Genomic DNA, 57,671 nt, shown 5'->3' with positions numbered 1-57,671 from the left:
GCATCCGCGTCAATGCGGTGGCGCCGGGCGGGACCGATGTGGGCGAGCGGCGCATTCCGCGCAACAACGACACCATGAATCAGCAGGAGAAGGACTGGTACCAGACCATTGTCGACCAAACCATCGACTCTACTTTCATGAAGCGCTACAGCGTTCCGGAAGAGCAGGCCAACGCCATACTCTTTCTGGCCTCGGACGAGGCCTCCTACATTACCGGTACGGTATTGCCGGTGGGTGGTGGCGACCAGGGCTGAAATTTTTATCCAAACCAAGCAGGGCTCCGGCCCTGCTTTTCCGTTTTATGCTGAGGAGAAACATGATGGCAACAAAAACAATAATCGTGCCTGAAGGAATGGAATTCATCCGTGACGAGATCGGCTACGCCCCGGCGGTGCTGGTCAATGACACGCTCTATATTGCCGGTCAGATCGGCCGCAATGACCAGCGTGAGCTGGTGGCTGACAAGGAAACCCAGTTCGTGCAGGTGTTCGAGAACATGAAACGAATTCTGGATGCCGCGGGTGCCCGCTTCGAGGATCTGGTTGAAGTGACCAGCTATCACACCGACATGCGTGACCTGCCGCTCTACATGGACGTCCGCAACCGCTACATGAAAGGCTGCTACCCGGCCTGGACCGCCATTGGAGCCGCTTCGCTGTGCGGCGCACCCGGCTATTTTCTGGAGGTGAAAGCGGTCGCCGTCATTGATCGGGGGGAGGGGTAATGCTGAAAGACCTTTCGATCTCAACCATTATCGCCGGCCTGATGGCTGTGCTGGTGTCCTATTCCGGGCCGCTTGCGATCTTTTTCCAGGCGGCTCAGAACGCCGGTATCTCGGTGGAGATGATGACCTCATGGGTCTTGGCGATCTCCATCGGCGCAGCTGTGACCGGGATTGCACTGAGCCTCTGGTTTCGCATTCCGGTGATCACGGCCTGGTCGGCACCGGGTACGGTGCTGCTGGTTACGCTCTTCCCGGAGCTGTCGATCAACGAAGCGGTAGCCGCCTATATCACCGCAGCGGTCATCATTTTCCTGATCGGCATCACCGGTCTGTTTGACAGGGTGGTGCAGCTGATCCCGACAGGGGTCGCCGCCGCCATGATGGCGGGTATCCTGTTTGACTTCGGGCTGGGGGCTTTTCGGGCGCTGGATTCGGTCCCGCTGGTGACCAGTGTGATGATTCTCGGCTTTGTACTGTTCAAGTTCGTCAGCCGTGCCTATTTTCTGGTGCTGATGGTGGTGTTGGGTGTGGTGCTGTCCGTCACCGCCCTGGATGCCAACTTGAGCCAGCTGGAATGGCGACTGGCCAGCCCGATTTTGATCATGCCCGAGTGGAGCTTGAGTTCGACGCTGGGGCTGGCGCTGCCGCTGGTGATTGTCAGCCTGACGGGGCAGTTCTTGCCGGGCTTTACCATCCTCAAGGCCTCGGGCTACCGTTTCGCTTCCAGGCCAATTGTGTCGATGCTGTCACTGGTATCAATACCGACCGCGTTCTTCGGTGGCATTACCACAGTGATTGCCGCCATCACCGCCTCGATCTGTACCAGCTCCGAAGCGCATGAAAACCCGGACAAACGCTACTGGGCCGGAGTGGCCAATGGTGTGTTCTACCTCATAGGCGGCATTCTGGCCGGTAGCATTGTGTTGTTTTTTACCAGTTTCCCTGCGGAAATGATCGCCATCATCGCAGGGTTGGCGCTGTTGAGCGCAATCAGCAACAGTCTGAGTGCTGCCTTGGAAGACAAGAAGCAACTGGATGCGTCGTTGATAACCTTCATGGCGACAGCCTCCGGCATCAGCATCCTGGGCATCGGTGCTGCCTTCTGGGGCGTAGTGCTGGGGTCCGCCGTATATGCGCTGCAGAACGTGCTGCGGATGCGTCAGGTGCGAGTGGAGGCTGATTAGCAATCACAAATATGCATTTAATTCCACAAACGGGATTTCAAGCCCTCGTTTTTGGCTGTTTCATCCCGTTTTTGCAACGCTATACTGGATTTCAATCTGGCGGGCAGTCCTTTGAAAGTAAGGGCTGTTGCCGTGTGATCCAACAATAAAATGATCGGCGCGCGCTTGCGGCCGGCCGAGACAGATCAAGGTGAGCCATGAAAGAGTTCAAACACTTTATCAACGGTGAGTATGTCGCATCTGCCAGCGGCAAGACCTTCGAGAACCGTTGCCCGGTGGATAACAGCCTGATCGGCATGATCCATGAAGCCGGCGAAGCTGAAGTCGATGCCGCCGTACGTGCTGCCAAAGCGGCGTTGAAGGGGCCCTGGAGCAAGCTGACCCAGGCACAGCGAACTGATCTGCTGAACAAGGTTGCGGACCGTATCAATGAACGTTTCGACGAGTTCCTCGAAGCCGAATGCCGTGATACCGGTAAGCCGCGCTCTATCGCCAGCCATATTGATATCCCCCGTGGCGCTGCGAACTTCAAGGCATTTTCCGAAACACTGGCCAACCACCCGACCGAAGCGTTCCGCATGGATACCCCGGATGGAAAAGGTGCATTGAATGTCGGCCACCGTACACCCAAGGGTGTCGTTGCCGTAATCTCTCCGTGGAACCTGCCGCTGCTGTTGATGACCTTCAAAGTTGGTCCGGCACTGGCCTGTGGTAACACCGTGGTCGTGAAGCCTTCTGAAGAAACCCCTGCGACGACTACGCTGCTCGGTGAAGTCATGAACGAGTGTGGCGTGCCGGCAGGTGTGTTTAACGTAGTGCATGGCTTTGGCCCTCAGTCTGCTGGCGAATTCCTGACCACACACCCGTTAGTCAATGCGATTACCTTTACCGGTGAAACCCGTACCGGTGAAGCGATCATGCGTGCCGCATCAGTGGGACTGCGCAACATCTCCATGGAGTGTGGCGGCAAGAACCCGGGCATCGTCTTTGCCGATTGTGATATTGAGAAAGCCGTGGAAGGCACCATGCGTTCTGCCTTCGTTAACTGCGGCCAGGTGTGTCTGGGTACCGAGCGGGTTTATGTCGAACGTCCGGTTTTCGAGAAATTTCTCTCCCGCATGAAGGAAGAGGTTGCCAAGCTGAAATTGGGTCGCCCGGAAGACAAGGAAGCCAACTTTGGCCCGCTGGTCAGCCTCGAACACCGCGACAAGGTCAAATACTACTACGACCTGGCCCGTGAAGAGGGCGCGACCGTCGAGATCGGTGGCGGGATTCCGGACATGGGTGCCGAGCTCAACGATGGTGCCTGGATCGAGCCGACCATCTGGACGGGCTTGTCAGATGATGCCCGCGTGATTCGCGAAGAGATCTTTGGCCCATGCTGCCATATTCGCCCGTTCGATACTGAAGACGAAGCAATTGCACTGGCGAATGACACTGATTATGGCCTGGCATGCGCCATCTGGACCGAGAATTCTGCCCGTGCCGTTCGCGTTGCTGAGCAGATGGAAGTGGGTCTGGCTTGGGTTAACTCCTGGTTCCTGCGTGACCTGCGTACCTCGTTCGGTGGTGCCAAGCAGTCCGGTATTGGACGTGAGGGCGGTGTACACGGTCTCGAGTTCTACACCGAAACCAAAAATATCTGCATCAAGCTCTGAGGAGAGACGATGGACAAGCAACTGATTCAGGCCTGTGGTGACGAACTCTATCAGGCAATGATTGACCGTACACCGGTGCGCCCGTTGACCGAGCGTTTCAGCGATATCACTATCGATGATGCTTACCATATCTCCTTGCGCATGCTGGAACGCCGCATTGAAGCGGGTGAGCGAGTCATTGGCAAGAAGATCGGCCTGACCTCCAAAGCGGTGCAGAACATGCTGAAAGTTGGCCAGCCCGACTTCGGTTACCTGACCGACTCCATGGCATTCAGCCAAGGCGAAGAGATGCCGATCTCCGAGCGTCTGATGCAGCCCAAGGCTGAAGGCGAAATTGCTTTCATCCTGAAAAAAGATCTGATGGGCCCGGGCATCACCAATGCAGACGTATTGGCAGCGACCGATTGCGTTATCCCGTGCTTCGAAGTGGTTGATTCCCGCGTCGAGAACTGGGACATCAAGATACAGGACACCGTGGCGGACAATGCTTCCTGTGGTCTGTTCGTGCTGGGAGACCGTGCGGTTGACCCGCGCAAGGTCGATCTGGCGACCTGCGGCATGGTAGTCGAGAAGAACGGCTCCATTATCAGTACCGGCGCTGGCGCCGCTGCACTGGGTAGCCCTGTGAACTGCGTCACCTGGTTGGCCAATACCTTGGGTCAATTCGGCATCCCGTTGAAAGCGGGTGAAGTGATTCTGTCCGGCTCTTTGGTACCGCTTGAACCGGTTAAGGCGGGCGATTTCATGAGCGTCAGTATCGGTGGCATCGGCAGTGCATCTGTCCGTTTCATCTGATCGGTCGAATTGATTACAGGAAGAAACAGCATGAGCAAAAAACTGAAAGCGGTCATCATTGGCCCCGGTAACATCGGCACCGATCTGCTGATGAAAATGCAGCGCTCCGAGTGGATCGAGCCGGTGTGGATGGTCGGGATCGACCCCGAGTCCGAAGGCCTCAAGCGTGCCGAAGAGATGGGCATCAAAACCTGCGCCACCGGCGTGGACGGTATCCTGTCGCACGTGATTGAAGACGACATCCGTGTGGCCTTCGACGCCACCTCGGCCTACGTGCATGCCGAGAACAGCCGCAAGCTGAACGAACTGGGCGTGATCATGGTCGATTTGACCCCCGCCGCCGTCGGCCCGTTCTGCGTACCGCCGGTCAATCTGGCCGACCACGCCAAGAACCTGGAGATGAACGTCAACATGGTCACCTGCGGTGGTCAGGCGACGATCCCGATGGTCGCTGCCGTATCCCGTGTACAGCCGGTTGAGTACGGCGAGATCATCGCGACCGTCTCTTCCCGCTCCGTCGGCCCGGGTACGCGTCAGAACATCGACGAGTTCACCCGCACCACCGCCGGTGCCGTTGAGAAGGTCGGCGGTGCCAAAGAGGGCAAGGCGATCATCATCATCAACCCGGCCGAGCCGCCGCTGATGATGCGTGACACCATCCACTGCCTCACCGAAAGCGAGCCTGATCAGGCCGCGATCACCGAGTCCGTGCACGCCATGGTGAAAGAGGTACAGAAATACGTACCGGGTTACACCCTGGTCAATGGCCCGATCTTTGATGGCAACAAGGTGTCCTGTTTCATGCAGGTGGAAGGGCTGGGTGACTTCCTGCCCAAGTACGCCGGCAACCTGGACATCATGACCGCAGCCGGTCTGCGCACCGCCGAGATGTTCGCTGAAGAAGCGGCCAACGGCACCATCACACTGCCGGCACGCGGCTAAGCGGGAGAGATGACAATGAATTTGAACGGTAAAACAGTCACGCTGCACGACATGTCTCTGCGTGATGGCATGCATGCCAAGCGCCACCAGATCAGCCTTGACCAGATGGTCAGCATCGCCTCGGCGATGGATGAGGCGGGCATGCCGCTGATCGAAGTGACCCACGGCGATGGCCTCGGCGGTCGCTCACTGAACTACGGCTTTCCGGCCCACAGCGATGAGGAATACCTCAGCGCCGTTGTGCCGAAGATGAAAAACGCCAAAATTTCCGCGCTGCTGTTGCCGGGTATCGGTACGGTCGACCACCTGAAAATGGCCAAGGACTGCGGCGTTTCTACCATCCGTGTCGCCACCCACTGCACCGAAGCGGATGTGTCTGAACAGCACATCGGTATGGCGGCCAAGATGGAAATGGACACCGTCGGCTTCCTGATGATGGCGCACATGGTCAGCCCGGAGAAGATTCTGGAACAGGCCAAACTGATGGTTGGTTACGGGGCCAACTGCATCTACGCCACCGATTCTGCCGGCTACATGCTGCCGGACGAAGTGACCGCCAAGATCGGTTTGCTGCGCGCTGAACTGCCATCCAACATCGAAGTGGGCTTCCACGGCCACCACAACATGGGCATGGCGATTGCCAACTCACTGGCGGCGATTGAAGCCGGTGCCTCGCGCATCGACGGCTCGGTTGCAGGCCTGGGTGCCGGTGCCGGTAACACGCCGCTGGAAGTGTTCTGCGCGGTGCTGGAGCGGATGGGCGTCGAGACCGGTGTTGATCTGTACAAGATCATGGATGTGGCCGAAGACCTGATCGTACCGATGATGGATCAGCCGATCCGCGTGGACCGTAACGCACTGACCCTGGGTTATGCCGGTGTGTACTCCTCATTCCTGCTGTTTGCAGAACGTGCAGAAAAGAAATACGGCATCTCGGCCCGTGACATTCTGGTCGAGCTGGGCCGTCGCGGCACCGTGGGTGGGCAAGAAGACATGATTGAAGACCTGGCACTGACCATGGCGAAAGAGAAGGGGTTGATCTAATGGCTGAAGTATACGAGAACAAGCTGACACGCTCACAGATTGAAGAGCTGGCGATTCATTGTGAGAACGCTGAACTGGAAGCTTATGAGATCACCAAGATCACGGATGATTTTCCCAATATGACCTACAAGGATGCTTTCGACATCCAGTGGGAAATCCGTCGTCGCAAGGAAGAACGTGGCCACAAGATTGTCGGCATGAAAATGGGGCTGACCTCGTGGGCCAAGATGGCTCAGATGGGTGTTGAGCAGCCTTGCTATGGCTTCCTGGCCGACTACTTCAGCGTACCTGAAGGCGGCGAGATCAAGCATGATGAGTTGATCCACCCGAAGATCGAAGCCGAGTTGGCTTTTGTTCTCAAGGACGAACTCAAAGGGCCAGGCGTTCACATTGGTGATGTTCTGCGCGCCACCGATTTCGTGATGCCTGCTGTTGAAGTCATCGACTCACGCTACAAGGACTTCAAATTCGACCTCAAAAGCGTGATCGCTGATAACTCTTCGTCTACCCGTTTCGTGACCGGTGGCCGTATGGCTGACATTGCTGATGTTGATCTGAAAAACATCGGTGTGGTAATGGAAATTAACGGTGAAGTGGTTCAGACCGGTGCGGGTGCTGCCGTGTTGGGTCATCCGGCGGCTTCAGTAGCGATGCTGGCTAACATGATGGCTGAACGTGGTGAAAGCCTGCCTGCTGGCAGCTTTATCATGATCGGTGCGATCACGGCGGCCGTGCAGGTGAATAAGGGCGATGCATTCACGGTGCGTTATCAGGGCCTGGGTACTCTGAGCGGCAAGTTCGTCTGAGGAGGTCTATATGCCTGTTGCACAGATCCACATCATGGAAGGGCGCAGTGATGAGCAGAAAGAGATGCTGATCGAAGAGGTCACCAGCGCCATTGCTCGCTCTCTGGATTCGCCGGAAGCCAATGTCCGGGTCATTATTACCGAGATGCCCAAACAGCACTTCGGCATTGGTGGCCAGTCGGCCAGGAAGCTGGGGCGCTAACCAACGCCCTAGTCGTTACACTCCAGTTGCTTGTCTCCTTTACCCCGCCTTTATGGCGGGGTTTTTTATCTGGGGCGTCCGGACGGTGCCGGTTTCAGCAGGACACGAAGACGGGCAATGCTTGGGTGTTGGGGAAATTGTTGCAGTAACTGGCTGATCAGGAGGTGAGCCCGCTCCCGGTCACCCGTGTGGTATAGCGCCAAGGCGTAGCGATACCCGAAATCAGCATTATCCGGCGCCTGTCGCCAAGCCAGGGCCAGGTCGTCGAGTGCAGGCGGGATTTGTCGCAGCTGCAGCCGGGTCAGGCCGCGCAAGTGGTGCAGATTGGCGTTGTCCGGCATGACTTCCAACCCACGCTTCAGCAGCTCAATGGCTTCGTCAAACCGCTGTTGCGATCGCAGCAGTTCGGTCAGCAAGATATAGGCTGGCTGGTAGGCGTTATCCATCTGCAGGGCGATGTTCAGGTTCTGCTCGGCGATTGCCGGTTGGGTGGTTAGCTCATAGCTGGCGCTCAGGGTACGCCCGGCCGGGCGGTCTGCCTGCTGCGTCAGGTAATCTTCATACTCCCGTCTTACCCCTGTATCTTCCGTGGGCAGAGCCCGTATTCGCAGCAGGGTTTCAAACGCTGCGAGGCGCACGCTTAGACGCTCATCGTGCAAGCCCGCATTGGCATGGGGTCGCACGGCCGATACGGGCAGATTGGCGGCAGCTGTCCAGCTGCTTTCACGTAGCAGAGGGTTGGGCGACTGCAGCTGTTCCAGAATTAGCGCGGGGGCAATCTGGGCGAGTGCCGGGGCCTGCTGTTCCAGCAGGCTTGCGCGATACAGCGGTGCGGAGGCCGGGTCGGCAATGAATGCGGCCATGGCGGGCAGGTCGGCCTGCTGGATCTCGAACCAGTCGGCGCGCTCCCGATGGTCGGGCCAGAGCTGCGTCAGTTGCTGTATCGACCATTCACGGCTTTGGTCATCGTGGCATGCCAAACAGGGGTCGGGGCTACCAGCGCGTTGTGCAGTGACTGGGTTGGGCGTGGTGAAGTTGTGCTCCCGGCGCGGGTCTACCTGCATATAGGTCCGTTCGGGCATATGGCAACTGATGCATTGAGCACCGGTCGAATCCTGCGGGTGGCGGTGATGTTCGCGGCGGTCAAAGCTGGCCGCCGCGTGGCACTGGCCGCACAGCGCGTTCCCCTCGGCGATGGGTTGTGCGCTATGAGGATTGTGGCAGTTGCTACAGACCACACCCGCGCGGTGCATGTTGCTCTGCAGGAAAGAACCAAGCACGAACACTTCCTCGCGTACCCGACCATCGGGGAAGTAAAGCGGGCTGTGCAGGCGGTTAAGACGGTACTGGTTATGGATGCGCCCGCTCGGGGTCTGGTCCAGTCGGGTACGCAGCGCATGACAGCGACCACACGTTTCGACTTGTGCGGAGGATGATAGTGGGCCGGTGTGCTGCGGTTTCTGTTCCGTGGTTCCGGTGAGCCAAGCTCCCCTGGCCCTCAGGTCGACCCCGGCTGGCAGGGTGCGACCTTGCTGAGCAGCCTGCGCATGTACGCTGGCGTCGGCGTGGCAGGCGCTGCAGCTGACGTTGATCTGCTCGAAACGGGTGTCATAGCGGTCCTGGCCCGGTGAATAGGCTTTGCTCAGGCCGGTACTGTGGCAGTCGGCGCACATGCTATTCCAGTTCTGGTAGACCCCACGCCAGTGCAGCGGGGCGCCGGGGGGCTGGTGCCCGGGATCATCCAGGCGAAACCAGCGCTGGCCGCCCGCGTCAGCACTGCGGCTGTCCCAAGCAATATTCAGCGCCTGCAGCTTGCCGTCGCCGATGTCGATCAGATACTGCTGCAGCGGGTAAATGCCAAAGCTGTAACTGACCGTCCAGCGTGTCTTTTGGCCGGCCTCGATCAGGTTGACGCGGTATTGCCCTTCCTCGCGATAGAACTCGGCCTCAAGTCCTTCGCTGACGAAGTGGCCATGGTCGAAATTGCCCAGCAGGGTATTGGTGCTGGCCGGCTGCATGGAGTGGGCATGCTGGGATGCTTGCCACTCACGAGTTTCCTGTTCATGGCACTGGAGACAGCGTTCGGCTTCATTGGCCACGACTGGCTGCAATAACTGTAGGATGAGTAAACTGACAAAAGTGATCAAATGATTCATTGCTGCCCCACCACAATTGAAGATTTAACGAAAGCAACATGTCGAAATCTGCAACCGGGTTCGCTGTGAAGCATAAGATACCGAAATTGCAGGTTTCGGAAATAGCCGAAATATGGGTATGATTTTTGCTGAAAAAGAACAAAAACAACAACGGCCCGATTCCCATGAACAGCGCATTGCCTTTTTCATATAACACCTGTCTTGAGTCTGGTGACTTCGATGAGGTCCAGACATTCCTGAATTCGCGTATCGATGAACGGGAGGTCAAGCCTCTGACGTCACAAGGCGGCAGCATCAATCGCTTCACCTTGCAGCCATTGCAAAAGACCTTTGTTTTTGGTGCCTGTTGGGGCGAGCGTGTGCATGTGCGTTCCGGGGCGCTCAGTACTTGCCATCTGGTACTGCCGCTGAACCGTACGATACGTGTTTGCAACATCAACCGTACGTTGGGGACCAATGAGATACTGATTATGATGCCCGGGTCCGAAGCTGATTTGATCTGGGATGCAGGGACCTCAGCCATCGTCATTACCTTTGACAGTGAGACAGTACAGGCCTGGTCCGGCCTTAAGAGTGAAAGCCTGCTTTCTGGAGCACTGAGAATCCTGTGCTCGTCGAGCCGGCAGGCGCGTTCGCTGTTCAGTTTGCTGCAGTGTGTGGCCAGCCAGCACCAGATTAATGAGGGTAACGTTCAGCCGGTGATGCAGCAGCATTGGGAAAACCTGTTGATTGAGACGCTGTCCGACCAGCTGACCGATACCATCCCAGCCCAAATTGATATCCTCCCATTACATTTACGTCGCGCCGTAGATTGGCTGAAGGCCCATATCGAGCACCCCCTGAATGTGTCCGATCTGGTGAAAATCGCAGGGTGTAGCCGTCGTTCACTGGAAACCGGTTTTCAGCAGTTCATCGGCTGTTCACCGGCGCGCTACATCCTGCAGCAGAAACTAGAGCTTGCACACCAGCGCCTGCAGCAAGCGCAGGGAAGTGTCAGTGACGTGGTGTATCAGTGCGGTTTCAACCATCTCAGTCATTTTACCCGGCTGTACAAGGATTATTACGGCGAAACGCCATCCCAGACTTTGAGACAGCGTACGCTGGTCACACGGGGCTAAGCATACCTTTATGCTATTTACTCGACACAGCGATCAAACACACAGGTGGTAAAACTGTAACCGATCTTCTTCATCTTCTCCGGATCGGACGGGAACACGCCGTTGTCACGCACGTAGGCGTCCCAGTCGGACAGCAGTTCGGCCAGTTTTTCCGGTTCCTGCTGGGCCAGGTTATGGCGTTCAGTTGGATCGTTTTTCAGGTTGAACAGCTGCCACTCGCCATTGCCATAGGGCTGTTCCAGCAGACGGATTTTCCAGTCGCCCTTGTGAATCGCCGAGCGGCCGAACAGCTCCCAGCCCACCGCGCGTTCTTCTGTTTTCTCCCCTTTCAGCGTGGGCAGCATGGAACGACCCTGGATCGGCAACACTTCACGGCCGTTGTAGGGGGTTGCCACGTCCTTGGCGCTGGCGAATTCGAGTAAGGTGGGCATCACATCCTTGACATGGATAAACTCGTGGTTGATCTGACCGGCCAGCTTTGCACCGGGCAGGCGCATGATGGCGGGCGCTACCAAACCGCCCTGAGAGGCGAAACCCTTGAACAGCGGGAAGGGAGTGGCACTGACCTGTCCCCACTGAGCTCCGTACCAGACGTAGGAATTGGGACGTCCCAAATTTTCAAAGCTGTTGTCATAGTCACTGGCAAACCAGGCCTTATTGCCAGGGAGTACTTCAGGGCTGTTGCCGTCGGCACCATTATCAGACATGAACATGATCAGGGTATTGTCCAGTTCGCCCTTCTCATCAAGCCAGTCAATCAGACGGCCGATGTTGTGATCCATGTTGTCCACCATGGCGGCGTAGATTTCCATGCGGCGGGCTTCAAGTTTGCGCTGCTCGTCGCTCAGTTCTTCCCAGCGAGGTAACTGGGTCATCGGGGTATGAGCCGTTACTGAAGCATCGATAATGCCCATCTCGTGCATCCGCTCCAGGCGTGCCTGGCGAACCTGCTCATATCCTTCTTCGTACTTGCCCTCGTACTTTTTCAGGAAGGCGTCCGGTGCTTGTAGTGGCCAGTGTGGTGCGGTGTAGGCAACGTAGGCAAAGAAGGGTTTGTCTTGTGCCAGATCCTCGTCGATGTAGTCCATCATCAGGTCGGTGTATGAATCGGATGAGAAAAAACCCTTGGGCAGATCAACACTCTTGCCGTTGTTGCGGTAGATCGCTTTTGGATCCTTGCTGATGATGGCGCGCTGGTCGTCGAAATGGCTGGCGCCACCCTGGATCAGGGCAAACGACTTGTCGAAACCGCGCGCTGCCGGACTCTTGTCCTCGCTGCGGCCCAAGTGCCATTTGCCGACCATGTAAGTGTTGTAGCCGTTGTCGCGCAGTACTTCCGGTAGGGTTGCCACGGATGTATTCAGGTAGCCCTCATACCCTGGCTTGCCTTGCTGTTCCGGCTGCAGCAGCTCGGCCATGTTACCCAGGCCGGCTTGGTGGCTGTCGGTGCCGGAGAGCAGCATGGAACGGGTCGGTGAGCAGGTCGGGGCGGTATGGAAGTCGGTGAGGCGAATACCCTCGGAGGCCAGCTCGTCCAGGCTTGGGGTCTCGATTTCACCACCAAAGGCACCGATATCAGAATAACCCAAATCATCGGCGACGATCAGCAGGATATTGGGCCGTTCGGCGGCGGAGGCAAGTGCGGAAGAGGTCAGCAGGGTGGCAGCAAGGGCGGCCTTGCGCCAGAAGGAATGTCTTATGTTCATGGAGTGCCCTTTAATTTTTGTTATGGGAACAGGCTGCGTGAGCAGCGCATTCAGTATCCTCACAGTGTGGGCGTATGCGTTAACCGATTTGCGCAGGGCGTGTCACGTTTGCGCAACTTATTTGCGCCAGTCTGCCGAGTATTGTCGTTGTGTAAAGGGCTGGCGATCGAGGTGTACACGAGTTCCTTCAGTGATTGAAAAATATCGATATTGAGCATTTGATGATTTGCGAAAATGCCCCTTCATTTTTTGATGATTTGATTAAGTAGTATTGATGGAGAGACGGAAAACATGCACGGATATGTATCCGTTTACGATGCGGTTGTTTCATAACATATTGTTTTATATTATTTATTTCATTTGTTTTTTTTGTTTTTCTGTTTTGGCATAGCGGTTGCTTTATCGATATGAAGCTGATGTTTGTGCCTATTCATCCAGAAGAACAATAATGATGAAACCACCAAAAGTATTCGCCTCTGCAGACCCGTTGTCTGCAAGCCTGTCCGCATTACATTCACTGCCACGCGTACCGCATGCCTGGAAAGTGTTGTCCCTGATTGTTTGCCCTCTCCTGATGGCTGGGTGTGAAGCACCGCTCGACCTTGCTGGGATAGACGGTGAGCGTAATACATCCGTACGTCGTACCGATCAGATTCTGTCATTGGCGGTCACGGATCGGGTCCAGGTAGCCGTTGGCAGCAATGGCCTGGTGTTGACCCGTGCCAGTGATGCCGGAGAGTGGCAACGGCAAACACTGAGTCATGGGCCCAATCTGATCGATGTAGATGTTTGTCCCGATGGCTCGTTGATTGCCCTGAGTTTTGAGCGCCAGCTGTGGACGGCCAATGCGGCAGGACAGCAATGGCAATCCATTGACCTGCCGACCCCGGAGAATCTGCTTGGCGCAACCTGTGCGCCTGACGGCAGCTACTGGGCGGTGGGCAGCTTTTCGACATTGCTCAGCAGCGATGATGGGGGGCGCAACTGGTTTGAAACCACGCTTAATGAAGATGCGATGCTGACCAGTATCCAGTTCTTGGATACGCAAACAGCCTATACCACCGGTGAGTTTGGTCTGGTTGCCCGCACCGACGATGGCGGTCAGACCTGGCAGCCCCTCGAGTACATACCCAACGATTTCTACCCCCAGGCAGCACACTTCCGCACCGAGGAGCGCGGGTGGGTGGTCGGTCTGGACGGCCAGATCATGCACACCCGTGACGGCGGTGTGAGCTGGCAGGCAGAGGTCACGCCGGTGGCCGCTCCCCTGTACGGTCTCGCCGACACGTCCGCCGGTCTATTCGCCGTCGGAGAAAACGGCACTGTGTTAGTCCGTAGCGGCCAGTACTGGGAACGATTGGAGAGCCCAGCGTTACCGGTCTGGCTGCGTTCTGCAGTTGTGCTGGATAACGGAGAGCTACTGGTCGCCGGTGGTGCCGGTACCTTGATGTCGCTGCCCATCCAATAATAACAACACGACGGTTCTATCATGGATAAACGATCTGCCAGTGCCCATAAGGCTACTCACTGGTTGCACGACTTCGACCAGAAGTTGTTCAATCATCCCAAAACGATTCTGTCGTTGATCCTGCTGGCGACGCTCTGGTTCGCCTCCCAGATTCCGGGCGTAAAGATGTACTCGGACTTTGCCGATCTGTTGCCGCAGACGCACCCGTACATTGAGCTGCATAACGATATCAAGGCGTCGTTCGGCGGTGCCAATGTGGTCATTATCGGGGTCGAATTCACCGAGCACGACATCTTCGATAACGCGGCGCTGTCTCGCATTCACCGCATTACCCAAGCGGTGGATGCCCTGCCGGGGGTTGATCACAACCTGGTCACCAGTGTGACGCATCGCAACTCACGCAAGGTGTGGCTGACGCCTGAAGGCAACGTCAACTCCGAACCCTACTACAACCCCGAACATACCGATCTGAGTGTCGAGCAGCTGGACCAGTTGCGCAAGGATGTCAGTGCTGATCCACGTGTGCTGGGGCCGCTGGTCAGTCCCGACCGGCACATGGCGCTGGTGAAGGCGCAGCTGATCGAGGGCAAGCTGGATTATGCTGCAACGTACGAGCATATCCAGCAGATGCGCGAACAGGAGGCGGCCAACGGCGTGATGATTCATGTAACCGGTCAGCCGATGTTGGTGGGGTGGGCGTATCAGTATCTGGGCCAGATCATCGAGATCTTCCTGTTCACCGCGTTGATCATGTTGTCGCTGCTGGTGTTCTACTTTCGCAAGGCCTACGGCGTTTTCATTCCGCTGGCGGGCGTGATTGTCTCCTCGATCTGGGGCATCGGGATCATCTCGATGTTCGGCTACAACCTTGACCCGTTGAGTTTGGTGATTCCCTTTCTGATCTCCGCGCGTGCCATGTCGCACGGCATTCAGCTGGTGGAACGCTACTATCAGGAGCTGAATACCCTTGATGACCATCATCAGGCCGCGCGTCTGACCTTTGAAAGCCTGTTCCGTCCCGGCAGCCTGGGCGTTGTGTCCGATGCCATTGGCCTGTTGCTGATCGCCATTGGCTCCATCCCGCTCAACACCAAGCTGGCGCACTACGCCTCCATCTGGGCACTGAGTATCATCATTACGGTATTACTCGCAGTGCCGCTGTTGTTGTCAGTGTTGCCAAAGCCGAAGAGCACGACGATCAAGCACAACCTGTTCCGCAATGTGGGTTATGTCTGTGCCGACTTGATCAGCGGCGAGAAAGCGGCGAAAAAGGCGCTGGGTATTGCGGCATTGTTGCTATGCGGTGGCTTCTACTTCTCTTCCCATGTGGTAATTGGTGAGTCCGAACCGGGCTCGCCGATCCTGTATCAGGATCACGATTACAACCGTTCGTCCAAGGCGATCAACGACAGCTTCCCCGGTTCCGAGGAGATGTACATTGTTGCCGAAACGGCCGAGAAGGGCGGTATCAAGCGACCCGAAGTGCTCAAGGCTCTTGCTGATCTGGAGCGCCACATGTTGCTTGATCCGAGTGTCGGCGGCGCCAAGGGCATCCCGGATCTGGTCAAGCAGGTTAACCGTCTGCTGCACAACAACGACCCCCGCTGGGCACAGATCCCGGATGACCCCATGTATGTAGGCGGGCTGATGTTCACCTACATGATGTCGAACCCGATTCCGGGTGCACTGAAAGAGTTTGTGGACAGTGACGAGCGGGTGGCCAACCTGGTGTTCTACTACAAGGACCATCAGGGCGAGACCATTCGCCGTGCTATCCATACTGCCAAACAGTGGATCGCCGAGAACGAGGGCAAGGTGGATGGCCTGACCATCCGCTTGGCCGGTGGCACCATCGGTGTGATTGCGTCGCAAAACGAAGCGGCCTTCGAGACCAACCTCTGGGTACTGCCGCTGGTATTCCTGCTGATTTTCGCCATGGTGACCGTTTTCTATGCCTCGATCATGGCCGGTACCATGATGTTCGGTGCGATGCTGTTTGCGACCACGTTGACCTATGCCTACATGGGATTGAGCGGGATGGGCATCAATTCCAACACGGTACCGATCATCGCCGTCGGCGTTGGCATAGGCATCGATTACTCGATTTACATGATGGACCGCATCCGCTCGGAAATGGTGGTGCTGGACGACCTGCATGCGGCGGTACGCCGAGCGATCCGTACAACCGGGCTGGCGGTCAGCTTCACTGCGATTACCCTCATTGCTGGCATTGTCATGTGGGTGGTGCTGTCCGACCTCCGTTTCCAGGCAGAAGCCGCTCTGTTGTTGATCGTAATGGTGGTCCTCAATGGCGCTGCCGCCATGTTGCTGGTGCCCAGCTGGGTGCTGGTATTCAAACCCAAGTTCATCTGTAAAGCCTATGCCGACGAGGATGGTGTGATCCACGCTGATTCCGAAGCAGAGGCACTCTGTGTCATGACAACCAAGGCATAAAAAAGGGCCAATACTCATGTCGAAAACAATAACAACGACATTCTCTCATCTCGCATTAGGCATCGCGGCGGCATTGGGTACGGGGTTTGCCCTGCCTGCCGCAGCGGCCGAAACCACCTGGGCCGGTTACGTCGAAAACGCGACCTACTACCGGGACGGTGTCGGTATTTCCAAATTCCGCAATACGGCACAGGCGGAGTTTGAAACCAAACTCGAGTCCGACAGCTTCCGCTCGTTGCAGATTAACGGGGTACTGCGAGGTACCTATGACGGTGTGTACGATCTGAACGATGATGAGTTCGGCAAGGGCGCGCGCCACGCCTATTTGGGAGAGAACTGGCATGGCCAGGATACCTCGACGGCCATTTTGACGCCGGGTGTTTCCTTTCCCTGCGAAAATGATCCAACCCTGTGCGGAAATCTGGATGGGTACATGGATCATGACGAGAACGATGCCCGCTTCCCTGAATTCAATAACAAACTGGATTTCATTCGTGAACTCTATGTGAGTGCGGACAAGGAGCTGGGGAACGGCGATATATTGTCAGTCCGTCTTGGTAAGCAGCAGGTGATCTGGGGTAAAACGGATCTGTTTCGCGTACTTGATGTGATCAACCCGGTGGATTATTCACGCCATAATATCTATGACGAGCTGGAAGATATCCGTATCCCGCAGTGGATGTTAACCGCCGAGTGGCGCATGGGTCCGAACAGTGTTTTTGATGACTCCAACCTGTCCATGGTGTGGAATTTCGACAAGTTTCGTCCCAACAACCTGGGTACCTGCGGCCAGCCGTACCGTATTCTGGATGCGGGCTGTTTCTTCTCATCCTCGGCAAATCTGCAGTTGATTCCGAATGGTCCCTACAGCCAGCCTGTACCGATCATCCATGATGTAGAAGACCCTGAATGGAGCCTGGCCAACACCCAACTGGGTATGAAATGGGAGGGTGTCTACGGTGATGCAACCTTCTCCCTGAATGCGCTGACCTATCGCCAGCAACTGCCATCGCTGCATTTCCGCCCGATTGCCCCGGGTGCTCCAATCCCGGCTGCCGACGGGGTGTTCGACATCAAATTCCCGCGGGTGAACCTGCTGGGTGGCTCCGTTGATTACTATTCCATGGATATGGATGCGGTCTGGCGCCTGGAGCTTGCCTATACCGAGGGCGAAGAGATGCCGCGGGACCTCAATGGTCACAAGGAAACCGATATGCTGCGTTACGTGATCGGTTTCGATAAGAACATCATCATCCCTGAACTGGGCACCCGCAGTGCGTTCCTGCTGTCCACCCAGCTGTTCGGTGAGCACATCCTGGATCACGAAGCGGACATGCCCAACGACGAAGACAATTGGATCGCCACCCTGCTGTTCAAAGGCTTCTACAAGAATAACCGCCTGAGTCCACAGGTCATCATTGCTCATGATTTTGCCGCCGAATCCACGGTCTATGCCCCAAGTGTGTCATGGACGCCGGACAATCACTGGATGTTCAACGTCGGCCTCAATTTCAAGACCGGCGGCAAAGAGCGTTTCCCCTGGAGTGTGGCGTCAGCCTTTGGCGATTCGTCACCGCAGTTTGAGCCGTTGGCCCGTTTCACCAATGGCCCGATCGGCGCGGCCAACGATGAAGATGAGCTCCAGTTCACGGTTCGTTACAGCTTCTGATCAACCGGCTATGACAATAAGGAAAATAATATGCTGAAGAAAACACTGCTTTCCGCCACGATCGCCATGACGTTGGCAACCAGTGCTCATGCGGCCGATGTATCTGAAGAGATCATCCAGGAATCTTTCTTTCCCTATGCTGACGGCGCACCGTCCTTTCAGGGCTTGAAGGCGGGCATGGTCATCAACCAGAGTAACGTTGACCAGTTCAAAGACGTGCTGGACCCGGCGATGTATCAGTTCGTCAAGAACGGTGATACTGAGGTAAAGGTGGGCGAAACCACCGACTTTGCCCTGCACCCGAGCTATGTTGAGGCGACTCGCAAGTACTCGGCCGATGTAGAGTTGGGTGAAGAGCATGGTGAAATTTCCGCTACTACAGCCGGTCGGCCTTTCCCCGCTGAGCCGTCACTGGATGATCCTCGGGCAGGGGAGAAACTGGCGTGGAATTATAAATATGGTTACAACTGGGGCGATTCTGCAGCGATCATGCCGTTCTACTGGACTACGCGGGATATGGAGTCTGGAAACAAGGAACGGACCATCAAGATGAATTTCCACTTCCTGAACTTCACCCATAGGACTTCGCAAGACCCTTACCCCGCGATTACACCGAACCCGTCCGAGCTGTTCCGTGGCATCTATGTGCAGGTATTGGAACCGTTTGATGTGAAGAATACCCAGCTGCTGATTCACCGCTTTGAAGATGACACCAAAGTGGACAACGCCTATCTGTATCTGGGTTTTCAACGTCGCGTGCGCCGTCTCTCCAGTGGTCAAACGACTGATGCCTTCCTCGGCACAGATGTGATGATTGAGGATTTTGAGGGTTACAACGGTCGTATCAGCGACATGAAGTGGACTTATAAAGGCACCAAGCAGGTGCTGATGCCGATGTACAACCACAATGACATGCCACTGGATACCGAAACACACCAGGATGATGACGGTTATCAGGTGATTGCGTTCGGTGGTAAAGGTGGCTGCTTCCCGGAGATCACCTGGCAGCTGCGCAAGGTGTATGTAGTTGAATCAGAACCGGTTGATCCGAATCATCCGATCAGCAAGCGCGAGCACTATATGGATGCCCAGACCTTCATTATTCCGCGTAACATCACCTATGACCGCAAGGGTGAAATGTGGAAGAGCTGGACTATCGGTCAAGCGCACCCCGATCATCACCTGCCGGTCAATAAGGGCACGGGCGTGGCGATCGATGATTCCTTCACCATGATCGACATTCAGGCTCAGCACTGCACTACCGGCCAATTCAAGGGCATTGTTGATCCTGAACTAAGCCCTGTAGACAAGTTCAGCGTGCAGAACATGCGTGCCTCGGGCCGCTAACCGCTTCCCTTCATAGAGTAGTGCGTTGCCCGGGCCGTGCCCGGGCTTTTTGTTACGAGATCTACTTGTTGAAGGAGGATTTACGCGGGTTCCAGCTTTTTCAGCCGATAGGCCAGCTGGGGACGGGTCATGCCGAGCAATCTGGCCGCTTGAGAGACATTGCCATCGGCACGTGCCATGGCACTGCGGATCAGCTGTTCTTCCATCTGCTCCAGACTGAAACTGTCGTCAAGCAGTTGCTCGCATAGATCCTGGCGGGACAGTGGTGCATCGGGACTGTTTTGGGCGATCTGCTGTGCCAAAACACCCTGCCGGTTAATGCTGTTGAGCGGGTGGGTTGGCTCTGACAGCGATGGGAAAAAGGCTTCCAGATCGATGGTGTGATTATTGTCTGTGAGGATAATGCCGCGTTCAGTCATGTTCTCCAGCTCACGGATATTGCCGGGCCATTTGTACCGCATCAACGCTTGCATCGCCATGTCCGATACGCCCAGCGTCCGCTTGTTATAGAGCGTGTGATATTTCTCCAGAAAATGACCCACCAGCAAAGGAATATCTTCGGTACGTTCGCGTAGCGGCGGAATGTGAACCGGGTATACATTCAGCCTGAAAAAGAGGTCAGCACGGAACCTGCCGTCGCTTACCGCCTGCTCAAGGTCTTCGTTGGCCGCTGCGACCACGCGCACATCAACGCGGCGGGTACGGGTATCACCGACCCGTTCCATTTCACTTTCCTGCAGTACGCGCAGTAAGCTGGCTTGGGCGCGTGGTGACAATTCGATCACCTCGTCAAGAAAGATGGTGCCGCCATGGGCGCGCTCGAATTTCCCTTCTCGTGACTGGGTAGCTCCGGTGAAAGCCCCTTTCTCCACTCCAAACAGATCCGCTTCGATCAAGTCCGGTGGAATACAGGCACAGTTGACGGCGACAAAGGGTTTGTCGGCTCTATCCGAGCTTTGGTGCAGGCCCTTGGCGACCACTTCCTTGCCGACCCCGGTTTCCCCCTGAAGGAGTACGGTGACCCGGCTGGTGGAGGCGCGCCGGATCATTTGGCACACATTCTTGAATGCGCTGGATTGTCCAACCGAATTGAACAGCAGATCTTCACTCTGGTCCGCGCTGCGGAAGTTATCCCTCAGCTCGCTGACCTGACTCTGCAGGGCAAAGAGTTTATCCGCAATCGGGTCGGGTAGCAGGTAGCGTTCGAGCTCAGCCTGATCCTCCCATTCGTCTGCCGGCTTGCCAATGATGTGGCAATGATCATGACCCATGCCGGCACATTCAATCTCCTTGAAGATGGTGGTGCGACCCATGAAATAGGTGGTGTAACCACTGGCATAACCGATCAGCGTCCAGCAAATCGGTTCGTCTGCAGGACCAAAATCGTGCAGGTGCACATCGGCTTCATATGAGTCGAACCAGTCAAAAGATGCATTGAAATGGCCGCTATCCATGTCTAAATCCAGAGAAACGGGTTTGACGTTAACCATCCCTTTGATGCAGTGCAGCTGAGGCCCGACAAAGAATGCATCTTCTTTCGACATGTCGGGTCGGATCTTGGCGACCAGCTCAGCGTCCTTCCATCCGGAGTGGTAGCCGAAGCGCATCAGAAAACCTTTTGCGCGCTCTACCCCCAGTGTCTCGATCAACTCCTTGCGCAGCAGTCCCATCACACTTGAATGGATCAGCAGCATGCGTTGTTCGTTGAGCCAGACCTTTCCCTGGTCGCTCTCGAAGCGTATCTGTGACAACAGATCATTGATGCCCGGAAACTCGGGTGATTGCGTGTTAGCCATAATTTTTTTTATACCGGCTGTTGGCGATTTATATCATTCGACTGAATGAAAACTTCATTTTTATTGTTGGAGTATTTGTTCCGGATTGGGAAGAGAAAGCAAGAATATTAAGACCAAAGTCTTAGTCTTATCGTGTGGCGGCGCAGCCACAGGTCGATCATTTGATCGATGAATCCTGCCATTTTTTCATCATTTGGTTAGGCCATCACGGGTGGGTATTTTCAAGAAGGAGAGGCTGAAACAGCATATTTCAGCCGTTTTCTGTTTTTTAAGTTAAATATTATCAATTAGTTAGAGTGTTTTTGTTGCTGGCTGATTCGGAATGTATCCATGTTGGCATGGCGGTTGCTTTTCTACTCAGTGAACCGATCCGTTGATGAGCAGAGGATAACAATGACAAAACTCACACTGCACACCTGCGATGATAATGGTCAGCCCAAGCGGCAGCCCTTTGATCGTTTGACCAAATACATTCGGGTTCGCAGCGAACCGGATGCTCGCTTTGTCGAGTTTGATTTTGCCATTGACGACCCCTCCCTGTTTGTCGAATTGGTGATGCCTCAAGAGGCGTTTGAAGCCTTTTGCATTACCAACAATGTTGTGCGCATGACAGAAGCACAGATCCGTGACGTCGATGCCGAGATGGAAAAGTGGCGTTACGGTGAAGAAACGCTGATGTCGCACAACCACAACCGAGCTTCCGAATAACAACAACTGCAGCCTGGGAAGAGTTCCATGACCATTGAGATCAAAACCGCCACGCTGGAACCGGTCCGTAATACCTTCGCCAATGTGGAGCGCCGTTTCGGCGACAAGCCGGCTACCCGCTATCAGGAGGCTACTTACGACCTCCAGTCGGAAACCAACTTTCACTACCGTCCATTATGGCAGCCGGAGCTGGAGCTGAACGATACGCGCCGCACCGCGATCGTGATGAGCGACTGGTATGCGTTCAAGGACCCGCGCCAATTTTACTACGGCACCTACGTGCAGCAGCGCGCCAAAATGCAGGAGGTGGCCGAGAGTAATTACAGTTTCTTTGAAAAGCGCGACTTGGCACGCCATATCCCCGAGGCAATCCGTGCTCAGGTGGTCCGCTACCTGGTACCGCTGCGCCATTTGGAGCACACCGCCAACCTGAACAACATGTACGGCACTGCCTATGGTTACGGCACGGCCATTACCCAGGCACTTGTGTATAACGGCATGGATCGACTGGGTATGGCGCAATACCTGTCGCGTATTGGCTTGATCCTTGACGGCAACTCCGGTGATGCACTGGTCGAAGCCAAACAACAGTGGCTGGAGGCGGATATCTGGCAGGGGCTGCGCGCCTTGTGTGAGGAAACACTGGTCACTGAAGACTGGTTTGAAGTGATGCTGGCGCAGAACCTGGTCATCGACGCCCTGACGACCGACCTGGTGTACAACCAGTTTGATCAGCAGTTGAGCGAACAGGGTGCCCAGGATATTGGCATGCTGATCGAGTTTATGCAGCTGTGGAACAAGGATGCGATCCGCTGGATGGATGCGGTCCTGAAAACAGCCGTTTCCGAGTCCGATGCCAATAAGGCATTACTGGCGCAGTGGATCGAAAAATGGCGTGGTAAGGCAGCCGAAGCGCTGGCGCCGCTGGCCGAGGCGATGCTGGGTGAAAACGCTCTGGCCGCAGCTCTTGAGCAGCTGGACAAGCGGGTCGCCAAAGCCGGCATCAAATAACCGCCCGCATAAAATAAGAAGGAACCAGACCCATGTCCAAAGTATATATCGCGCTCCAGGATAACGATGAATCTCGCTACATCGTCGAAGCGATCGAGGCAGATAATCCCGATGTAACTGTGCTCCATATGCCCGCCATGATCCGCATTGAGGCCGAAGGCTTTCTGGCGGTCAAGCGCGAAACCGTTGAAGAAAAAATTGGCCGTGACTGGGATGTGCAGGAATTGCACGTCAATCTGATCACCCTCGGTGGCAACGTGGACGAAGACGACGATCAGCTGACGCTGACTTGGAACGAATAATAAAAAGGTGAACCCGATGGCAGCCAAGAAACTCAACATCAAAGATAAATACCGCCTATTGACCCGAGATCTGGACTGGGACTTTTCCTACGAAGACCGCAGCAAAGCATTTCCGTTTGAAGAGTTCGAGGGGATCAAGATCACCGACTGGTCCAAGTGGGAAGACCCCTTCCGCCTGACCATGGATACTTACTGGAAATATCAGGCCGAGAAGGAGCGCAAGCTCTACGCGATTTTTGATGCATTTGCCCAGAATAACGGCCAGCTGAACATCTCGGATCCGCGTTACGTCAATGCCCTGAAGATCTTTCTGACCGGCGTCTCGCCGCTGGAATACCAGGCGTTCCAGGGCTTTGCCCACACCGGTCGTCAGTTTGGCGGAGTTGGTGCCCGTGTCGCCTGTCAGATGCAGGCGATCGACGAGCTGCGTCATGTGCAGACGCAGGTTCATGCCATGAGCCACTACAACAAGTTCTTCGACGGCCTGCAGGACTGGTCGCATATGCATGACCGCGTCTGGTACCTGTCCGTGCCCAAGTCGTTCTTCAACGATGCCCGTGCCGCCGGCCCGTTCGAGTTCATGGTGGCGATCGGCTTCAGCTTTGAGTACGTACTGACCAACCTGCTGTTCGTGCCGTTCATGTCTGGTGCTGCGTATAACGGCGACATGGCCACGGTGACTTTCGGTTTCTCGGCGCAGTCCGATGAAGCGCGTCACATGACCCTGGGTCTGGAAGTAATCAAGTTCCTGTTGGAGCAGCACGAGGACAACGTGCCGATCGTGCAGAAGTGGATCGACAAGTGGTTCTGGCGTGGTACCCGTCTGCTCACCATCGTATCGATGATGATGGACTACATGCTGCCTAACAAGGTGATGAGCTGGAAGGAGGCCTGGGAGGTTTATTTCGAAGAGGCTGGTGGTGCACTGTTCAAGGATCTGGCCCGTTACGGTATCCGCATGCCTAAGTATGCTGAGACTATTGAAAAGGAAAAAGAGCACGTTTCCCATCAGGCGTGGTGGACGTTCTATACCCACGGTCATGCGGCTGGTTTCCATACCTGGATTCCGAGTGACGAAGAGTTGGATTGGTTAAGCGAGAAGTACCCAGACACCTTCGATAAATATTACCGTCCGCGTTGGGAGCTGGCCAAAGAGATGGAAGCCAAAGGCGAGCGTTTCTATACCAAAGCGCTGCCGCAGTTGTGCACCATCTGCCAGATTCCAATGCTGTTTACCGAAATGGATGATCCGACCCAGATCAGCTACCGCGACTCAATCTATAAGGGCGATCGTTATCATTTCTGCTCTGATGGCTGCCACGACATTTTTGAAGATGAGCCGGAGAAATACGTTCAATCCTGGCTGCCGGTACACCAGATTTTCCAGGGCAATTGTGGTGGTCCGGATGTGGAAGATGTGCTGCGCGACTACTACCAGATGAATGTCGGTGTAGACAACATGGACATGAAAGGTTCGCCGGACGAAGAACGTTGGAAGAAGTGGAAGGGCGTCGCCTGATCAATCCGTGAGAAGCGCTGCGTTAGCAGCCGCTTCTCAGGCTGGCCTGAGAATCAAGAACAAGCTGAGGATAATAATAATGCCAGTACAAGCCATTACGCCGGACTATGTCGGCGATATCAAAGACCGCATTGAGAATTTCAACGGTAACCAAGTGGTCTATGTAGGCTGGGACCATCACCTGATGTTCTGTGCCGCCTTTGCCTACCCACTACCGCCGGAGACTCCGTTCCGCACTCTGCTGGAAGAGGTGATGCCAGAAGGCTTTTCGCTGCACCCAGAGTGGGAAAAAATCGACTGGTCTACTGCGACCTGGATGTTGGACAGTAAACCGTTTGCACCGCAGCTGGATGTGGCACTCAAGGATCAAGGTATCGGCCACAAGTCGCTGCTACGTTTCCAAACGCCTGAACTCAAGGGCTATCAGAACGCTGGCGTTTGAGGAGAGCCGTTATGAGTTACGAAGTGACTGTAGAACCGACTGGAGATGTGATCGAAGTCGATGAAGGCCAGACCATCCTTGACGCGGCCTTACGCCAAGGGGTCTGGTTGCCATTTGCCTGTGGCCATGGGACCTGTGCGACCTGCAAGGTGCAGGTGCTGGAGGGTGATGCCGATCTGGGCAATGCCTCTCCCTTCGCGTTGATGGACATGGAACGTGAGGAAGGTAAGGTGCTGGTTTGCTGCGCCACACCGGAATCCGACATGGTGATTGAAGCCGATATCGATGTTGACCCGGACTTTGCCGGTTATCCGGTGCGTGACTTCGTCGGTACCGTGACCGATGTGGTGAATCTGTCACCGACGATCAAGGGCATTACCCTTGAGCTTGATGATGACATGGAGTTTCAGGCGGGACAGTACATCAATCTGCGTATCCCGGGTGTTGAGGGTACTCGTGCGTTTTCCATCGCCAACAAACCGTCTAACAGTCGCGGGTTAGAGTTGCATGTGCGGTTGGTACCCAACGGCGCCGGTACCACTTGGCTGCATGAAACCCTGCGGGTGGGCGATACGCTGGATGTTTCCGGTCCCTACGGTCAGTTCTTCGTGCGTAAATCTGATGAACAGGGCGCGATTTTTATAGCAGGTGGTTCGGGTCTGTCCAGTCCCCAGTCGATGATCCTCGACATGCTGGAGGAGGGCGACGCGCGCCAGATTTATCTGTTCCAGGGCGCCCGTAACGTGGCCGAGCTATATAACCGGGAACTGTTTGAAGCACTCGATCGTGAACATGACCACTTCCATTACATTCCGGCACTCAACGCGCCGCTGGACGAGGATAACTGGGAAGGTTTCCAGGGCTTCGTACATGAGGCTGCGATCAAGTACTTTGATAATCGCTTCAATGGTCATAAGGCGTATTTGTGTGGGCCGCCGCCCATGATTGATGCTGCAATTACTGCTTTGATGCAGGGGCGTCTGTTCGAGCGTGACATTCACATGGAGCGTTTCCTGACGGCCGCCGACGGTGCGGAAGAGCTCTCGCGTTCGGCACTGTTCAAGAGGATCTGAACAGAGGCCAGGTTCTGGATAAAGGTAAAACCGCTTTCGGGATCATATCTTTCCATCGTTGTGGCTGGATGCATGGGGCACAACAGCCGATGATCGGTATAGAACCGATGTCCGTGGCCCGGGCAGGAAGTGAGGTCGATAGCATGAATAATAATAAGCAAATTTGCATTGAAGAGGGTACGCAGACCGCACACCGTATTTCGCTGCATGAGCAAAAGGTCGGTTTTCAGGCCAGACCGGATGTCAGTGTGTTGGTGTCCATGGAACGTGCTGGTCAGCATCTTATTGCTGTGGGCTGCCGTGGGGGCGGCTGTGGGCAATGCCGTATCCGTATTTTGCAGGGTGATTATTTCAGCAAGCGCATGAGCCGTGCCTGGATTTCATCGGAACAGGAGTCCGAAGGCACAGTGCTGGCTTGTCGAGTGTTTGCCCGCAGTGATTTGTTGATAGAGCCTGATCCGCCCGAGGTTGGCAGTCGCTGCCAAGCGGCCGCTCAACATGACCAATAGAACAATAAAAGGTGAATAACATGAAAAAAGGTGTAATGCGGCCGGGGCATGTGCAAATTCGTGTGCTGGATATGGATGAAGCTCTGAAGCACTACGTTGATCTGCTCGGGCTGATCGAGATGGACCGTGATGATGAAGGACGTGTTTATCTGAAAGCCTGGACCGAGGTCGATAAATTCTCGGTCGTGCTGCGTGAAGCGGATCAAGCGGGTATGGATTTTATGGGCTTCAAGTGCCTGGATGAAGGCACGTTGGACCGATTACACGAGGATCTGGTTGCCTTCGGTTGCGCCGTGGATGTGATCGCGGCAGGTGAGCTTAAGGACTGCGGGCGTCGCCTGCGCTTTAGGGCACCCAGTGGACATGATTTCGAGCTGTTTGCGACCAAGCAACAGACCGGAAAGTGGGGGGTGGATAACCGTAACCCCGAAGCGTGGCCGCGTGGCCTACAGGGCATTAAGGCCACTCGTTTTGATCATTGCTTGTTGTACGGGACTGACCTGGATCGCACACTGGAGCTGTTCCGAGACGTGCTGGGCTTTGACTTGGCTGAACAGGTGGTTACCCCGGATGGCACGCGGGTCGCCCAGTTCCTGACTGCGAGTATGAAGGCACACGATGTTGCGTTTATCGATCATCCGGAACCGGGCAAGTTCCACCATGCGTCATTCTTCCTGGAAACCTGGGAAGACGTGCTGCGTGCGGCGGACCTGATTTCCATGACTGATACATCGATCGACATCGGCCCGACCCGTCATGGCCTGACACATGGGAAAACCATCTACTTCTTTGATCCATCGGGTAATCGAACCGAAGTGTTCTGCGGCGGCGATTATCATTATCCGGATCACGAACCGGTTACCTGGGATGCCGATAAACTGGGCAAGGCGATCTTCTACCATGACCGCCAGCTCAATGAGCGTTTCCTGACCGTGCTGACGTGATCTGACCACACTGCACAAAAAAACGCCCCTCAATAAAAGGGGCGTTTTTTTATGCGTGGCTCAGCGCCGGATAATCGATATAGCCTCCAGGGCCTGCGGCATAGAATGTCGACGGATCCTGCTCATTCCAGCCGGTTTCCTTGGCGATGCGCGCAGCCAAGTCCGGATTGGCAATGTAGGGTTTACCAAAGGCGACGGCATCCGCCTGACCGTTGCTCACATGTTCGGCAGCGCTTTCACCAGTGAAGTTTTCGTTGGCGATGTAGACCCCGCCGAAACGTTCTTTCAGCATCGGGCTGATGCTGTCGTCGGCAACATGCTCGCGGGTACAGATAAAGGCCAACTTACGTTTCCCCAGTTCTTCTGCAATGTAACCGTAGGTACCTTCCCGGTCGCTGACGCTGACATCATGGGCATCGGCGCGTGGTGACAGGTGCATGCCGACACGGTCAGCGCCCCAGACGGAAATCACGGCATCGGTCACTTCCAACATCAGGCGGGCGCGGTTTTCCAGCGAGCCGCCGTAGGCATCGGTGCGCTGGTTGCTGCCGTCGAGCAGGAACTGCTCAAGCAGATAGCCGTTGGCACCGTGGATTTCTACGCCGTCAAAGCCGGCCGCTTTGGCATTTTCGGCACCTTTGCGATATGCCTTGATAATGCCGGGAATCTCGTCGACCTCCAGTGCGCGCGGCGTGACATAGGGTGTTTTCGGTCGGATCAGGCTGACATGTCCATCGGGCTGAATGGGGCTGGGGGCCACTGGTAATGCTCCATCCAGGTAGCAGGGGTGAGAGATGCGGCCTACATGCCACAGCTGCAGTACGATCAGTCCGCCTTCGGCATGGACCGCGTCGGTGACTTTCTTCCAGCCTTCGATCTGTTCATCAGACCAGATCCCTGGAGTGTCAGGGTAACCGACGCCCATTGGCGTGACAGCGGTGGCTTCAGAGATGATCAGACCGGCATTGGCGCGCTGGCGATAATACTCCACCATCAGCTCGCCGGGCACGCGCTCGGCATCCGCGCGGCAGCGGGTCAGTGGGGCCATAACGATACGGTTGCGCAGTCGCAGGGCACCTGCCTGCAGGGGATCAAAAAGGGTTGGCATCGGACACTCCACATGATGTGTAACAGGTATTACACATCATGTGGGCGGCCCGTCGGTTTTTCAAGCGTGGATTATGACTGCAGACGTTTTCCGGTTACGTTGCCGATGACGCCGCCGGCAACCATGACGATCAGGAAGATCCAGCCGGACAGCGAAAAGTTGGCGATCGGAGTGAACAGGGCACCTACATTGCAGCCGTTGGCGAAGCGAGTGCCCAGGCCCATGGCCAGGCCGGCAATGATCAGCAATACCGCTTCTTTCAGGCTCAGGCGCATCTTCGACATGCCACTGAAGAAGCGGCCGGCCAGCAGCAGGGAAACGACAGAGCCGAGCATGATGCCGATGTTCTGCACGTTTACCGGATGGCTGAAGAACGGCATGGTAAAAGCCTGGACCGGTCGGTGGGTAAACTCGGCAATAGCGGCCGGGTCTGTACCGAAGGCGATCAGCAGACGACCGAACCAGAGGCCGAACGGGGTAGATGCGCCCCAGCCCGCGCCTGTGATGCCCATCAGCAGGGTGAACAATACCACGATCACGGCGATCCCTGTGGTCATTGACCAGCGCGAGACGAATAGCGCTTCGTAGGTCTGGCGACTGAAGAAGGGATATTCACCCAGGTTGTGCGGCTTCTGCTCGGCCTGGGCGTGTTCGGCGGCAACCCCTATATAGGTGTCATTGCGACGGCGGCGCTGTTCATAGCGATGCGCCAGCCAGCTGACAAAAGCCGCAAAGAATACGGTCAGCAGGATCGCGCCGAAGTAGCCCTTCATCGGGTCGTTCGGGAACAGGTCCGGCAGGTAGACACCCTGGTTGGCATAGGTCTGAGTCGATACCAGGGTGTCGGTAATCCAGGGCTGGGTCGCCTGTAGCGGGAAACCGAGGAAAACACCGGCACCAAAACAGGTCAGGATCAATGCCGGACGCGTCAGGTTACTGGAGAAGTAGGTGAGCACACCGGAAGCGCAGCAGCTGGCGAATGACATGCCAAAGCCGAACAGCAGGCCGCCGATGATCAGGCCCGCGTTGATCGGGTTGACCCAGAGGTCCAGGTCTTTCGGGTTCTGGTTGTACAGGAATGCGGTAGAGGCGACGGCTGTCGCAGTGAACATCAGCATCAGGCCGCGCATCAGTTTGGTGGAACCGGCACGGTAGGCGCGGTTGACGCTGCCGGCAAAGCCCAGAGCGGCGCGGGTCAAGGCATAGCCGAGGCCGAGGCCGATCAGCAGGCGGAAAAAGATGTCAGGCTGCAAGGCCAGTCCGCCAGCGCTCAGAATCAGGATCAGCAGAATAAACCCGCTGAGGTTTTCAGTCTTGTTCATGGCGTGTTCCGGTTGGATATACGTCGAGATATTGAATCGTGGTAGTTATGGGTCTAACGAAGGATGGTAATCCTAATTCTTTTTCGCTATAGATCAATGTTTAATAAAGACTAATATGTAATAAGCAAATAACATAATTCGAATATTTTTTAAGTCTCCTTTCAGACAGTGGCGGTAAAATCGTGTCCAACCGGATGGACGTGAGGTTAACAATGAACAGCGTGCAAAAAATGTGTGTTTCACTGTGCCTGTTGGCGGGTATTAGCGTGTCCGGCTCGGCGCTGGCCGGGCGTGACTTGGACGCCGATGAAGCGTTGGCACTGGTGCGTGAAGGACGCATACAGCCATTAAGTACCCTGTTGGAGCAGCATACAGAGCGGCTGGCCGGGCATTTGCTGGATATCGAGCTGGAATACGAAGACGACCGGTTGGTGTATGAAATTGAAGTGATCGGTACCGATGGCGTGGTCCGTGAATTTTATCTGGATGCAGCCGAAGGCACGATCCTGAAAGAGAAAATCGAGGACTGATATGCGTCTGCTACTGGTGGAAGATGATCTGGCCCAGATCGAGCGGCTCAAGCCTGACTTGCAACGCGCCGGTTATGCGGTCGAAGAGGCACATAACGGCATTGATGCGGAGTTCTGGGGGCTTGAAGAGACGTTTGATGCCGTGATCCTCGACTTGGGGTTGCCGCAAAAGTCTGGACTGGAGGTGCTGAAGAGTTGGCGTGCGGCGGGCCGTGATCACCCGGTGTTGATTCTGACGGCGCGTGATACCTGGCATGAGCGCGTTGATGGTCTCAAGGCGGGTGCGGATGATTATCTGGGCAAGCCGTTTCATATAGAAGAGCTGCTGGCGCGCCTGGAGGCTTTGATCCGTCGGCGTCATGGTCAGACGGATAGTTGTCTGCGCGCAGGAGGCGTCATCTTGGATCCCGACCGCCAGCAGGCTACGGACGCGGCGGGCACTACGCATCAGCTGACCGGCAAGGAGTTTCGTCTGCTGCGTTACCTGATGCTCAATGCCGACAAGGTACTGTCCAAAAGCCAGCTCAGCGAACATGTCTATGAAGAAGACCAGCTGCGCGACAGCAATGTCATAGAGGTGTATATCAATCGTCTGCGCCACCGCTTTGGTAAATCGTTGATTGAAACCCGGCGGGGGCAGGGATATGTGTTGCCGTCCAGGCAAACGGCCGCATGAAAGCAACGGAGCGCAAGAGGCATTCACGATCACTGGAACAGCGTATTCGCCAGCAGTTGTTCTGGGTACTGCTGTTGGTGATGGCCGCACTGCTTGCGTTGGTGCATGTGGGGGTGGGCCGATTGACCCAGGATTTCGTGCTGTCACGTTTGCAACACGACGCCGACAGCCTGATTGCGGCACTGGAACTCACGCCCGATGGCTGGACTCTGGCGGCTGACCGTCTGCCTGATGTGTATCAGCGCGTCCATTCCGGCCATTATTATCAGTTGCAGAGTGACGGGGTGATGCTGCGTTCCCGTTCACTGTGGGATCAGCAGCCGAATACGGTCCGCCTGAGCGTCGGGGACAGTTTGCGGGGGCTTGAGCCGGGGATCAGTGGTCAGCGGTGGTTGATGTGGCAACAGGGTTTCAGTAAGCAGGGACAGAATTTTTCGCTCTGGATCGCCGAAGACATTGCCCCTCTGCAGCGCGAGCAGCTGGGGTTCGAGCGCTACCTGCTGTTATTGGTGGCGTTGACGGTGCCGGCACTGCTGTTGCTGCAACGCCGTATACTGCGGCGCGGTTTCGCCCGTCTACAACCGTTGCAGCAGGCACTGGAAACGCGTCAGGCCGGTGGTGTAGCGGAACTGCCGACCGATGTGCCGTCCGAGGTCAAGCCGCTGGTCAGTGCCATTGAGCAGCTGCTGCAGCGCTCAGACGAGCAAATCCGGCGCTCCCGTACCGCGCTGGGCAATCTGGCCCATGAACTCAAACGGCCACTGCAACAGCTGCAGTGGCTGGCTGACCAGGTACCGGAGACGGAGGCAGAGCAGGTGCGTCAGCTGTACCAGCAACTGCACCACCGGGTTGAGCGTGAGCTGCGACGGGCACGTATTGCCGGTAGCCCGAGTCCGGGACGCCAGTTCCGCCCCTGCGAGGAAATTCCGCATCTGGTTACGCTGCTGAGCCGCATTGGCAGTGACGAAATTGATTTCGACGGTGACTGGCCCGATGTGGCGATGCCGTTCGATCGTGACGACATGTTGGAGCTGTTGGGCAACTTGCTCGACAATGCCTGGCGTCATGCACACCAACGTGTGCGCCTGCAGATCGATGCACCGACTCTCACGCAACCGCACTGGCATATCCGAGTCGAAGATGATGGCAACGGCGTACCTGAACAGCAACTGGCACAGCTGGCGCAGCGAGGCTTGCGGCTGGATGAGCAGGCGGGCGAGGGCAGCGGGCTGGGTTTGTCGATCTGTACGGCGATTGTTGAAAGCTATACCGGAGAACTCAGTTTCGAAGGTGCCGAGATCGGAGGCTTGCGGGTCGAGGTAGAGCTGCCCGCGCACAGGTCTGCCGAGTAAGGTTGCAAGGGGTGGACAGGCGAAGCCTTGTACTTTTCTGTTACACTTTGCGCCTTCGCAACCAACCACAGGAACAGCATGTCTCGGCGGCCCGATCTGCTCAACGCGCCCATTCGCCCGACATTGGTGCGCATGACGGTACCGATGATGCTCGGCATCGTCAGTCTGATGCTGTTTAACCTTGCCGATATCTGGTTTGTCGCCCAATTGGGCACCGAACCGATGGCGGCGCTGGCCTTTACCTTCCCGGTCTCGTTTTCTGTTGTTAGCCTGGCCATTGGCCTGGGCGTTGGCACATCGGCGACCCTGGCTCGCTTGATCGGCAGTGGCAGCAGTGACTCCGCCGCGCGATTGGCGACCGACAACCTGTTGCTGACGGCGCTGCTGATGGTGGTTGTAGGGTTGCTGGGGCAGCATTTCGCCGATCCGGTATTTCGCTGGATGGGCGCTGCTCCCGAGTTGATGCCGCTGATCGATGCCTATATGGAAGTCTGGTTTGCAGGCTCCATGTTTCTGGTATTGAACATGGTCTGCAACAGCACCTTCAGGGCTTCAGGTGATACACGACTCTCGGCCTCGATTATGCTGCTATCTTCGCTGCTTAATATCATCCTTGATCCGCTGCTGATTTTCGGTTGGGGCCCGATCCCGGCGATGGGTATTCGGGGAGCGGCCATTGCCAGCGTTATCGCATGGGCGGTCACGTTTCTGCTGGCGCTGCATCTGTTGTATTACCGCAAGCGGATGCTGTTGCTGACGCTGCCTGCATTCAAACCAATGCTGGCGAACTGGCGCAAATTGTTGTCGATCAGCTTACCGGCGTCGTTATCCAATATGATGACGCCACTGGCCAATGGCATCCTGACGTCGCTGGTGGCGGTACATGGTGCTGAAGCCGTTGCGGCATTCGGGGCGGGCTCGCGTATTGAGTCGCTGTCGTTGCTGGTGTGTTTGGCACTGTCGATGACCCTGCCACCCTTTATCAGTCAGAATTTCGGTGCGCTCAAGGTGGAGCGTGTGCGCGCGGCCTACCGCGTGGCCATCCGCTTTGCGCTGGTTTGGCAGCTGTTGATCTTTGCAGTGCTGGTGATGGCGTCTGGTGCCATTGCCGGGCTGTTCAGCAATGATCCGGACGTGGCGCGCTGGCTGCAGATGTGGATCCTGATCGTGCCGGCCGGTTTTGGCTTTCAGGCGATCACCTTCCTCAGTGCATCTTCCTTCAATGCGCTGCATCAGCCGATGCGGGCGATGCGCATCAGCCTGTTCCGGCTGTTCCTGATGTATGTCCCTCTGGGCTGGCTTGGCAATCACTTCTTCGGCCTGACCGGCATGTTTGCCGCACTGGTGGTGGCCAATGCGATGACCGCAATCGTCGCCAGTCTGTGGATGCGACGTTATCTCAAAACCCTAGAAACCGAGTCGAGTCTGGTGCCTGTATCCTGACAGTCAGGGCTTTCCCTAATGCACCAAAGTCATACAACTGACATGGTTTAAATAGACTATGATCAATGCTGTTACACAGCGAACAACCATAATAATCAGTCGTACACTCGCTGACGACATCGCTCTGTAAACATGTGGCTTTTTAAGGAGTCGCAAAAGAGGGATGCGTCCGGTTTATAGGGAAAGGGAAGCAAAATATGAGTAAACGAGTTGCATTGGTAACCGGCGGTACAGGCGGTCTGGGTGAAGCAATCTGTCGCAAGCTGTTTGACGCCGGCTTTCGTGTCGTAGCGGGATACAACAGCGGCGGCAACCACGACAAGGCCAAGGCCTGGCAGGAAAAGCAGCGCAAGGCCGGTTACGAAATCGATGTTGCCTATGGTGACGTGACCAGCGCAGAGTCTTGCGCAGCCTGCATTGCAACGGTCAAGGAGTTGACCGGTGGTGATGTTGATGTGTTGGTCAATAACGCGGGTATTACCCGTGATGGCCAGTTCAAGAAAATGAGCTGGGAACAGTGGAATGAAGTGCTATCGGCCAACCTGGATTCCATGTTCCACATGACGCGTCTGGTGATCAACCCGATGATCGATAACGGTTTTGGTCGTGTCATCAACATTTCCTCGGTGAATGCTCAGAAAGGCCAGTTTGGTCAGACCAACTATTCGGCTGCCAAGGCCGGTATCCATGGTTTTACCAAGGCGTTGGCACAGGAAGTGGCTTCCAAGGGCGTTACCGTGAATACGGTATCACCGGGCTATGTAATGACACCGATGGTTGCCAAGATCGATGATTCGGTTCTGGAAAAAATTGCCAAGACCATTCCGGTCGGTCGCCTGGGCGAACCCGACGAGATTGGCCGTATCGTGACCTTCCTGGCTGAAGGCGAATCCGCCTACATCACGGGTGCCGACTTCTCCATCAACGGTGGCTTGCATATGTTCTGATCCACCTTTTGCAGGAGCGCACTCGTCGGTATGTCATCGTGCCCGTAGTGCGCTCCACGACCCTTTCACTGCTCTTCCTCCCTTCGAATATCCAGTACATCCCGCCAGGCACTTGACCCTATACCTCACTTCAGGGTTTATCATTCCGGTATTGAAAACCACTCACCATATCTACAGGTTGGGGTGCTATATGGCTGTCTACCAATTTTCACTGCAAAACGTGCGCTGTGCCGGATGTGTGCGCAGTATTGAAAAGTCGCTGCGCCAGGCTGAAGGCATTGATGATTTTGCGATCAACTTTGCCGACCGCACTGCGTCGGTTCAGACTGAAGCCGATCCGGATATCGTTGTCCGAGCCGTTGAGGCTGCAGGCTATGGTGCCGAGTTGATGCGGGACCAGGATGATTACGATGCGCGAGCTGAACAGGAGCGCCAGGCCTATCGCAAGACATTGGGCAAGAGTCTGGTAGCGCTGTTTGTGGGGGCGGGACTGATGTTGGCAATGTTGTCCGGCTGGATGCCCGACCTGCATACTCGCAACGGCATGCTGCAGGGTGTGGCCATGGGTATCGTGACCCTGGCAATCATGGCCTACAGCGCCGGACATATCTACAAGGCGGCCTGGCAAGGGCTGTTCCATGGCGACCTGAATATGGATACGTTGATTGCGCTGGGTACAGGCACGGCCTGGATATATTCGACTGGCTTGCTGATCGCTACGGCGTTAATGCCGGGTGTAATGCCTGATGCGGCCATGCATCTTTATTATGAAGCGGCGGTGATGATTCTGGGCTTTATCCTGTTGGGGCAGGCACTGGAAAGTCGCGCACGCGGCAGCACCAATGACGCCTTGCGCAAGCTGCTCAACCTGCAACCGCGCGAAGCCTTGCGGATACGCGATGGCGAAAGCACACGAGTGCCGGTCGCGATGCTGCAACCGGGTGATCTCGTGCGTATTCGTCCCGGCGAGCAGGTGCCGGTAGATGGCGTGGTGAAAGAAGGCAGCAGCCACCTGGATGAATCCATGCTGACCGGTGAGCCGTTGCCAGTAAAACGTGTTGAGGGTGATAGGGTCACGGGCGGGACGGTCAATGGCTCGGGCAGTTTGTTGGTTGAAGTATCAGCCGTGGGGCAGAAAACGGTCTTGGCGCAGATCGTCGCGACTGTTCGCGAAGCTCAAAACGCCAAGCCGGCTCTGGGGCGTCTTGCAGACCGTATTGCCGCTGTATTCGTACCGGTTGTCATCTTGATTTCGGTACTGACGGCCACGCTGTGGTTGTGGTTGGCTCCGGCACCGGCCTGGCCCTATGCCATTGTTGCGGCACTGACGGTGCTGATTGTGGCGTGCCCCTGTGCCCTGGGGTTGGCGACACCGATGTCGGTGATGGTCGGAGTGGGGCGTGCGGCCGAGCACGGGATCCTGATCCGCAACGGTGATGCCCTGCAGCAGGCGCGGTCGATCACTACCGTGGTGGTCGACAAGACCGGCACTTTGACCGAAGGCAAACCTGCGGTGGTAGATCTGTATACTGATGGCGAAACCGCTGAATGGCTGCAGCTGGCGGCGAGCGTCGAACAGCACTCCGAGCACCCGCTGGCGCAAGCGGTTGTTGATTATGCCCATGAGCAGAACGTCACATTACTGGCAAGCGATGGTTTCAACGCCACTGCGGGCAACGGTGTCAGTGCGCAAGTGGCTGGACGCGAAGTGTTGATGGGTAATCATGACTGGATGCGTCACCAGGGCGTTGATACCACTGGGTTTGAAGCCCATGCCGGCACCTTCAGCAGTGCCGGGCACTCACTCATCTGGATGGCTGTTGATCGGCGTTTGGTGCTGTTACTGGCCATTGCCGACCGTTTGCGTGAAGACAGTGCCGCCGCCGTCGAACAACTGCATCGGCAAGGGCTTGAGGTTGTGATGCTGTCGGGTGACAACGCCCGGACGGCGAATGCCATCGCGAAGCAGGTCGGTATTGAGCGTGTGATAGCCGAAGTAAAGCCTGAGCAGAAGCAGGCGGTGATTCGTGATTTGCAGGCCGAGGGTAAAATCGTCGCCATGGTCGGGGATGGCATCAATGATGCGCCCGCATTGGCACAAGCCGATATCGGCTATGCCATGGGCTCGGGAACCGATGTTGCCATCAGCTCGGCCGATGTCACGCTGATGCGCTCGAGCCTGCACTCGGTGGCAGCGGCCATTGGTATTTCCCGTGCAACTGTGCGCAACATTAAGCAGAACCTGTTCGGTGCCTTTCTGTACAACAGCTTGGCGATTCCGGTCGCAGCGGGTGTGCTCTATCCCTGGACCGGTTTGCTGCTGAATCCGGCGATAGCGGGAGCAGCGATGGCACTTTCGTCAGTCACGGTGGTGGCAAATGCGCGCCGGCTTCAACATGCGAAAATCAATTAAATGAAGGTCAACAACATTTAGTTGTTAAAACACAACGTGGTTTTGCATAAGATAGAAATATCTCCGTATTGCGCAAGGTGCTTTACCATGTCTGGATTGAAACTGAAAAGTAAACTGCTGTTGCTGTCCCTGCTCCCGTTGGCTGTCGTAGTCATCGCGGTGATGCTCATTGTCCGCATGGAAATGCAGGAAATGGGTGGCGAAGAAGTACAGCGCATACGAACGGAGATGTTGTCAGCTAAGCAGACCGAGTTGAAGCACTACGTTGAGCAGGCGATCACGGCGATCAGCCCCATACGGGCACGCAGCGACCTGACCCGTGATGAGCAGGAAATACTGGCCGCCAAGATTCTGGATGCCATGCGCTTTGGTGAGGATGGTTATATCTTTGGCTATGACCCGCAGGGCAATAATGTTGTCCAGCGCACTCCGCAGGGACAGCCGGGCAAGAATATGATCAACACTCGGGACCAGGATGGCGTGCCCATTGTCCAGGAATTGATCCGTCAGGCGCAATCCGGTGGTGGTTATACCCGGTATGTCTGGGATAAGCCTCAAACCGGCCGGTTGGCACCGAAACTGAGCTATTCCGAGCAGGCTCCAGGGTTTGGCTGGGTGATCGGTACCGGTTTCTATATCGATGATATCGACGCGGCTGCAGCCGATCTGGAGCAGCAGATCCGGGCGTCTGTCCATGCCACACTGGTGCTGATCGCCGTCTCGGCGCTGGTGTTGCTCGGTATCGTTGCGCTGATCAACCTGGTCGTGGCTCAGCGCATGATCCGGCCGTTGCAGCAGACTGCCGCTGCGCTTCAGGATATCGCTGAAGGTGAGGGGGATTTGACCCGTCGTTTGCCGGTTGATACCAATGATGAAGTCGGCGATGTGGCTCGTGGCTTCAATGATTTTGTCGAAAAAATCCAGCAGTTGGTGACGGAAGTGAAGGGCGCAGTGCAGTCATTGAGCCAGTCGACCGATTCGATGAAACAGGTTGTGACACGTGCGCATGAAGATGCGCACGTTCAGAAAGGTGAAACCTCACAGGCGGCTGCCGCCATTCATGAGATGGCAGCCGCGGTACAGCAGGTTGCGGGCAGTGCGGCTCAGGCGGCAGGTTCGGCGCGCGAGGCGGATGTTGAGTCGGCTAATGGCCAGAAAGTGGTTGAGCAGACGATTGATGCGATCAACCGTCTGGCCGATGACGTCAACCGTTCAGCGGATGTGATTGCGAGTCTGGGCACCGATGCTGACCAGATTGGCAGTGTGATCAACGTGATTCGTGAAATCGCTGAACAAACCAACCTGCTGGCATTGAATGCCGCCATCGAAGCGGCCCGTGCTGGCGAGCAGGGACGCGGGTTCTCGGTTGTGGCGGATGAGGTCCGTACTCTGGCTACCCGTACCCAGCAGAGTACCGATGAAATTCAGCGCATGATCGAAGGGTTGCAAAACGGTGCCCGTAAAGCGGTCACCGAAATGCAAAACTCACAAACTCAAAGCCGGGAAACGATCGTCCGTGCCGACAATGCGCGCAGCTCTTTGCAGCAGATCACGCACTCGGTCAGCACCATTACCGAGATGAATACGCAGATCGCCAGTGCGGCTGAAGAGCAGACGGCGGTTGCGGATGAGATCAGCAAGAGCGTCCAGCAGATCGCTGATATCGCCGATCAGGCGACCCGGAATGCAGAGGAACTGGCAGGCACGACAAGTCAAATGAGCGACCTGGAACGGCATCTTAACGATTTGGTGTCACGCTTCAGGGTTTAATTAAGGCACGCGGGTGCTTGAATCCTCCTTGTGGTTGAACCGCTCTCCCAGTGTGAGCGTATCAATCCTAGGGGGATTTTTTATGCGTTCATACTTAGCGAAGAGTCTGTTTTTACTGCTGCTGGCGCTGCCGGCACATGCAGTCGAGCCACTGCAGTTGTATGGTGCTGAAGCGCTGTATGCGGTCGAGCGCAAGGGTAAGTCGATCGGTCAGTATCGACTGAGTTTTCAATCGCAGGCAAAGGGCGGCTTTGATGTCGATGTGGCCATGCAACTGCAGATTTCCGTATTGGGGCTGTTTCATTATGACTATCGCTACCGGGCACGAGAGCAGTGGGAGTCGGGCCGTCTGGCGGCAATGCAGGTCTACATCGATGATGATGGTGATACTCGTGAGTATCGTTTCAACCGCCGTGCCGATGGCCTTTACCGCCTGAACAATAATGCAGGTGATGAGCGTCTGGGCGATAACCTGCTGACCTCCAACCACTGGCACCCGCTGTTGATGAAGCAGACACAGTTGTTGAACACCCTGACCGGCAACGTGAGTCAGTTGAAAGTTGAACTGCAGGGGGAAGATGAGCTGCAGGTGGGTGAACGCACAGTATCAGCGCGCAGATACCGTCTTGGTGGCGATCTTGAAAACACCCTCAGCTGGTACGATGAACGGGGTCGCTGGCTTGGCATGGAGTTCAGTGCCCGCGATGGCAGCCGTATTCGTGTGCGCCTGCAGTCATCGACCGAAATGAATACCCGGGAGGAAAGTTGATGAATACCGCATTGCCCCGTTGGCCACTGGTCTGGATCACCGGCGCTGGCTCCGGCATTGGTCGTGCTACCGCGTTACGCCTGGCGGCTGAAGGCTCGGACGTGATTGTCAGCGGCCGTCGTCTTGAACCGCTGCAAGCTCTGCAACGGGAGGCGAGGGGGCATGATCTCTATGGGCGTATTCTGCCGTTGCCGATGGATGTGACGGCATCCGGTGCCTACGCGCAGGCATTGGAACGCATTGAAGCCGAGTGGAAACTGCCTGACCTGGTGCTGCTCAACGCCGGTGACCACCAGCCGATGCCGTTGGCCGAGTTGAATCAGGACACCTGCCGTAAGCTCATGGAGATCAACTATTTTGCCGTGATTACAGGGCTGGAGGCTATTTTGCCGCGGATGCGTCTGCGGGGGTCTGGGCAGATCGCTTGCACGGCCTCACTGGCAGGATATCGCGGCCTGCCGACAGCAGCAGCTTATGGTGCCAGTAAGGCAGCACTGATCAATGCGTGTGAAGCGCTGCAAGTGGAGCTGCAAGGCAGTGGTGTCCGCTTGCAGGTGATTAATCCCGGCTTCGTCAAAACCCCGCTGACCGACCAGAACCCGTTCGAGATGCCTCAGCTGATTTCAGCGGAGGATGCTGCCCGGCAGCTGGTCGCCGGGCTACACAGTCGCCGCTTCGAGATTCGTTTTCCGAAAGCCTTTGCCCGCACGTTGGCCTTGCTGCGATTACTGCCCGATGGTCTGTATTTTCGCTGGGTCAAAAAGGGGACCGGGCTGTGAGTCAACAGAACACATCAGTGCTCCATACCCCGTCCAGTCATGAGCAGGCCCTGATTGATTACGCCCATGCGTTTGCATCATTGACGCCGGAGATGGTCGATAGCCTTTGTGCACGTGCCAGTGAAGATGTCCATTTTCGTGACCCGTTCAATGATCTACACGGACGTGAGGCCATGCACCATCTGTTGATGGACATGTTTCAGCGTGCCGGTCGGCCGGACTTCAGCGTTGATGATATCTGTTGGCATGAGGTGCAACAGGTCGGCTGGTTGCGGTGGCACTTCAGTGCCGACTTGCCGGTGATTGGTATGCTGAAAGTGGAGGGTTGCACACGTATTTTGCTCGATGCGCAAGGGCGGGTATGTGAGCATCTGGATTACTGGGACAGTGCGCCCATCTATCTCAGGCTACCACTGGTGGGTGCTTTGCTGCGTAAGATTCGGCGACGTATTTCCGCCGCCGAATGAGTCAAGAGAATCAATAGAGCGATTGCCTGATGGGGTAGCTCAGAGCACGAACGGAGCGTCCTTGAGCTGGTCGGCGTGGATAAAGAACAACGTCACCACGCCCAGCTGAACACCCCATTTGCGCACTTCAGCTTTATTCACCAGGACGTTGCCCGGTTGCAGATACATCCAGTCATCGAACGCCACTTTCCAGCTGCCATCACCTACTTTCAGCTCCATCTTGTAGCGCCAATTCAACCGGTTACCCTCACTGATTCCCTCAGCGGTGCCAATGATGTCGTCGGCTCGGCCTTCATATTCGCCGTCGCCGGTGGGTGTGATGGTCCAGACGCGCAGATCGCGTTCGCCATCGCTATACAGAAATTTTTCATTCAGAACCAGACGGTCACCATCCCAGTCACCGTCGATCTCGACCTGAAATTGGCGGCGCAAATTACCAAAGCGGTCTTCAAAAATACCCCAGGCATAAACCTTGCCCTGGAAGAAGTCTTCAATTTTCAGTGTTGGGCCTTGTTGGCTTAACGTGTCAGTTTTCATTGGCGAGCATCCGGTTACCAATACAGTCAGCAGCACTATCAAAACCTGCCTAATCCGCATGAGCTTCTCCATCGGTTTATGTCAGGTGCTTATCTCGGATACCAGTCCGACGCACGGTAGCTGGCAGTTGCAGCGGATAATCCTTGAGCCAGACCACTGCAATGACTTTCATTACGCAGGGTACCCCGGCATAGATCAGCGCGAGTAACAGTGGTGATTGGGCCGGAGCCAAATACTCTGCCAGTTGCAGCAAGCCCAGTCCGACCATCGCCGCAATGCCCAGTGCCAACTTGTTGGCGCCGTTCCAACAGGCAAACAGCAGTCCACGTCGCTCGCGTTCGAAAGAGGCTTTGTCCCAATCGCAGACATCCGCCTGCAGGGCGTGAGGCAGGGCCAGGTCGGCCCCCAGTGCCAGCCCGGTCAATACACATACAGGGATGAACAGCAGCAGATCGCCGTTGCCGAGCAGGGTTGCCGGGATAAATGCCAGCACGGCGAACAGCATCGCCCCTTGCCAGATTCGAACCTTGTGGAAGCGTTGGCTCAGCGCCAGCCACAAGGGCAGCGACAGGATGGCGGCACCGAAGTAGATCAGGATCAGCAGTCCGCGATCAGCCTCGTCGCCGCCCAGAGTGCGGCTGATGTACAGCGGGAACAGCACCGCCGGCACGCCGTTGGCGATACCGTTGAACAGCCAGCTGCCCAGTAATGTGCGTGCCGGGCGGTTGTGCCCCAGCGTGTCATGCAGCGTACGCCAGAGGTTTTGTTTAGTTTCAGATGCAGCAAAACCGGTTGAGGGTTGTTTGGGCAGTGGCGTGCGCCGCAGCAGGCCGGTCAGAGCGAGAGCGCCGGGTAGCAGTGTGGCCAGTGCGACCCATAACAGCACGTCGGCCGTACTGGCACCGAGGCTGAGGCCGACTGCCGGCAGGGCCGCCGACAACAGCAGGCCCGCCAGCGTAAAGCCTTCGCGCCAACTGGCGGCACGGGTGCGTTGATAGCTGTTACGACTCAGGGCCGTCAGCCAGCTCAGGTAGGGTATCTGTACCAGTGTCCAGCCCAGATACAGCAGCATGGAACCCACCAGCAGAGACGCTGCGGGGGCGGTGCCCAGCGGATGTACCAGTAACAGTAAGCCGGGCACACACAACATGGCTCCGAGCAGAATGAAGCTGCGAAAGCGCTGTGGCCGGCCCCGGTCAAGCCAGTGGCCAATGAGCGGGTCGGTGATCAGGTCGCTGAGGCGGGCCAGCAGCAACAACAGGCCGGTCAACCAGAGTGTCAGCCCCCAGTTTTCCACATACCAGCTGGGCAGCAGGACATACAGACCGACCGTGGGGATCGCCAGTGGCAGGGCCGGTAGCGCGTAGGCCAGCAGCTGTGCAGGCGTCAGCGGTGGGCTCATCGGCTCAGCTGGTACAGGCCCACGTCAATACTGCCATGACGGAAGCCGCCCTCGCAGTAGGCCAGGTAGTAGAGCCACATGCGACGGAAGCGTTCATCGAAGCTGTTATTGGCATTCAGTGCCTGAATCCGCGGCCATTGCTCAATAAAGCTGTGTCGCCACTCACGCAAGGTGTCGGCATATCCCAGGGCGAAGGTCTGCTCCTGTTCCAGCACCAGGCCGCCATCGGCAACGGCCGCACGCAGGCGCTCAGGGCTCGGCAACATGCCGCCGGGGAAAATATAGGTCTGGATGAAATCAGCACTGCTGCGGTACTGCTCAAAGCGTGCTTCTTCAATGCTGATTATCTGCAGCACGGCCGTGCCGCCGGGTTTCAGGCATTGATGCACCTGATCGAAATAGGTGGGCCAGTGCTCTTCACCCACGGCCTCAAACATCTCAATCGAGACAATGTGATCGTAGGTGTCGGTCAGGTCACGGTAGTCGGTCAGGGTGAAGCGGCACTGCTCATTAAGACCCGCACGTTCGATCCGTGCGCGTGCATATTGCAGCTGTTCCACCGACAGAGTGACACCATGCACCTGGGCACCAAATTCTCGCGCGGCCAATTCGGCAAAGCCGCCCCAGCCGCAGCCAATTTCCAGCACATGCTGCCCGGGCTGTAACGCCAGCATTTCACAGATGCGACGGTACTTGTTCAGTTGCGCTTGATGCAGGGCATCAGAGCCATGATTGTTGGCTCCTTCAGCATAGAGAGCAGCCGAGTAGGTCATGCTGGGGTCGAGCCAGAGTGAGTAGAAATCGTTGCCCAGATCATAATGATAGGCGATGTTGCGGCGTGAACCGCTGCGGGTGTTGGCGCGGCGCAGATGGCGCAGACGATTGATACCGCGCAGCAGCCAGTTGCCTTTGGCCATGCGCTGGATACTGGCTTCGTTGCCCAGCGCCCAGCGAAACAGTGAAACCAGATCTGGACTGTCCCAGTCACCGTCCATATAACCTTCCGACCAGCCGATAGGGCCGGCACGCAGCAGACGACGTAGCGCCCGGTAATGATGAATGCGTACCTCGGCACGGGGCTCATCCTCCCGTGCCTGACCAAACTGCAACAGCTGGCCTGATGGCAGTTGCAGGTCAAGGGTACCGTAGTCGAAATCAGGCAGGTGATTGAACAGGGCTTTCAGGCACCAGCGGTTGAGCCAGCCGGTACGTGGCAGCGCCTCCAGCTGGGTCAGGCTGCGGTATTCAGATGGTTTCATGGGTCTCATCCCCTTGGTTGGTCACCAGCGTGATCCGTGATGCGGGTGGTGCCGGGCGTGGCTGCAGCGGCACTTTCTTGCGCCAGATCTGCAGAGCCTCCCAATGGATTCCGGCGATAACTTTCAGGGTCATCAGCGGATAGCGGAAAAAGGTACTCAATAATGCACGGTCGCTCAGGGGACGACGGGTGCCGGTGAACGTGGCATGCAGCACCGTTCCCTCGTCATCGCTTTGGCGGATGCGTACGGATACGCGCTGCTCGGGTGGTTGCAGGTGAAAGTGGTAGCGGGTCGCCATGCTGATGAAGGGCGACACGTAAAAGTCCTTGTTACAGCTTTGCTGGATAGGCCCGGTCACCGTGGCATCCACCGGAATCAGGTAGCTGTGTGTCTGTTTGAACGTGTTGCTGACCTCATAAATAATGGCGGCCAGTCGGTCGTCTTCGTCGTAGCAGTAGAATACGCTGAGCGGGTTGAAGACATAGCCGAGCAGGCGCGGGTAGCAAAGCAGTTCGACCCGTCCCTGGCCCAGCGCCAGACCCTGCTCGTTCAGGGTGGTACGCACCTGTTCAATCAATGGGCGGTCACTGCCGTCACCATGGTCACGCTCATGGAAGGAAAACAGGTTGAAGCGATTGCGTGAAAAGAATTTCAGCCGGGTATCCAGTAACGGCAGCTCCTCCAGATCCAGCAGCATCGAGGTGACACGATAGATGAAGCGGTGCGCAGAGGGCTTCACCCGGTGATGCATCACGTGGCCGGCATAGAGGCAGGAACGGCTCATTATGCTACCGCTCCGGGCAGCCAGACTACGCGTGGCTTCTCGTTGGCGCGGACGTGGATACGGCTGTTGGGGTTATCCAGTGTCCAGGGGCGGCGCATGCCGCCGAGCTGTTCGGCTACGGCCAGGCCTGCCTGTAGGCCGTCTTCATGGAAGCCATAACCGAAGTATGCACCACAGAACCAGGTGTTCTGTCGGCCCTGCAATGACCAGATCTCCTTCTGGGCCGCGATCGAGTCAAGGTTGAACACCGGATGATCGTACAGGAAACTGCGCAGAATCTTGCCTTCGGCGGGTTCATCTACCGGGTTAAGGGTAACGAATACCGGGTGCTCAGGTGGCAGGTGCTGCAGGTTGTTCATCCAGTAGGTCACCGAGATGGCATCGGGCTGGTCGTGGGTGCTGCGGCTGTCGGTCAGGTAGTTCCAGCTGGCCCATGCGGCCTTGCGGCGAGGCATCAGGCTGTCGTCGGTATGCAGTAACGCACGGTTGCGCTGATAGGGGAACGCACTGAGCAGGCGCTGTTCCTCCGCCGTTGGTTCAGCCAGCAGCGACAGCGCCTGGTCCGCGTGGCAGGCCAGCACGACATGGTCGAAGGTTTCGGTTTCGCCGTGCAGAAACTCCACTACCGCCTTACCGGCACGGCGATGAATCTTGTGAATACGGCTATTCAGACGCAGGCCGTCGCCCAATTCGCGGCATACCCGGCTGACGTACTCTCGGCTGCCTCCGGTCACGGTGCGCCACTGGGGGCGATCCTTGAGCTGGACCAAGCCATGATTCTGGCAAAAACGCAGAAAAGTGACTGCCGGATACGCCAGCATCTGGTCGGCAGGCGTTGACCAGATGGCAGCCCCCATCGGAATCAGGTGCTGGTGAATAAAGGTCTTGCCGTAGCCGCGGCTGTCCAGCATTTCACCCAATGTTTGCGACTGCACTTCGGGTGCATCAATCAGCTCGGGAGCTTCACGGTAGAAGCGCATCAGATCGGCCAGCATTTTCCAGTAGCCAGGCCGCAGCAGATTACGCTTTTGCGCGAACACGCCGCGCAGGCCACAGCCACTATATTCCAGCGCTCCGGCGTTAACCGAGATAGCAAAGGACATGTCTGTTTTCTGGCTGGGTACTCCTAGCGCCTGAAAGAACTCGACCAGATTGGGGTAGTTAACCGGGTTGTACACAATAAAACCGGTATCAACCGCGAGCTCACCGCCGGGCGTAGGGACATTGACAGTGTTGGAGTGCCCGCCGGGACGATCGTCCTTCTCGAATAGCGTGACCTGATGTTGCTTGTTCAGCAACCAGGCTGCAGCGAGTCCGGAAATGCCGGAGCCGATCACCGCGATCTTCTGAGGTCTGATCACTTTAATGCTCATGTTGGGGTCATCCTGTAAGTGTACCTGATTGGGTGCTGTTACGACCGGGTAGGCGGGAGCAGATCATCGACATGGACAGCAGAATCCTGTAAACGAATAAAGATGAAATGATTGATCCCTTTCAGCCACGGATGCGTATGGAGAGCAAATGCAGGAAAACGATGCCGAAGGAGGCGATGTGAACGCTGCCGCTATCACCCCACAGAATACGACATCTGAGGAGAGGAGGAAGCAGGTGCGGGATGAATGGAGCGCCTGTCTCACTAACCTTGCCGAGACACGTGACAAATCTGAATTTGCCCGGCTGTTCGGTTACTTTGCCCCTCGGGTCAAGTCGTACATTTTACGTCTTGGCATGCCGGATGCAACGGCGGAAGAAGTGACTCAGGAGGCGATGCTGCTGGTGTGGCGCAAGGCGCACCTGTTCAATCGCACCAAGGCCAGTGCCAGTACCTGGATTTTTACGTTGGCGCGTAATCAGAGTATTGACCGCATGCGCCGCGAGAAAATGGCCCTGTATGAATTGCCGGAAGAGGAACCAGACCCGGACCATCGGGACATGGGCGAGCATTTGGTCATTGAAGGGCGAATGAAAGCCGCCATTGATACGTTGCCCGAGAACCAGGCACAGGTATTGCACCTGTCCTACTACGAAGGCAAGAGTCACTCGGAGATTGCTGACCAGCTGGGTATCCCGCTGGGCAGTGTCAAATCCCGACTCAGGTTAGCATTCAGTAAGCTCAAGGCTCACTGGGGAGAAGACGCGTGAATATTACCCATCATTTTGACGATGCCACTTTGATGGCTTACTCTGCCGGTAGCTTGCCGCAAGGCATGGCGTTACTGGTTGCCTGCCATTTGCACTGGTGTCCGCACTGCCGTGAGCGCAGTGAACAGACTGATGCGATTGGTGGTGCGTTACTGAATCAACTGGCACCGACACGTCTGAATGACGATGCACTCAATGCAGTGCTGGCACGGTTGGACGAGCCGGAGCAGGAGTTTGCTTCGGTTAAACACGACACGGTGTCATCGGCTGCGGCTGCAGAGCTGCCGGCCCCCTTGGCGCAGATGCTGGGCAAGCCGATAGATCAGCTGCCCTGGAAGCGAATCGGCTATGGCGTGCGCCAGCTTGATCTGGAACTTGATGGCCCGGGAGCGACTCGCTTGCTGCGTATTTCACCCGGAGTCTCGGTACCTCACCATACCCATGGCGGCAACGAACTGACCCTTATTCTGCGCGGGTCGTATAACGATGAAATAGGGCGCTTTTGTATGGGTGATGTAGCGGATCTGGACGATGACGTTAGTCATCAACCGATTGTGGATACCAATGAAGATTGTATCTGCCTGATCGCTACCGATGCGCCGTTGAAATTCTCTGGTTTGATGGGACGGTTGGTGCAGCCGTTCATCGGCCTTTGACAGGAACCGTCTTGATGTCGGATCAGCCTTTGCTGGAACGTAGAATCCCGGTGGGCATCAGTGCATGCCTGACCGGGCAGAAAGTCCGTTACAACGGTGGCCACAAACAGTCGCGCTATTGTTTGAATGTGCTCGACGACTGTTTCGAATTCGAACCTTTTTGCCCTGAAGTCGCCATCGGTCTTGGTATCCCGCGTGAGCCCATTCGCCTGATGGGGCCGGAAGGCGAGCATCCGCGTGCCGTGGGTACGACCGATCCGGATATGGATGTAACTGATGATCTGATGCGGGTAGGGGAGGACTTTGCCGAGCGTCATCGTCATTTGCGCGGCTTCATTTTGATGAAGGGTTCGCCCAGTTGCGGTATGGAGCGGGTCAAGGTCTACCACAGCAATGGGATTCCGCATCATGCTGATCAGGGCGTGTTCGTGCGGGCGCTGCGCCAGTGCAACCCGAACCTGCCGCTTGAGGAAGAGGCGCGTCTGAACGATGCAGTGCTGCGGGAAAACTTCATTACCCGTGTATTTGTGTACGACGACTGGAAGAACAACGTCGAAACCAACCTGTCCTATCACACGATTCTGCAGTTCCACAGTCGGCAGAAATATCTGCTGATGGCGCATCATTATGAAGGATATCGCGAGCTGGGCCGCTATCTGGCGGATGCGCATGCATTGCCGCTGGAGCAGATTGCCGAGCATTACCTGGGCCGGTTCATGTACCACATGGCGCACAAGGCGACTCGCAAGAGTCACACCAACGTGCTGATGCATCTGCTGGGCTACCTCAAGCGTGATATCGACAGTGACTGTAAGCAGGAAGTGTTGGCCTGCATTGAACAGTACCGTCAGGAACATGTTCATCTGGTGGTGCCGCTGACATTGCTCAAGCATTACGTGAAGCGTTTTGGCTCGGACTATATTCGTCAGCAGACCTATCTTAACCCGCACCCTTACGAGCTCGGTTTAAGGAATTATATCTGAATGCAACTGGTCTGGTTTCGCAATGACTTGCGTGTTGCCGATAATCCGGCACTTTCAGCTGCCTGTGCATCGGGCGACCCGGTCAAGGCAGTGGTGTGTCTGACTCCGGCACAGTGGGCACAGCACAACGAATCCGAGGCTCGCGTGCGTTACTGGCATGGTCGTCTTGACTGGCTGCAACAACAGCTGGCGGCCGCCGGTGTTGAACTGATCCGGCTTGATTTGCAACACTTTGCCGATTGCCCCGAGGCCATTTTGACGCTGGCACAGGAGCAGGGTGCAACGGCGTTGCACTTCAACTACGAGTATCCGCTGAATGAGCGTAATCGCGACCGTCAGGTCTGTGAGTGCCTGGCTGCCGCCGGGGTTGTTGCGCAGGGGTACCACGGTGACTTGATCGTGCCGCCGGGACAGGTGGTGACCGGGCAAGGTACGCCGTTCAAGGTGTTTACCCCGTTCAGTAAGGCGTGGTTAAAACGTCTGTTGCAGAGTGATCACGGGCCGTTGCCGTCCCCCTTGCGAACGCAGCATGAGGTGTCATCAGCTGCTCGGAGTGCGATTGCAGGGCCGTTCATCGGTGCACGTTCTGCGCGCGACCCGGCTTATCCGGTCGACGATGACGCATTGCATGCCCGCTTGCAGCAATTTATCCACGAACAGGAACCTGACTACGCCCACTTGCGTGACTTCCCGTCGCGTCATGGCACCTCAGGGCTTTCGCCGGCGTTAACCGTCGGTGCGCTGTCGGCGCGCCAATGCCTGGCGGCACTCAAGCAGGCACAGGATGCGGAAGGGTGGCTGGAAAGTACCTGGTTGAATGAGTTGGTCTGGCGCGAATTCTACCGTCACCTGCTGGTTTCCTTCCCGGAATTGAGTCGGCTTACGCCGTTCCGTCCGGAAACGGAAGCCCGTATTACCTGGCAGGATAACGACGCCTTGTTTGAGGCCTGGAAGGCGGGTGAAACCGGTTTCCCTATCGTCGATGCGGCGATGAAGCAGCTGTTGGCCACCGGCTGGATGCATAACCGGCTGCGCATGATAGTGGCGTCCTTTCTGACCAAGTTGTTGCGCGTTGATTGGCGGCGCGGTGAAGCCTTTTTCATGTCGCAACTGATCGATGGGGATTTTGCCTCCAACCTGGGCGGTTGGCAGTGGAGTGCATCCGTCGGTGCGGATGCGGCACCGTATTTCCGTATTTTCAATCCGCTGTTGCAGAGTCAGAAGTTCGATCCCAATGGCGAATTTCTGGCCGAGTGGCTGCCTGAGCTGCTTCATCTGGAGCCCAAGGCACGGCATTTGCCCGGTGCAGGTCAGCGCGAGGGTCGACCGGCCCCGATCATCGACTACAAGCAGGCACGCCAGGCGGCGCTGGATGACTATGCGGCGGGTGCGGAATAGCAATCTGACCGCAGCGGTCAGGTTGGGGTAATGCGAAGCAGGCCGCCGTGCTTTTGGCAGGGCGGCCGATCAGAGCGGATCAGACCGAAACTGCGGCCTTCATGCCCGAGCGCAGTGCGCCTTCAATGTAAGCGACTTCTGCCCCATCACCGATGTTGATCACCTCGATGCCACGCTTTTCGACGCAGCGGCTGAGGCAGTCGTTGGTTTCGGCACCAATCGCGAGTACCACCGAATCGGTGGCGATTTCGTGACAGTTGCCTTCACTATCGGAGTAATTGAGGCTCTTTTTGCCAATCGTCTGCACTTGTGCGTTCTTGACCAGCTTGACACTGTGCTCTTCCAGGTTGTGCAGTACTTTCCAGCGACGGACGATGGACAGCTCGGCACCGAGATCCGGACCCGGTTCCAGTACTTCCACCTGACGTCCACGCTCGACCAGAAATTCAGCCAGTTCAAGACCGACCAATCCGCCGCCAATAATGGTGACGTGCTTGCCCAGTGGCATCCACAGTTTGGACAGGCTCTGCATCGCTTCCGTGCTGTTGGTGACCCCGACCAGCGAACCGGATTTCATCATCACCCGCTGGGTGACGCTGAGCTTGCGCTTGGCAATATCCGCACCTTCACCGGTCATCAGCTTGCGCAGTTCATCACCGGACCATACATGCTTCTGATCTGCGCCCGGAATGTCCGGTGCATTGCGGCGGGCACCGACGGCGACGATCACCTGGTCCGGTTTCAGCTGATCGATCAATGCTTCATCAGCATGGGTGTTGAGACGCACCTCGATTGGCAGGTCGCGTACCTGCTTGATCAGATAATCCAGCAACGGCCCGTTTTCCGGATAGGCCAGCGCAGCGAAGAACAGGGTGCCACCCAGGCGGCCACTGCTTTCCACCAGCGTCACCTTATGGCCGCGCAGGGCGCTGACCCGTGCCGCTTCCAATCCGGCGGGTCCACCGCCCACCACCAGCACGTTTTTGGCACTATCGGACGCGATAATCTGCAATTCCTGCTCATGACCGGTCTGCGGATTAACCGCGCACTTGACCCGCTCGTTGACAAAAATCTGGCTGACACAGGCATAGCAATAGATACAGGGACGGATGTCAGCGGCCCGGTTTTCGACCAGCTTGTTGGGCAGTTCCGGGTCGGCCAGCAGCTTGCGGCCCATGGCCACAAAGTCACACTTGCCATCGGCAATGGCCTTGTCGGCCACCTCGGGATCGAGACGGCCAGCCGCAGTCACAGGAATGTTCACATGCTTGCGGATGTGCGCGGCCCAGTCGAGGAAGCGTGCCCGCTCGTGCGGAATCGGTGCCTTGGTAAAGGCGTTGCCGGTGCTCAGGTTGGCGTAAGCCGAGACGCTGACCAGGTTGAGGCCTGCGTCCTGTGCCATCTGTGCCGTACGGGTGGCGTCTTCCAGACTGATGCCGCCCGGCAGATCCAGCTCGATGGCGTCCATGCGCATCCACAGCGGGAAGTCGTTGCCAACGCGAGCGCGAATGGCATGAATCACTTCCAGTAACAGACGTGCGCGGTTTTCCAGCGGGCCACCGTATTCGTCGTCGCGCTTGTTGTAGTAGGGCGACAGGAAGCCGGAGATGATATAGGTATGACCGGCATGGATCTCGACACCATCGAAACCGGCCTTTTGAGCGCGTTCGGCGGCATCGGCAAACCAGGTCACCATCTGGGCGATATCGTCTTTTTCCATGACGCGGATACGCACACCGCCTTTCTCGCGCCCTTTTGAGGAGCTGATAAAGCGGCCCAGTTCAGACTGGGTCAGGGCACTGAACATGTCGGTGCTGGCGGCCGGTGGCATGGACGGTACCCAGAGTTCACGGCCTTCGGCCAGATCGCGCACCGATGTTTTACCGGCGTGCTGCAGCTGCATGGCGATCTTGGCACCGTGCTGGTGGACGCGGTCGGTGAGCTGTTTCAGTCCCGGAATGAAATCATCCGAAGAGATGCCAACCTGGTAAGGCTCGGCGGTACCCGCCGGATAGGCGATGGAGCACACGCCCATGGTCAGCATACCTGCGCCGCCTTTGGCGCGGGCTTCGTAAAACGCCTGGATACGTTCGCCGCAGCGACCGTCTTCCTCGGCATAGTTTGACCCCATCGGGGCCATGAGAATGCGGTTTTTCAGCTCCATCGAGCCGATCGTTCCGGGAGAAACGAGGTGTTCATAAGCGGCCATAGGCATCACTCCTGAGTCTGCTGTGAGTATGAAGTCGCGGCGGTCGCGACCTCAACCCTGCTGCAGGAAATCGATACAGGTACGGTTGAACAGATCGGTATGTTCTACCTGTACCCAGTGGCCGCAACGGTTCAGCATAAGGAAACGTGCATGCGGTGCGTGATCGAGGAATTTGAACACACCTTCAACCGGGTTGAAGCGGTCGTTGCTGCCCCAGAAACCAAGGATCGGGCAGGTCAGCTCACCCAGACGCTCGGTCATGTTCGGCACCATCATGGTGGAGAACAGATTGGCCGGTTGAGTGACGGCGACGGCGGCACGTTCTTTCAGCAGCTCTTCATCCAGCTGGGATGAATCAAACAGCTGCAGCTGCATCACCTGACGCATCTCTTCCACACCCATTGGACCCTGGCCATACACCTCGACCATGCGCTTGATCCCTTCCATCTGGAAGTAGGTTTCACGCTCTTCCACGCCGCCCGGAGCCATCAATACCAGACGTTCAACCGTTGCCGGGTGTGCCAGTGCCTGGCCCAGAGCAATGGCACCGCCCAGAGAGTTGCCCAGCAGGGTGCAGCGTTCGATGCCGGTCGCCTGCAGGAACTGGTTCAAACACTCAACGAAGAAGTCGAGGTTGTAGTGTGCATCTTCCGGCTTGCTGGAGCGGCCGAAGCCGGGCAGGTCGAGGACGATGTTACGGTAGCCCGCTTCGGCAAAGATCGGGTAGTTGGTCTTGAAGTTGCTGAAGCCGCTGGCACCGGGGCCGCTGCCGTGCAGCCAAAGTACGACGGGGCCTTCACCCACGTCCAGATAGTGCAGAGTCAAACCGTTTTCGAGTTGGGCGTACTGGCCGACCGGCAGGGGCAGATCCTGATGATCCATGCTGTTCTCCTTATTATTGGCCCGGGCACCCGCAGGCACCACAGTCAGAACTTTTCGCGTCCATCCTCTTATTGGGCGGCATCAACAGCATCGTCCGTTCAGACCAGTCGGTCTGTACGGGAGGCTTAGTCTTGATGGACGATGTCGGCCTTGCGTGGCTGATCGAAGATGCATTCCATAACAAAAACCGGATATCCATGTACTTCAGTGTGCATGGGGGGGATGAGTAATGAAGCATCAGGACAAGGTGGTATTCGTAACCGGCGCTGGACAGGGTATGGGTCAGGCGATTGTTAAGCATTTTGCAGCCGAGGGCGCCAAGGTGGCTGCCATCGATATCAATCAGGAAGCGGCTGAAGCCACTGCAGCCGCCGCCGAAGGTAACGTGATCGCCATCGCCTGTGATATCTCGAACAGCGAGTCGGTGAAAGGTGCCATGGCGCAGGTGAAGGACGCCTTCGGCCGTCTTGATGTGGTCGTCAATAATGCCGGCGTTGGTTCGGTTGATGCCTTTCTGGATACGCCGGATGAAAACTGGGAACGCGTTATCGGCGTTAACCTGACCGGTACCTTCCTGTGCTGCCGTGAAGGCGCGCGCTTGATGAGCGAAAACGGCAGCGGTGTCATCATCAATGTCTCCAGCTCCGCAGCCATGTCCGGCGAAGGCCCCAGCCATTATGTCGCCTCCAAGGCCGGCGTTATCGGTTTGACCCGCAGCATCGCCCGTGAACTGGCGCCCAGCGGTATCCGCGTCAACACGCTGGTACCCGGCGCAACCAACACGCCGATGATGCAGGGCATTCCTGACGAGTGGATGGAGCAGATGATCAGTGCGATTCCGCTGGGTCGCATGGCCGAGCCGGAAGATATCGCTCGTGTTGCGTCCTTCCTGGCCAGCGACGATGCCGGTTTCATCACCGGTCAGAATATCGCCGTTAACGGCGGCATGGTCTTCATCTGAGGTGGCTATGACTGAGATGACACTGGAACAGCGTATCGACCGCCTTGAATCGACTGAAGCGATTCGGCAGTTGGCGGGCAAGTACTCGTTGTCGCTGGATATGCGCGATATCGATGCTCATGTAGGACTGTTTGCACCGGACATCCGGGTGGGCCGTGAAAAGGTTGGTCGCGAACATCTGAAGGCCTGGGTTGATTCCACGTTGCGGGATCAGTTCACGGGGACGTCTCATCACCTCGGGCAGCACATCATCGAGTTTGTTGATGCTGACCATGCCATCGGTGTGGTGTATTCCAAAAACGAGCATGAGACCGGTCCTGAGTGGGTGATCATGCAAATGTTGTACTGGGACGATTACGAGCGCATCGACGGCGAGTGGTTTTTCCGCCGCCGGTTGCCGTGCTACTGGTACGCCACCGATCTGAACAAGCCGCCCATCGGCGATATGAAGATGCGCTGGCCGGGTCGTGAGCCGTACGAAGGAACCTTCCACGGACTGTTCCCGTCCTGGAAGGCATTCTGGAGCCAGCGTCCGGATGCCGATGTGTTGCCTCAGGTGGCCGCGCCCGCACCGATGGACCAGTTCCTGCAGACCATGCGCGGTGATACACCCGCGCCCCGAATCCGTGTGCGCTAAGGACTAGCGAGCATCTATCAATTACAAGAGGGAATGAGCACATGAGTTCAACTCTTTCTGTCCCGCAGGCGGCCGTGCCGTCGCGTGCCGAGACTCAGCTGAAGATGGATCAGCGTGCGCAGGCCGCTGGCCTGATTAAGCCGCTTGATCATTACACCCTGGCCGATCGTCTGGAAGCGCAGGCCGCCAGTCTGGGCGACCATCCGTTCCTGATCTATGGTGACCGTCGGCTGAGTTATGCCGAAATTGACGCCCAGGCCAACCAGGTTGCCCATGCGGCGCTGGCGTGCGGTTTGAAGCCGGGTGATGTCTGCGCCATGGCGATGGAAAACCGCCCCGAATTCTTCTCCACCTGGTTTGGCCTGACCAAAATCGGTGTGGTGGTGGCGTTCATCAATAACCAGATCAACGGCCGTCCGCTGCAGCATGCATTGGAGTCCACCCTGGCCAAGGCGGTGATCGTAGGTGAAGAGTGTGCGCACAACTTCGCTCAGACGCCGGATCTTAACGTGCCGCTGTGGCTGCTGCCGGATGCAGAAAAGCCCGCCTCTGCAGAGGATCTGGCCAGTCTGAGCAGCGCCTATATTGAGCAGCTTGAATCGGCTCCGCGTACCCAGGTCGACACTGTCCACCGCAAGGGTATCAAGGCGGAAATGCCGACCCTGTTGATCTTTACCTCTGGCACCACCGGTCTGCCCAAGGCGGCTATCTACAGCCACATGCGCTGGTTGTGTTCCGGTGACGTGATGGAAGTCACCATCGGTGCCAAGTCCGATGATGTCTTTTACTGCTGCCTGCCGTTGTATCATGGCGCGGCCGCCACCTCGGTCACCTCCACTGCCTTGCGCGCCGGTGCTACCATTCTGGTGCGCCGCAAGTTCAGTGTCAGCCGGTTCTGGCAGGATGTGCGCGATAACGACGTGACCGTCTGTCAGTACATCGGTGAAATCTGCCGCTACCTGCTGAATCAGGAAACCGAGTGTGGTGAACACAAGCTGCGTTGCATGATGGGGGCCGGTTTGACCGCTGAATCCTGGCAGCGCTGGATTGAGCGTTTTGGTCAGATGGATGTGTATGAAGGCTGGGGCTCTACCGAGGCCAATACCAACCTGATCAACGTGGACAACTACATCGGCTCCTGTGGCCGTGTGCCGGACTGGAACAAGACCAACTTCCGTCTCGTGCGTTACGACGTGGCCACTGACAGTTACCTGCGTGATGAGCAGGGCCACTATATCCTGTGCGAGCCGGGTGAAGTGGGCGAAGGCATCGGCATGATCATCAACCATCCCGAAATCGGCGGTGGTCGTTTTGAAGGCTACACATCTACAGAAGCGTCCGAGCAGAAGATCCTGCGCAACGTATTTTCCGAAGGTGATAGCTGGTGGCGTTCCGGTGACCTGCTGCGTTACGACGAAGATGGCTACTTCTACTTTGTTGACCGCATCGGCGACACTTTCCGCTGGAAAAGCGAGAACGTATCGACTCAGGAAGTGGCCAGTGCGCTGGGCGACTTCACCGGTGCTGAACTGATCAACATCTACGGTGTGCAGGTGCCTGAGCATGAAGGCCGTGCCGGTATGGCCGCGATCGTCATGCAGGAAGGGCAGTCATTCGATCCGCAGGCGTTGTATGACCTGACCGAGGCACGGGTGCCGCGCTATGCTGCACCGCTGTTCGTGCGCGTCAGTGCGGCTGCCGACATGACCACCACCTTTAAATTGCGCAAGGTGGATCTGCAGCGTCAGGGCTATGCCCCGGAACACTGCAAGGATCCGCTGTATGTACGCGATGATAAAGCGGGTACCTACCGTCCGTATTCGGCTGCAGCACTGGCCGATGCCGGGCTGCCACCGTTTGAATACCAATAAAAAAGGCGTCGGGAGAATACGATGGGATTAAGAGGAGAAGCCGCGATTGTCGGTGCGGCTCAGTATAAACCGGAAAAATATGCCACGGCGCCACAGATGTTCCACCTTGAACAGGTGGCCGATCTGGCGGCACAGGCGCTTGAAGATGCAGGCCTCAAGGCCAGCGATCTGGATGGTCTGGTCATCAACGGTCCGCAGTTCCACGAGGCATCTGTCTTCGTACCGGCTATGGCGGCCGAGTATCTCGGTATCGAGGTCAACTTTGCTGAAGTGGTCGATTTGGGTGGTTGTACCTCGGTTGGCATGATCTGGCGTGCGGCGGCAGCGATCGAGCTGGGTCTGTGTGAAGCGGTGTTGTGTGTGATTCCGATGCGCATGGCCCCGTTCGGTCCGAACGAAGATCCGGCGTGGATGGCGCAGGCGATGCGTTTCGGTGGTCACAGCACGGCATTTGGTGCGCCCGAAGCCGAGTTTGACCTGCCCTATGGTCATCTTGGCCAGAACACCGGCTACGCCATGATCGCCCAGCGTTATGCTGCGCAGTATGGTTACGACCAGACGGCCATGGCCAAGCTGGCGGTGGATCAGCGTACCAACGCCCAGTACAACCCCAATGCGATGTTCCATGGCAAGCCGATGACCATCGAAGATGTGCTCGGCAGCAAGATGGTGGCAGACCCGCTGCACGTGCTGGAGATCGTGATGCCGGTGGCCGGTGGTGCCGCCGTGATCGTCACCTCCAAGGAAGTGGCGGCGCGGACCAAGAAGCGCCCGGCGTTCGTGAAAGGCTTCGGTGA

At 56.7% G+C, this 57,671-nt stretch carries 52 protein-coding genes (1 of these 52 running past the window's edge); 40 read left to right on the top strand and 12 right to left on the bottom strand.

Features of this window, described 5'->3' with window-relative positions; genetic code table 11:
* The 9 genes from CLV44_RS11190 to CLV44_RS11150 form a co-directional block, all read left to right on the top strand.
* Window positions 1–254 carry the end of a 1,6-dihydroxycyclohexa-2,4-diene-1-carboxylate dehydrogenase gene (locus CLV44_RS11190; RefSeq protein ID WP_106592204.1) on the top strand. The gene continues 532 nt to the left of window position 1, outside the view, so 254 of the gene's 786 nt are visible here — the last part of the coding sequence; its start codon lies beyond the left edge, outside the window; the stop codon is at window positions 252–254.
* A 65-nt stretch (window positions 255–319) separates the two neighbouring features.
* Window positions 320–724, top strand: a complete 405-nt coding sequence (locus CLV44_RS11185) for a RidA family protein (protein WP_106592203.1) — start codon at window positions 320–322, stop codon at window positions 722–724.
* Entirely contained in the window at window positions 724–1,908 is a 1,185-nt protein-coding gene (locus CLV44_RS11180; RefSeq protein WP_106592202.1) for a benzoate/H(+) symporter BenE family transporter, read from the top strand. Before CLV44_RS11185 ends, CLV44_RS11180 begins: the two co-directional genes overlap by 1 nt.
* 197 nt (window positions 1,909–2,105) lie before the next feature.
* Window positions 2,106–3,566, top strand: coding sequence for a 2-hydroxymuconic semialdehyde dehydrogenase (locus CLV44_RS11175; protein WP_106592201.1), 1,461 nt, complete (start codon window positions 2,106–2,108; stop codon window positions 3,564–3,566).
* 9 nt (window positions 3,567–3,575) lie between these two features.
* Complete coding sequence (gene dmpE, locus CLV44_RS11170) at window positions 3,576–4,361, top strand: 2-oxopent-4-enoate hydratase (protein WP_106592200.1); 786 nt, start codon at window positions 3,576–3,578, stop codon at window positions 4,359–4,361.
* A gap of 30 nt (window positions 4,362–4,391) precedes the next feature.
* Window positions 4,392–5,303: an acetaldehyde dehydrogenase (acetylating) gene (locus CLV44_RS11165; RefSeq protein WP_106592199.1), complete on the top strand. Its 912-nt coding sequence runs from the start codon at window positions 4,392–4,394 to the stop codon at window positions 5,301–5,303.
* A 15-nt stretch (window positions 5,304–5,318) separates the two neighbouring features.
* Window positions 5,319–6,347 (top strand): 4-hydroxy-2-oxovalerate aldolase, encoded by a 1,029-nt coding sequence (gene dmpG, locus CLV44_RS11160; RefSeq protein WP_106592198.1) that lies wholly within the window; start codon window positions 5,319–5,321, stop codon window positions 6,345–6,347.
* Entirely contained in the window at window positions 6,347–7,153 is an 807-nt protein-coding gene (dmpH, locus tag CLV44_RS11155) for a 2-oxo-3-hexenedioate decarboxylase (RefSeq protein WP_106592197.1), read from the top strand. The genes dmpG and dmpH overlap by 1 nt, the downstream gene beginning before the upstream one ends.
* Before the next feature lie 10 nt (window positions 7,154–7,163).
* A complete protein-coding gene (locus tag CLV44_RS11150; protein WP_106592196.1) occupies window positions 7,164–7,355 on the top strand; it encodes a 2-hydroxymuconate tautomerase in 192 nt (63 codons plus the stop codon).
* 65 nt (window positions 7,356–7,420) lie between these two features.
* Here the strand turns inward: CLV44_RS11150 and CLV44_RS11145 are convergent, their stop codons facing one another.
* The gene (locus CLV44_RS11145; RefSeq protein ID WP_106592195.1) at window positions 7,421–9,511 is read right to left on the bottom strand and encodes a tetratricopeptide repeat protein; all 2,091 of its coding nucleotides are present in this window, start codon (window positions 9,509–9,511) and stop codon (window positions 7,421–7,423) included.
* Window positions 9,512–9,675: 164 nt separating this feature from the next.
* Between CLV44_RS11145 and CLV44_RS11140 the strand changes: the two genes are divergently transcribed.
* Window positions 9,676–10,629, top strand: a complete 954-nt coding sequence (locus tag CLV44_RS11140) for a helix-turn-helix domain-containing protein (protein WP_146139997.1) — start codon at window positions 9,676–9,678, stop codon at window positions 10,627–10,629.
* A gap of 17 nt (window positions 10,630–10,646) precedes the next feature.
* Here CLV44_RS11140 and CLV44_RS11135 read toward each other — a convergent pair whose 3' ends face one another.
* Window positions 10,647–12,335, bottom strand: coding sequence for an arylsulfatase (locus CLV44_RS11135; protein WP_106592193.1), 1,689 nt, complete (start codon window positions 12,333–12,335; stop codon window positions 10,647–10,649).
* Window positions 12,336–12,783: 448 nt separating this feature from the next.
* Here CLV44_RS11135 and CLV44_RS11130 point away from each other — a divergent pair, with 448 nt between their 5' ends.
* Genes CLV44_RS11130 through CLV44_RS11115 form a run of 4 tightly spaced genes read left to right on the top strand, consistent with a single transcriptional unit; the run spans window position 12,784 to window position 19,273 of the window.
* Entirely contained in the window at window positions 12,784–13,803 is a 1,020-nt protein-coding gene (locus tag CLV44_RS11130) for a WD40/YVTN/BNR-like repeat-containing protein (RefSeq protein ID WP_245912678.1), read from the top strand.
* Window positions 13,804–13,824: 21 nt separating this feature from the next.
* The gene (locus CLV44_RS11125) at window positions 13,825–16,257 is read left to right on the top strand and encodes an efflux RND transporter permease subunit (protein ID WP_106592192.1); all 2,433 of its coding nucleotides are present in this window, start codon (window positions 13,825–13,827) and stop codon (window positions 16,255–16,257) included.
* 16 nt (window positions 16,258–16,273) lie between these two features.
* Complete coding sequence (locus CLV44_RS11120; RefSeq protein WP_106592191.1) at window positions 16,274–17,926, top strand: DUF1302 family protein; 1,653 nt, start codon at window positions 16,274–16,276, stop codon at window positions 17,924–17,926.
* 30 nt (window positions 17,927–17,956) lie between these two features.
* The gene (locus CLV44_RS11115; protein ID WP_106592190.1) at window positions 17,957–19,273 is read left to right on the top strand and encodes a DUF1329 domain-containing protein; all 1,317 of its coding nucleotides are present in this window, start codon (window positions 17,957–17,959) and stop codon (window positions 19,271–19,273) included.
* 80 nt (window positions 19,274–19,353) lie between these two features.
* On the opposite strand, the gene CLV44_RS11110 is transcribed toward CLV44_RS11115, so the two are convergent.
* The gene (locus CLV44_RS11110) at window positions 19,354–21,069 is read right to left on the bottom strand and encodes a sigma-54-dependent Fis family transcriptional regulator (RefSeq protein WP_106592189.1); all 1,716 of its coding nucleotides are present in this window, start codon (window positions 21,067–21,069) and stop codon (window positions 19,354–19,356) included.
* Window positions 21,070–21,462: 393 nt separating this feature from the next.
* Here CLV44_RS11110 and CLV44_RS11105 point away from each other — a divergent pair, with 393 nt between their 5' ends.
* The 8 genes from CLV44_RS11105 to CLV44_RS11070 all read left to right on the top strand — a co-directional run bounded on the left by CLV44_RS11105 (window position 21,463) and on the right by CLV44_RS11070 (window position 27,577).
* Complete coding sequence (locus CLV44_RS11105; protein WP_106592188.1) at window positions 21,463–21,777, top strand: phenol hydroxylase subunit; 315 nt, start codon at window positions 21,463–21,465, stop codon at window positions 21,775–21,777.
* A gap of 27 nt (window positions 21,778–21,804) precedes the next feature.
* Window positions 21,805–22,788 carry an aromatic/alkene monooxygenase hydroxylase subunit beta gene (locus tag CLV44_RS11100; RefSeq protein ID WP_106592187.1) on the top strand — a complete coding sequence of 328 codons (984 nt, stop codon included), beginning with the start codon at window positions 21,805–21,807 and terminating at the stop codon, window positions 22,786–22,788.
* A gap of 32 nt (window positions 22,789–22,820) precedes the next feature.
* Window positions 22,821–23,090: an MmoB/DmpM family protein gene (locus CLV44_RS11095; RefSeq protein WP_106592186.1), complete on the top strand. Its 270-nt coding sequence runs from the start codon at window positions 22,821–22,823 to the stop codon at window positions 23,088–23,090.
* A 16-nt stretch (window positions 23,091–23,106) separates the two neighbouring features.
* On the top strand, window positions 23,107–24,609 hold the full coding sequence (locus CLV44_RS11090) for an aromatic/alkene/methane monooxygenase hydroxylase/oxygenase subunit alpha (protein ID WP_106592185.1): 1,503 nt from the start codon (window positions 23,107–23,109) through the stop codon (window positions 24,607–24,609).
* A gap of 79 nt (window positions 24,610–24,688) precedes the next feature.
* A complete protein-coding gene (locus tag CLV44_RS11085) occupies window positions 24,689–25,051 on the top strand; it encodes a phenol hydroxylase subunit P4 (protein ID WP_106592184.1) in 363 nt (120 codons plus the stop codon).
* Window positions 25,052–25,062: 11 nt separating this feature from the next.
* Window positions 25,063–26,124 carry an NADH:ubiquinone reductase (Na(+)-transporting) subunit F gene (locus CLV44_RS11080; protein WP_106592183.1) on the top strand — a complete coding sequence of 354 codons (1,062 nt, stop codon included), beginning with the start codon at window positions 25,063–25,065 and terminating at the stop codon, window positions 26,122–26,124.
* A 143-nt stretch (window positions 26,125–26,267) separates the two neighbouring features.
* Window positions 26,268–26,633 (top strand): 2Fe-2S iron-sulfur cluster-binding protein, encoded by a 366-nt coding sequence (locus tag CLV44_RS11075; protein WP_106592182.1) that lies wholly within the window; start codon window positions 26,268–26,270, stop codon window positions 26,631–26,633.
* A 20-nt stretch (window positions 26,634–26,653) separates the two neighbouring features.
* On the top strand, window positions 26,654–27,577 hold the full coding sequence (locus CLV44_RS11070) for a catechol 2,3-dioxygenase (protein WP_106592181.1): 924 nt from the start codon (window positions 26,654–26,656) through the stop codon (window positions 27,575–27,577).
* A gap of 49 nt (window positions 27,578–27,626) precedes the next feature.
* On the opposite strand, the gene CLV44_RS11065 is transcribed toward CLV44_RS11070, so the two are convergent.
* Together CLV44_RS11065 and CLV44_RS11060 are read right to left on the bottom strand one after the other, a co-directional pair.
* A complete protein-coding gene (locus tag CLV44_RS11065) occupies window positions 27,627–28,685 on the bottom strand; it encodes an alkene reductase (RefSeq protein ID WP_106592180.1) in 1,059 nt (352 codons plus the stop codon).
* 71 nt (window positions 28,686–28,756) lie between these two features.
* Window positions 28,757–30,007: a YeeE/YedE family protein gene (locus tag CLV44_RS11060; protein ID WP_106592179.1), complete on the bottom strand. Its 1,251-nt coding sequence runs from the start codon at window positions 30,005–30,007 to the stop codon at window positions 28,757–28,759.
* A gap of 212 nt (window positions 30,008–30,219) precedes the next feature.
* On the opposite strand from CLV44_RS11060, the gene CLV44_RS11055 reads away from it, so the two are divergent.
* From CLV44_RS11055 to CLV44_RS11010, 10 genes are all read left to right on the top strand, one after another.
* The gene (locus CLV44_RS11055) at window positions 30,220–30,537 is read left to right on the top strand and encodes a PepSY domain-containing protein (RefSeq protein ID WP_245912677.1); all 318 of its coding nucleotides are present in this window, start codon (window positions 30,220–30,222) and stop codon (window positions 30,535–30,537) included.
* A gap of 1 nt (window position 30,538) precedes the next feature.
* A complete protein-coding gene (locus CLV44_RS11050; RefSeq protein ID WP_106592178.1) occupies window positions 30,539–31,213 on the top strand; it encodes a response regulator transcription factor in 675 nt (224 codons plus the stop codon).
* Window positions 31,210–32,565: a sensor histidine kinase gene (locus CLV44_RS11045; protein ID WP_106592177.1), complete on the top strand. Its 1,356-nt coding sequence runs from the start codon at window positions 31,210–31,212 to the stop codon at window positions 32,563–32,565. Before CLV44_RS11050 ends, CLV44_RS11045 begins: the two co-directional genes overlap by 4 nt.
* Window positions 32,566–32,643: 78 nt before the next feature.
* Window positions 32,644–34,008 carry an MATE family efflux transporter gene (locus tag CLV44_RS11040; protein ID WP_245912676.1) on the top strand — a complete coding sequence of 455 codons (1,365 nt, stop codon included), beginning with the start codon at window positions 32,644–32,646 and terminating at the stop codon, window positions 34,006–34,008.
* Window positions 34,009–34,205: 197 nt separating this feature from the next.
* A complete protein-coding gene (gene phbB / locus CLV44_RS11035; RefSeq protein ID WP_106592176.1) occupies window positions 34,206–34,955 on the top strand; it encodes an acetoacetyl-CoA reductase in 750 nt (249 codons plus the stop codon).
* A 190-nt stretch (window positions 34,956–35,145) separates the two neighbouring features.
* The gene (locus CLV44_RS11030) at window positions 35,146–37,368 is read left to right on the top strand and encodes a heavy metal translocating P-type ATPase (protein ID WP_106592175.1); all 2,223 of its coding nucleotides are present in this window, start codon (window positions 35,146–35,148) and stop codon (window positions 37,366–37,368) included.
* Between the two features lie 87 nt (window positions 37,369–37,455).
* Window positions 37,456–39,138: a methyl-accepting chemotaxis protein gene (locus tag CLV44_RS11025; protein ID WP_106592174.1), complete on the top strand. Its 1,683-nt coding sequence runs from the start codon at window positions 37,456–37,458 to the stop codon at window positions 39,136–39,138.
* An 82-nt stretch (window positions 39,139–39,220) separates the two neighbouring features.
* A complete protein-coding gene (locus CLV44_RS11020; RefSeq protein WP_106592173.1) occupies window positions 39,221–39,907 on the top strand; it encodes a DUF6134 family protein in 687 nt (228 codons plus the stop codon).
* Window positions 39,907–40,686: an SDR family NAD(P)-dependent oxidoreductase gene (locus tag CLV44_RS11015; protein WP_106592172.1), complete on the top strand. Its 780-nt coding sequence runs from the start codon at window positions 39,907–39,909 to the stop codon at window positions 40,684–40,686. The genes CLV44_RS11020 and CLV44_RS11015 overlap by 1 nt, the downstream gene beginning before the upstream one ends.
* Window positions 40,683–41,153: a nuclear transport factor 2 family protein gene (locus tag CLV44_RS11010; protein ID WP_211298129.1), complete on the top strand. Its 471-nt coding sequence runs from the start codon at window positions 40,683–40,685 to the stop codon at window positions 41,151–41,153. Before CLV44_RS11015 ends, CLV44_RS11010 begins: the two co-directional genes overlap by 4 nt.
* A 39-nt stretch (window positions 41,154–41,192) precedes the next feature.
* Here CLV44_RS11010 and CLV44_RS11005 read toward each other — a convergent pair whose 3' ends face one another.
* From CLV44_RS11005 to CLV44_RS10985, 5 genes are read right to left on the bottom strand one after another with little or no spacing between them, the layout of a single operon-like run.
* Entirely contained in the window at window positions 41,193–41,750 is a 558-nt protein-coding gene (locus CLV44_RS11005) for a DUF3833 domain-containing protein (RefSeq protein WP_106592171.1), read from the bottom strand.
* A 16-nt stretch (window positions 41,751–41,766) separates the two neighbouring features.
* Window positions 41,767–43,092, bottom strand: coding sequence for an MFS transporter (locus CLV44_RS11000; RefSeq protein ID WP_106592170.1), 1,326 nt, complete (start codon window positions 43,090–43,092; stop codon window positions 41,767–41,769).
* A complete protein-coding gene (locus tag CLV44_RS10995; RefSeq protein WP_106592169.1) occupies window positions 43,089–44,351 on the bottom strand; it encodes an SAM-dependent methyltransferase in 1,263 nt (420 codons plus the stop codon). The genes CLV44_RS11000 and CLV44_RS10995 overlap by 4 nt, the downstream gene beginning before the upstream one ends.
* Complete coding sequence (locus tag CLV44_RS10990) at window positions 44,338–45,135, bottom strand: DUF1365 domain-containing protein (RefSeq protein ID WP_106592168.1); 798 nt, start codon at window positions 45,133–45,135, stop codon at window positions 44,338–44,340. Before CLV44_RS10990 ends, CLV44_RS10995 begins: the two co-directional genes overlap by 14 nt.
* Entirely contained in the window at window positions 45,135–46,508 is a 1,374-nt protein-coding gene (locus tag CLV44_RS10985; RefSeq protein WP_106592167.1) for an NAD(P)/FAD-dependent oxidoreductase, read from the bottom strand. Before CLV44_RS10985 ends, CLV44_RS10990 begins: the two co-directional genes overlap by 1 nt.
* Before the next feature lie 148 nt (window positions 46,509–46,656).
* Between CLV44_RS10985 and CLV44_RS10980 the strand changes: the two genes are divergently transcribed.
* The 4 genes from CLV44_RS10980 to phrB are packed head-to-tail and all read left to right on the top strand — an operon-like array spanning window position 46,657 to window position 50,314.
* Entirely contained in the window at window positions 46,657–47,277 is a 621-nt protein-coding gene (locus CLV44_RS10980) for a sigma-70 family RNA polymerase sigma factor (RefSeq protein WP_106592166.1), read from the top strand.
* Window positions 47,274–47,933, top strand: coding sequence for a ChrR family anti-sigma-E factor (locus CLV44_RS10975; protein ID WP_106592165.1), 660 nt, complete (start codon window positions 47,274–47,276; stop codon window positions 47,931–47,933). The genes CLV44_RS10980 and CLV44_RS10975 overlap by 4 nt, the downstream gene beginning before the upstream one ends.
* Before the next feature lie 14 nt (window positions 47,934–47,947).
* Complete coding sequence (locus CLV44_RS10970) at window positions 47,948–48,916, top strand: YbgA family protein (RefSeq protein ID WP_106592164.1); 969 nt, start codon at window positions 47,948–47,950, stop codon at window positions 48,914–48,916.
* Window positions 48,917–50,314 (top strand): deoxyribodipyrimidine photo-lyase, encoded by a 1,398-nt coding sequence (gene phrB / locus CLV44_RS10965; protein ID WP_106592163.1) that lies wholly within the window; start codon window positions 48,917–48,919, stop codon window positions 50,312–50,314.
* A gap of 79 nt (window positions 50,315–50,393) precedes the next feature.
* Here phrB and CLV44_RS10960 read toward each other — a convergent pair whose 3' ends face one another.
* Window positions 50,394–52,523, bottom strand: coding sequence for an NAD(P)/FAD-dependent oxidoreductase (locus CLV44_RS10960; RefSeq protein ID WP_106592162.1), 2,130 nt, complete (start codon window positions 52,521–52,523; stop codon window positions 50,394–50,396).
* 51 nt (window positions 52,524–52,574) lie between these two features.
* Window positions 52,575–53,405, bottom strand: a complete 831-nt coding sequence (locus tag CLV44_RS10955; RefSeq protein WP_106592161.1) for an alpha/beta fold hydrolase — start codon at window positions 53,403–53,405, stop codon at window positions 52,575–52,577.
* A gap of 229 nt (window positions 53,406–53,634) precedes the next feature.
* Between CLV44_RS10955 and CLV44_RS10950 the strand changes: the two genes are divergently transcribed.
* The 4 genes from CLV44_RS10950 to CLV44_RS10935 form a co-directional block, all read left to right on the top strand.
* Window positions 53,635–54,366 (top strand): SDR family NAD(P)-dependent oxidoreductase, encoded by a 732-nt coding sequence (locus CLV44_RS10950; protein ID WP_106592160.1) that lies wholly within the window; start codon window positions 53,635–53,637, stop codon window positions 54,364–54,366.
* A 7-nt stretch (window positions 54,367–54,373) separates the two neighbouring features.
* Window positions 54,374–55,003, top strand: a complete 630-nt coding sequence (locus CLV44_RS10945) for a nuclear transport factor 2 family protein (protein ID WP_106592159.1) — start codon at window positions 54,374–54,376, stop codon at window positions 55,001–55,003.
* A 41-nt stretch (window positions 55,004–55,044) separates the two neighbouring features.
* Window positions 55,045–56,874 carry a long-chain-acyl-CoA synthetase gene (locus tag CLV44_RS10940; protein WP_106592158.1) on the top strand — a complete coding sequence of 610 codons (1,830 nt, stop codon included), beginning with the start codon at window positions 55,045–55,047 and terminating at the stop codon, window positions 56,872–56,874.
* Between the two features lie 21 nt (window positions 56,875–56,895).
* Window positions 56,896–57,671 (top strand): thiolase family protein (locus tag CLV44_RS10935; protein WP_146139996.1); only part of this gene is annotated, 776 nt, incomplete at its 3' end.

This window comes from Marinobacterium halophilum, assembly GCF_003014615.1.
In the GTDB taxonomy this organism is placed as follows: Bacteria; Pseudomonadota; Gammaproteobacteria; order Pseudomonadales; family Balneatricaceae; genus Marinobacterium; species Marinobacterium halophilum.
Note: the sequence above shows the minus strand (reverse complement) of the source record. Positions and strands in the feature narration are given on the sequence as shown.

What these genes read in the sequence shown, in the direction of transcription:
- CLV44_RS11185 (WP_106592203.1), top strand. Translation starts at nt 320, where the DNA reads ATGGCAACAAAAACAATAATCGTGCCTGAAGGAATGGAATTCATCCGT.
- CLV44_RS11180 (WP_106592202.1), top strand. Translation starts at nt 724, where the DNA reads ATGCTGAAAGACCTTTCGATCTCAACCATTATCGCCGGCCTGATGGCT.
- CLV44_RS11175 (WP_106592201.1), top strand. Translation starts at nt 2,106, where the DNA reads ATGAAAGAGTTCAAACACTTTATCAACGGTGAGTATGTCGCATCTGCC.
- dmpE (WP_106592200.1), top strand. Translation starts at nt 3,576, where the DNA reads ATGGACAAGCAACTGATTCAGGCCTGTGGTGACGAACTCTATCAGGCA.
- CLV44_RS11165 (WP_106592199.1), top strand. Translation starts at nt 4,392, where the DNA reads ATGAGCAAAAAACTGAAAGCGGTCATCATTGGCCCCGGTAACATCGGC.
- dmpG (WP_106592198.1), top strand. Translation starts at nt 5,319, where the DNA reads ATGAATTTGAACGGTAAAACAGTCACGCTGCACGACATGTCTCTGCGT.
- dmpH (WP_106592197.1), top strand. Translation starts at nt 6,347, where the DNA reads ATGGCTGAAGTATACGAGAACAAGCTGACACGCTCACAGATTGAAGAG.
- CLV44_RS11150 (WP_106592196.1), top strand. Translation starts at nt 7,164, where the DNA reads ATGCCTGTTGCACAGATCCACATCATGGAAGGGCGCAGTGATGAGCAG.
- CLV44_RS11145 (WP_106592195.1), bottom strand. Translation starts at nt 9,511, where the DNA reads ATGAATCATTTGATCACTTTTGTCAGTTTACTCATCCTACAGTTATTG.
- CLV44_RS11140 (WP_146139997.1), top strand. Translation starts at nt 9,676, where the DNA reads ATGAACAGCGCATTGCCTTTTTCATATAACACCTGTCTTGAGTCTGGT.
- CLV44_RS11135 (WP_106592193.1), bottom strand. Translation starts at nt 12,335, where the DNA reads ATGAACATAAGACATTCCTTCTGGCGCAAGGCCGCCCTTGCTGCCACC.
- CLV44_RS11130 (WP_245912678.1), top strand. Translation starts at nt 12,784, where the DNA reads ATGATGAAACCACCAAAAGTATTCGCCTCTGCAGACCCGTTGTCTGCA.
- CLV44_RS11125 (WP_106592192.1), top strand. Translation starts at nt 13,825, where the DNA reads ATGGATAAACGATCTGCCAGTGCCCATAAGGCTACTCACTGGTTGCAC.
- CLV44_RS11120 (WP_106592191.1), top strand. Translation starts at nt 16,274, where the DNA reads ATGTCGAAAACAATAACAACGACATTCTCTCATCTCGCATTAGGCATC.
- CLV44_RS11115 (WP_106592190.1), top strand. Translation starts at nt 17,957, where the DNA reads ATGCTGAAGAAAACACTGCTTTCCGCCACGATCGCCATGACGTTGGCA.
- CLV44_RS11110 (WP_106592189.1), bottom strand. Translation starts at nt 21,069, where the DNA reads ATGGCTAACACGCAATCACCCGAGTTTCCGGGCATCAATGATCTGTTG.
- CLV44_RS11105 (WP_106592188.1), top strand. Translation starts at nt 21,463, where the DNA reads ATGACAAAACTCACACTGCACACCTGCGATGATAATGGTCAGCCCAAG.
- CLV44_RS11100 (WP_106592187.1), top strand. Translation starts at nt 21,805, where the DNA reads ATGACCATTGAGATCAAAACCGCCACGCTGGAACCGGTCCGTAATACC.
- CLV44_RS11095 (WP_106592186.1), top strand. Translation starts at nt 22,821, where the DNA reads ATGTCCAAAGTATATATCGCGCTCCAGGATAACGATGAATCTCGCTAC.
- CLV44_RS11090 (WP_106592185.1), top strand. Translation starts at nt 23,107, where the DNA reads ATGGCAGCCAAGAAACTCAACATCAAAGATAAATACCGCCTATTGACC.
- CLV44_RS11085 (WP_106592184.1), top strand. Translation starts at nt 24,689, where the DNA reads ATGCCAGTACAAGCCATTACGCCGGACTATGTCGGCGATATCAAAGAC.
- CLV44_RS11080 (WP_106592183.1), top strand. Translation starts at nt 25,063, where the DNA reads ATGAGTTACGAAGTGACTGTAGAACCGACTGGAGATGTGATCGAAGTC.
- CLV44_RS11075 (WP_106592182.1), top strand. Translation starts at nt 26,268, where the DNA reads ATGAATAATAATAAGCAAATTTGCATTGAAGAGGGTACGCAGACCGCA.
- CLV44_RS11070 (WP_106592181.1), top strand. Translation starts at nt 26,654, where the DNA reads ATGAAAAAAGGTGTAATGCGGCCGGGGCATGTGCAAATTCGTGTGCTG.
- CLV44_RS11065 (WP_106592180.1), bottom strand. Translation starts at nt 28,685, where the DNA reads ATGCCAACCCTTTTTGATCCCCTGCAGGCAGGTGCCCTGCGACTGCGC.
- CLV44_RS11060 (WP_106592179.1), bottom strand. Translation starts at nt 30,007, where the DNA reads ATGAACAAGACTGAAAACCTCAGCGGGTTTATTCTGCTGATCCTGATT.
- CLV44_RS11055 (WP_245912677.1), top strand. Translation starts at nt 30,220, where the DNA reads ATGAACAGCGTGCAAAAAATGTGTGTTTCACTGTGCCTGTTGGCGGGT.
- CLV44_RS11050 (WP_106592178.1), top strand. Translation starts at nt 30,539, where the DNA reads ATGCGTCTGCTACTGGTGGAAGATGATCTGGCCCAGATCGAGCGGCTC.
- CLV44_RS11045 (WP_106592177.1), top strand. Translation starts at nt 31,210, where the DNA reads ATGAAAGCAACGGAGCGCAAGAGGCATTCACGATCACTGGAACAGCGT.
- CLV44_RS11040 (WP_245912676.1), top strand. Translation starts at nt 32,644, where the DNA reads ATGTCTCGGCGGCCCGATCTGCTCAACGCGCCCATTCGCCCGACATTG.
- phbB (WP_106592176.1), top strand. Translation starts at nt 34,206, where the DNA reads ATGAGTAAACGAGTTGCATTGGTAACCGGCGGTACAGGCGGTCTGGGT.
- CLV44_RS11030 (WP_106592175.1), top strand. Translation starts at nt 35,146, where the DNA reads ATGGCTGTCTACCAATTTTCACTGCAAAACGTGCGCTGTGCCGGATGT.
- CLV44_RS11025 (WP_106592174.1), top strand. Translation starts at nt 37,456, where the DNA reads ATGTCTGGATTGAAACTGAAAAGTAAACTGCTGTTGCTGTCCCTGCTC.
- CLV44_RS11020 (WP_106592173.1), top strand. Translation starts at nt 39,221, where the DNA reads ATGCGTTCATACTTAGCGAAGAGTCTGTTTTTACTGCTGCTGGCGCTG.
- CLV44_RS11015 (WP_106592172.1), top strand. Translation starts at nt 39,907, where the DNA reads ATGAATACCGCATTGCCCCGTTGGCCACTGGTCTGGATCACCGGCGCT.
- CLV44_RS11005 (WP_106592171.1), bottom strand. Translation starts at nt 41,750, where the DNA reads ATGCGGATTAGGCAGGTTTTGATAGTGCTGCTGACTGTATTGGTAACC.
- CLV44_RS11000 (WP_106592170.1), bottom strand. Translation starts at nt 43,092, where the DNA reads ATGAGCCCACCGCTGACGCCTGCACAGCTGCTGGCCTACGCGCTACCG.
- CLV44_RS10995 (WP_106592169.1), bottom strand. Translation starts at nt 44,351, where the DNA reads ATGAAACCATCTGAATACCGCAGCCTGACCCAGCTGGAGGCGCTGCCA.
- CLV44_RS10990 (WP_106592168.1), bottom strand. Translation starts at nt 45,135, where the DNA reads ATGAGCCGTTCCTGCCTCTATGCCGGCCACGTGATGCATCACCGGGTG.
- CLV44_RS10985 (WP_106592167.1), bottom strand. Translation starts at nt 46,508, where the DNA reads ATGAGCATTAAAGTGATCAGACCTCAGAAGATCGCGGTGATCGGCTCC.
- CLV44_RS10980 (WP_106592166.1), top strand. Translation starts at nt 46,657, where the DNA reads ATGCAGGAAAACGATGCCGAAGGAGGCGATGTGAACGCTGCCGCTATC.
- CLV44_RS10970 (WP_106592164.1), top strand. Translation starts at nt 47,948, where the DNA reads ATGTCGGATCAGCCTTTGCTGGAACGTAGAATCCCGGTGGGCATCAGT.
- phrB (WP_106592163.1), top strand. Translation starts at nt 48,917, where the DNA reads ATGCAACTGGTCTGGTTTCGCAATGACTTGCGTGTTGCCGATAATCCG.
- CLV44_RS10960 (WP_106592162.1), bottom strand. Translation starts at nt 52,523, where the DNA reads ATGGCCGCTTATGAACACCTCGTTTCTCCCGGAACGATCGGCTCGATG.
- CLV44_RS10955 (WP_106592161.1), bottom strand. Translation starts at nt 53,405, where the DNA reads ATGGATCATCAGGATCTGCCCCTGCCGGTCGGCCAGTACGCCCAACTC.
- CLV44_RS10950 (WP_106592160.1), top strand. Translation starts at nt 53,635, where the DNA reads ATGAAGCATCAGGACAAGGTGGTATTCGTAACCGGCGCTGGACAGGGT.
- CLV44_RS10945 (WP_106592159.1), top strand. Translation starts at nt 54,374, where the DNA reads ATGACTGAGATGACACTGGAACAGCGTATCGACCGCCTTGAATCGACT.
- CLV44_RS10940 (WP_106592158.1), top strand. Translation starts at nt 55,045, where the DNA reads ATGAGTTCAACTCTTTCTGTCCCGCAGGCGGCCGTGCCGTCGCGTGCC.